The organism is Diaphorobacter sp. ED-3, from assembly GCF_027625375.1.
Lineage (GTDB): Bacteria > Pseudomonadota > Gammaproteobacteria > Burkholderiales > Burkholderiaceae_C > Diaphorobacter > Diaphorobacter nitroreducens.
The window spans coordinates 223,317-278,566 of the sequence record NZ_CP115182.1; the positions used below are offsets into that span (position 1 = coordinate 223,317).

Annotated in this window: 51 protein-coding genes and 1 riboswitch (2 of these 52 cut by a window edge); of the genes, 33 read left to right on the forward strand and 18 right to left on the reverse strand. The window is 69.2% G+C overall.

Going from position 1 to position 55,250, the window contains the following annotated elements; translation table 11 throughout:
• The 5 genes in view from PCQ86_RS01070 to PCQ86_RS01090 are tightly spaced (at most 43 nt apart) and all read left to right on the forward strand, a layout consistent with a single transcriptional unit that may run on beyond the window.
• Positions 1-601 carry the 3' portion of a Bug family tripartite tricarboxylate transporter substrate binding protein gene (locus tag PCQ86_RS01070; protein WP_270174654.1) on the forward strand. Its footprint begins 398 nt before the window's first position, so 601 of the gene's 999 nt are visible here — the last part of the coding sequence; the start codon falls outside the window, past its left edge; its stop codon occupies positions 599-601.
• A gap of 12 nt (positions 602-613) precedes the next feature.
• On the forward strand, positions 614-1,420 hold the full coding sequence (locus tag PCQ86_RS01075; protein WP_270174655.1) for an SDR family oxidoreductase: 807 nt from the start codon (positions 614-616) through the stop codon (positions 1,418-1,420).
• Positions 1,417-2,211 (forward strand): enoyl-CoA hydratase/isomerase family protein, encoded by a 795-nt coding sequence (locus PCQ86_RS01080; RefSeq protein ID WP_270174656.1) that lies wholly within the window; start codon positions 1,417-1,419, stop codon positions 2,209-2,211. The genes PCQ86_RS01075 and PCQ86_RS01080 overlap by 4 nt, the downstream gene beginning before the upstream one ends.
• A 40-nt stretch (positions 2,212-2,251) precedes the next feature.
• On the forward strand, positions 2,252-3,040 hold the full coding sequence (locus PCQ86_RS01085) for an IclR family transcriptional regulator (RefSeq protein WP_442874488.1): 789 nt from the start codon (positions 2,252-2,254) through the stop codon (positions 3,038-3,040).
• Between the two features lie 43 nt (positions 3,041-3,083).
• A complete protein-coding gene (locus PCQ86_RS01090; RefSeq protein WP_270174658.1) occupies positions 3,084-4,196 on the forward strand; it encodes a CaiB/BaiF CoA transferase family protein in 1,113 nt (370 codons plus the stop codon).
• 36 nt (positions 4,197-4,232) lie between these two features.
• Here the strand turns inward: PCQ86_RS01090 and PCQ86_RS01095 are convergent, their stop codons facing one another.
• The 8 genes from PCQ86_RS01095 to PCQ86_RS01130 all read right to left on the reverse strand — a co-directional run bounded on the left by PCQ86_RS01095 (position 4,233) and on the right by PCQ86_RS01130 (position 13,168).
• Complete coding sequence (locus PCQ86_RS01095; protein ID WP_270174659.1) at positions 4,233-5,456, reverse strand: MFS transporter; 1,224 nt, start codon at positions 5,454-5,456, stop codon at positions 4,233-4,235.
• 82 nt (positions 5,457-5,538) lie between these two features.
• Complete coding sequence (locus PCQ86_RS01100; RefSeq protein WP_270174660.1) at positions 5,539-6,408, reverse strand: HpcH/HpaI aldolase/citrate lyase family protein; 870 nt, start codon at positions 6,406-6,408, stop codon at positions 5,539-5,541.
• Positions 6,409-6,445: 37 nt separating this feature from the next.
• Positions 6,446-6,823, reverse strand: a complete 378-nt coding sequence (locus PCQ86_RS01105) for a VOC family protein (protein ID WP_270174661.1) — start codon at positions 6,821-6,823, stop codon at positions 6,446-6,448.
• A gap of 63 nt (positions 6,824-6,886) precedes the next feature.
• On the reverse strand, positions 6,887-7,894 hold the full coding sequence (locus PCQ86_RS01110; protein WP_196994642.1) for a tripartite tricarboxylate transporter substrate binding protein BugD: 1,008 nt from the start codon (positions 7,892-7,894) through the stop codon (positions 6,887-6,889).
• Between the two features lie 88 nt (positions 7,895-7,982).
• The gene (locus PCQ86_RS01115; protein ID WP_220638294.1) at positions 7,983-9,347 is read right to left on the reverse strand and encodes an MmgE/PrpD family protein; all 1,365 of its coding nucleotides are present in this window, start codon (positions 9,345-9,347) and stop codon (positions 7,983-7,985) included.
• A gap of 318 nt (positions 9,348-9,665) precedes the next feature.
• A complete protein-coding gene (locus PCQ86_RS01120) occupies positions 9,666-10,856 on the reverse strand; it encodes a CaiB/BaiF CoA transferase family protein (protein WP_270174662.1) in 1,191 nt (396 codons plus the stop codon).
• Positions 10,857-11,039: 183 nt separating this feature from the next.
• Entirely contained in the window at positions 11,040-12,200 is a 1,161-nt protein-coding gene (locus PCQ86_RS01125; protein WP_270175471.1) for an acyl-CoA dehydrogenase family protein, read from the reverse strand.
• 71 nt (positions 12,201-12,271) lie between these two features.
• Positions 12,272-13,168: an FAS1-like dehydratase domain-containing protein gene (locus PCQ86_RS01130; RefSeq protein ID WP_270174663.1), complete on the reverse strand. Its 897-nt coding sequence runs from the start codon at positions 13,166-13,168 to the stop codon at positions 12,272-12,274.
• A gap of 202 nt (positions 13,169-13,370) precedes the next feature.
• On the opposite strand from PCQ86_RS01130, the gene PCQ86_RS01135 reads away from it, so the two are divergent.
• The 12 genes from PCQ86_RS01135 to PCQ86_RS01190 all read left to right on the forward strand — a co-directional run bounded on the left by PCQ86_RS01135 (position 13,371) and on the right by PCQ86_RS01190 (position 26,076).
• Entirely contained in the window at positions 13,371-14,288 is a 918-nt protein-coding gene (locus tag PCQ86_RS01135) for an SDR family NAD(P)-dependent oxidoreductase (protein WP_011803589.1), read from the forward strand.
• A 262-nt stretch (positions 14,289-14,550) separates the two neighbouring features.
• A complete protein-coding gene (locus tag PCQ86_RS01140; protein ID WP_270174664.1) occupies positions 14,551-15,444 on the forward strand; it encodes a MaoC family dehydratase in 894 nt (297 codons plus the stop codon).
• A gap of 78 nt (positions 15,445-15,522) precedes the next feature.
• Positions 15,523-16,317, forward strand: a complete 795-nt coding sequence (locus PCQ86_RS01145; protein ID WP_270174665.1) for an enoyl-CoA hydratase/isomerase family protein — start codon at positions 15,523-15,525, stop codon at positions 16,315-16,317.
• 171 nt (positions 16,318-16,488) lie between these two features.
• Positions 16,489-17,769, forward strand: coding sequence for an acetyl-CoA hydrolase/transferase family protein (locus PCQ86_RS01150; protein WP_270174666.1), 1,281 nt, complete (start codon positions 16,489-16,491; stop codon positions 17,767-17,769).
• A gap of 66 nt (positions 17,770-17,835) precedes the next feature.
• On the forward strand, positions 17,836-19,044 hold the full coding sequence (locus PCQ86_RS01155; protein WP_270174667.1) for an acetyl-CoA C-acetyltransferase: 1,209 nt from the start codon (positions 17,836-17,838) through the stop codon (positions 19,042-19,044).
• Positions 19,045-19,303: 259 nt separating this feature from the next.
• Positions 19,304-20,278 carry a Bug family tripartite tricarboxylate transporter substrate binding protein gene (locus PCQ86_RS01160; protein ID WP_088887927.1) on the forward strand — a complete coding sequence of 325 codons (975 nt, stop codon included), beginning with the start codon at positions 19,304-19,306 and terminating at the stop codon, positions 20,276-20,278.
• A 1-nt stretch (position 20,279) separates the two neighbouring features.
• On the forward strand, positions 20,280-21,794 hold the full coding sequence (locus PCQ86_RS01165) for a class I adenylate-forming enzyme family protein (RefSeq protein WP_270174668.1): 1,515 nt from the start codon (positions 20,280-20,282) through the stop codon (positions 21,792-21,794).
• 17 nt (positions 21,795-21,811) lie between these two features.
• Complete coding sequence (locus PCQ86_RS01170; protein ID WP_270174669.1) at positions 21,812-22,789, forward strand: tripartite tricarboxylate transporter substrate binding protein; 978 nt, start codon at positions 21,812-21,814, stop codon at positions 22,787-22,789.
• Positions 22,790-22,884: 95 nt separating this feature from the next.
• Entirely contained in the window at positions 22,885-23,268 is a 384-nt protein-coding gene (locus PCQ86_RS01175) for a Zn-ribbon domain-containing OB-fold protein (RefSeq protein WP_270174670.1), read from the forward strand.
• Positions 23,265-24,473 carry a thiolase gene (locus tag PCQ86_RS01180; RefSeq protein ID WP_270174671.1) on the forward strand — a complete coding sequence of 403 codons (1,209 nt, stop codon included), beginning with the start codon at positions 23,265-23,267 and terminating at the stop codon, positions 24,471-24,473. The genes PCQ86_RS01175 and PCQ86_RS01180 overlap by 4 nt, the downstream gene beginning before the upstream one ends.
• A 26-nt stretch (positions 24,474-24,499) precedes the next feature.
• A complete protein-coding gene (locus PCQ86_RS01185) occupies positions 24,500-25,657 on the forward strand; it encodes an acyl-CoA dehydrogenase family protein (protein WP_012655252.1) in 1,158 nt (385 codons plus the stop codon).
• Positions 25,654-26,076, forward strand: a complete 423-nt coding sequence (locus PCQ86_RS01190; protein WP_270174672.1) for a PaaI family thioesterase — start codon at positions 25,654-25,656, stop codon at positions 26,074-26,076. Before PCQ86_RS01185 ends, PCQ86_RS01190 begins: the two co-directional genes overlap by 4 nt.
• A gap of 76 nt (positions 26,077-26,152) precedes the next feature.
• Here the strand turns inward: PCQ86_RS01190 and PCQ86_RS01195 are convergent, their stop codons facing one another.
• On the reverse strand, positions 26,153-27,067 hold the full coding sequence (locus tag PCQ86_RS01195; RefSeq protein ID WP_252101628.1) for a LysR substrate-binding domain-containing protein: 915 nt from the start codon (positions 27,065-27,067) through the stop codon (positions 26,153-26,155).
• Between the two features lie 128 nt (positions 27,068-27,195).
• Between PCQ86_RS01195 and PCQ86_RS01200 the strand changes: the two genes are divergently transcribed.
• Positions 27,196-28,482: a CaiB/BaiF CoA transferase family protein gene (locus tag PCQ86_RS01200; RefSeq protein WP_270175472.1), complete on the forward strand. Its 1,287-nt coding sequence runs from the start codon at positions 27,196-27,198 to the stop codon at positions 28,480-28,482.
• A gap of 7 nt (positions 28,483-28,489) precedes the next feature.
• Here PCQ86_RS01200 and PCQ86_RS01205 read toward each other — a convergent pair whose 3' ends face one another.
• The 4 genes from PCQ86_RS01205 to PCQ86_RS01220 form a co-directional block, all read right to left on the reverse strand.
• Complete coding sequence (locus PCQ86_RS01205) at positions 28,490-29,470, reverse strand: porin (RefSeq protein WP_270174673.1); 981 nt, start codon at positions 29,468-29,470, stop codon at positions 28,490-28,492.
• A 352-nt stretch (positions 29,471-29,822) separates the two neighbouring features.
• A complete protein-coding gene (locus PCQ86_RS01210) occupies positions 29,823-31,127 on the reverse strand; it encodes a Glu/Leu/Phe/Val family dehydrogenase (protein ID WP_011803604.1) in 1,305 nt (434 codons plus the stop codon).
• Positions 31,128-31,307: 180 nt separating this feature from the next.
• A complete protein-coding gene (locus PCQ86_RS01215; RefSeq protein WP_270174674.1) occupies positions 31,308-32,225 on the reverse strand; it encodes a PPK2 family polyphosphate kinase in 918 nt (305 codons plus the stop codon).
• 29 nt (positions 32,226-32,254) lie between these two features.
• A complete protein-coding gene (locus tag PCQ86_RS01220; protein WP_012655259.1) occupies positions 32,255-33,178 on the reverse strand; it encodes a LysR family transcriptional regulator in 924 nt (307 codons plus the stop codon).
• A 71-nt stretch (positions 33,179-33,249) separates the two neighbouring features.
• Between PCQ86_RS01220 and PCQ86_RS01225 the strand changes: the two genes are divergently transcribed.
• On the forward strand, positions 33,250-33,738 hold the full coding sequence (locus PCQ86_RS01225) for a PACE efflux transporter (protein ID WP_047350172.1): 489 nt from the start codon (positions 33,250-33,252) through the stop codon (positions 33,736-33,738).
• 44 nt (positions 33,739-33,782) lie between these two features.
• Here PCQ86_RS01225 and cynR read toward each other — a convergent pair whose 3' ends face one another.
• Positions 33,783-34,709 (reverse strand): transcriptional regulator CynR, encoded by a 927-nt coding sequence (gene cynR, locus PCQ86_RS01230; RefSeq protein WP_270174675.1) that lies wholly within the window; start codon positions 34,707-34,709, stop codon positions 33,783-33,785.
• 149 nt (positions 34,710-34,858) lie between these two features.
• Here cynR and PCQ86_RS01235 point away from each other — a divergent pair, with 149 nt between their 5' ends.
• From PCQ86_RS01235 to PCQ86_RS01250, 4 genes are read left to right on the forward strand one after another with little or no spacing between them, the layout of a single operon-like run.
• The gene (locus PCQ86_RS01235) at positions 34,859-36,061 is read left to right on the forward strand and encodes a muconate cycloisomerase family protein (protein ID WP_270174676.1); all 1,203 of its coding nucleotides are present in this window, start codon (positions 34,859-34,861) and stop codon (positions 36,059-36,061) included.
• Positions 36,062-36,088: 27 nt separating this feature from the next.
• Positions 36,089-36,385: a muconolactone Delta-isomerase gene (catC, locus tag PCQ86_RS01240; protein WP_011803610.1), complete on the forward strand. Its 297-nt coding sequence runs from the start codon at positions 36,089-36,091 to the stop codon at positions 36,383-36,385.
• Between the two features lie 45 nt (positions 36,386-36,430).
• Positions 36,431-37,354, forward strand: a complete 924-nt coding sequence (locus tag PCQ86_RS01245) for a dioxygenase family protein (RefSeq protein ID WP_270174677.1) — start codon at positions 36,431-36,433, stop codon at positions 37,352-37,354.
• Between the two features lie 26 nt (positions 37,355-37,380).
• Positions 37,381-38,373, forward strand: a complete 993-nt coding sequence (locus PCQ86_RS01250) for a tripartite tricarboxylate transporter substrate binding protein (protein ID WP_270174678.1) — start codon at positions 37,381-37,383, stop codon at positions 38,371-38,373.
• Positions 38,374-38,458: 85 nt separating this feature from the next.
• On the opposite strand, the gene ccoG is transcribed toward PCQ86_RS01250, so the two are convergent.
• Positions 38,459-39,871: a cytochrome c oxidase accessory protein CcoG gene (ccoG, locus tag PCQ86_RS01255; RefSeq protein WP_270174679.1), complete on the reverse strand. Its 1,413-nt coding sequence runs from the start codon at positions 39,869-39,871 to the stop codon at positions 38,459-38,461.
• 44 nt (positions 39,872-39,915) lie between these two features.
• The gene (petA, locus tag PCQ86_RS01260) at positions 39,916-40,530 is read right to left on the reverse strand and encodes a ubiquinol-cytochrome c reductase iron-sulfur subunit (RefSeq protein ID WP_011803614.1); all 615 of its coding nucleotides are present in this window, start codon (positions 40,528-40,530) and stop codon (positions 39,916-39,918) included.
• Positions 40,531-40,733: 203 nt separating this feature from the next.
• Here petA and PCQ86_RS01265 point away from each other — a divergent pair, with 203 nt between their 5' ends.
• The 4 genes from PCQ86_RS01265 to PCQ86_RS01280 all read left to right on the forward strand — a co-directional run bounded on the left by PCQ86_RS01265 (position 40,734) and on the right by PCQ86_RS01280 (position 47,437).
• Positions 40,734-42,086 (forward strand): sigma-54 interaction domain-containing protein, encoded by a 1,353-nt coding sequence (locus PCQ86_RS01265; RefSeq protein ID WP_088887914.1) that lies wholly within the window; start codon positions 40,734-40,736, stop codon positions 42,084-42,086.
• 166 nt (positions 42,087-42,252) lie between these two features.
• Positions 42,253-42,374: riboswitch (S-adenosyl-L-homocysteine riboswitch) on the forward strand.
• Between the two features lie 30 nt (positions 42,375-42,404).
• Positions 42,405-45,194, forward strand: a complete 2,790-nt coding sequence (metH, locus tag PCQ86_RS01270) for a methionine synthase (protein ID WP_172734526.1) — start codon at positions 42,405-42,407, stop codon at positions 45,192-45,194.
• 35 nt (positions 45,195-45,229) lie between these two features.
• Positions 45,230-46,831, forward strand: a complete 1,602-nt coding sequence (locus PCQ86_RS01275; RefSeq protein WP_270174680.1) for a L,D-transpeptidase family protein — start codon at positions 45,230-45,232, stop codon at positions 46,829-46,831.
• Between the two features lie 33 nt (positions 46,832-46,864).
• Positions 46,865-47,437, forward strand: a complete 573-nt coding sequence (locus PCQ86_RS01280) for a YcbK family protein (RefSeq protein WP_172205309.1) — start codon at positions 46,865-46,867, stop codon at positions 47,435-47,437.
• 69 nt (positions 47,438-47,506) lie between these two features.
• Here PCQ86_RS01280 and PCQ86_RS01285 read toward each other — a convergent pair whose 3' ends face one another.
• Positions 47,507-48,043: a shikimate kinase gene (locus tag PCQ86_RS01285; RefSeq protein WP_270174681.1), complete on the reverse strand. Its 537-nt coding sequence runs from the start codon at positions 48,041-48,043 to the stop codon at positions 47,507-47,509.
• 131 nt (positions 48,044-48,174) lie between these two features.
• Between PCQ86_RS01285 and PCQ86_RS01290 the strand changes: the two genes are divergently transcribed.
• Both PCQ86_RS01290 and PCQ86_RS01295 read left to right on the forward strand, forming a co-directional pair.
• Positions 48,175-49,092, forward strand: coding sequence for a YihY/virulence factor BrkB family protein (locus PCQ86_RS01290; protein WP_270174682.1), 918 nt, complete (start codon positions 48,175-48,177; stop codon positions 49,090-49,092).
• A 125-nt stretch (positions 49,093-49,217) separates the two neighbouring features.
• Positions 49,218-50,060: a glycine zipper 2TM domain-containing protein gene (locus tag PCQ86_RS01295; protein ID WP_270174683.1), complete on the forward strand. Its 843-nt coding sequence runs from the start codon at positions 49,218-49,220 to the stop codon at positions 50,058-50,060.
• A gap of 170 nt (positions 50,061-50,230) precedes the next feature.
• Here PCQ86_RS01295 and PCQ86_RS01300 read toward each other — a convergent pair whose 3' ends face one another.
• Positions 50,231-51,004 carry a ferredoxin--NADP reductase gene (locus PCQ86_RS01300; RefSeq protein WP_270174684.1) on the reverse strand — a complete coding sequence of 258 codons (774 nt, stop codon included), beginning with the start codon at positions 51,002-51,004 and terminating at the stop codon, positions 50,231-50,233.
• A 257-nt stretch (positions 51,005-51,261) separates the two neighbouring features.
• On the opposite strand from PCQ86_RS01300, the gene PCQ86_RS01305 reads away from it, so the two are divergent.
• From PCQ86_RS01305 to PCQ86_RS01320, 4 genes are all read left to right on the forward strand, one after another.
• Positions 51,262-52,449 (forward strand): ABC transporter substrate-binding protein, encoded by a 1,188-nt coding sequence (locus PCQ86_RS01305; protein WP_270174685.1) that lies wholly within the window; start codon positions 51,262-51,264, stop codon positions 52,447-52,449.
• A 132-nt stretch (positions 52,450-52,581) separates the two neighbouring features.
• The gene (locus PCQ86_RS01310; protein ID WP_270174686.1) at positions 52,582-54,489 is read left to right on the forward strand and encodes an ABC transporter permease; all 1,908 of its coding nucleotides are present in this window, start codon (positions 52,582-52,584) and stop codon (positions 54,487-54,489) included.
• Positions 54,486-55,244, forward strand: a complete 759-nt coding sequence (locus PCQ86_RS01315) for an ABC transporter ATP-binding protein (protein ID WP_270174687.1) — start codon at positions 54,486-54,488, stop codon at positions 55,242-55,244. Before PCQ86_RS01310 ends, PCQ86_RS01315 begins: the two co-directional genes overlap by 4 nt.
• Positions 55,241-55,250, forward strand: the start of a protein-coding gene (locus tag PCQ86_RS01320; protein ID WP_270174688.1) for an ABC transporter ATP-binding protein. Its footprint extends 770 nt past the window's final position; the window shows 10 of its 780 coding nt (coding positions 1-10); it begins with the start codon at positions 55,241-55,243; its stop codon lies off the right edge, out of view. The genes PCQ86_RS01315 and PCQ86_RS01320 overlap by 4 nt, the downstream gene beginning before the upstream one ends.

The window sequence follows — 55,250 nt, forward strand, 5'->3', positions numbered from 1 at the left end:
CGCCAACGTGCTGGTCGTGCCGGTGAAATCGCCCATCAAGAGCCTGAAGGAGCTTGTCACCACGGCCAAGCGCGAGCCGGGCAAGCTGGCCTTTTCGTCCGCGGGCGTGGGCCAGACCACGCACCTGATGGGCGAGCTGCTGCGTCAGAGCGCGGGGGTGGACGTGGTGCATGTGCCCTACAAGGGCTCGGCGCCTGCCACCATGGCCATCGTGGCCGGCGAGACCCAGTTCATGTTCGACAACCTCACGGGGTCGCTGGGCCATGTGAAGGATGGCAAGCTGCGCGCGCTGGCCGTGACCGGCGCCACGCGCGAGCCCGAGCTGCCCGACGTGCCCACCATGACCGAGCTGGGCATGAAGGACTTCGACAAGGTAGGCTGGATGGGCTTCTTCGTGCCCGCCAAAACGCCGCCGGCCGTCGTCAAGAAGCTCACCGACAACCTCGTCGCCGTGCTGCAGGACCCGGCCGTGGTCCAGCGCTACCGCGAGCTGGGCGGCCGCCCCGGGGGCATGGCGAGCGAGCAGTTCTCGAAGATCGTGGAGCGCGACCGGCAGGACTGGGGCGACTTGATCCGCAGCCAGAAGCTGCAGCTGGACTGAAAGGAGGGCGCCATGGCTGAGTCCTCCTCCTTCGCAGGCCGCCACGTCTTCGTGGCCGGCGGCACCAGCGGCATCAACCTCGGCATCGCCCAGGTGTTTGCACGCGCGGGTGCCCACGTGGTGGTCATGAGCCGCTCGCCCGACAAGGTGCAGCAGGCGGCCGAAGGCCTGCGCGCGCTGGGTGCGCAGGCGCTGGGCATCAGTGCCGACGTGCGCGACCCCGCTGCGGTGGACGCCGCGCTGCGCCAGGCGCATGCGCAGTTCGGTGACATCGACGTGCTGATCTCCGGCGCAGCGGGCAACTTCATCGCGCCCGCGGCCGACCTGTCGCCCAACGGCTTCAAGACCGTGATCGACATCGACCTGAACGGCAGCTTCCACGTGCTGCGCCTGGCATACCCGATGCTCAAGAAACCGGGCGCCAGCGTCATCAACATCTCGGCGCCGCAGGGCGTGAACCCCACCATGTACCAGGTGCACGCCTGCGCCGCCAAGGCCGGCATCGACATGATGACGCGCGTGCTGGCCATGGAATGGGGCGAGGTGGGCGTGCGCGTGAACGCCATCGCGCCCGGCCCGATCGGTGACACCGAGGGCATGCGGCGCCTGGCGCCCACGCCCGAGGCGCTGGCGAATGCCGTGGCCACCGTGCCGCTGCAGCGCATGGGCACGCTCGATGACATTGCGAACATGGCGCTGTTCCTCTCGTCGCCGCAGGCGGGCTACGTGACGGGCGCCGTCATCCCGGTGGACGGCGGATCGTCGCTGCGCGGCGGGCGCGACATGCGCGCGTCGTACGTGCCGCGGAGCGCGGCATGAGCCAGGTATACGAGCGCATCGTTTTCGAGGTGCAGGACGGCGTGGCCACGCTGACCCTGAGCAACCCCACCAAGCGCAACGCCTTCGACCCCGCCATGCGCGTGGAGATGGCCGCGGTGGTGCGCCAGGTGCAGGCCGACCCGGCCATCCGCGCGCTGGTGCTGACGGGCGCGGGCGCGCATTTCTGCTCGGGCGGCGACCTCTCCAACATCGCCGCCAGCGGGCTGGACAACGGCGGCTGGCGCCAGCGCCTGAGCAGCCTGCACGACTGGCTCAAGGACCTGATGCTGCTGGACAAGCCGGTGATTGCTGCCGTCGATGGCGCGGCCTATGGCGCGGGCTTCAGCCTGGCGCTGGCGGCGGACTTCATCATCGCCAGCACCCGCGCGCGCTTTGCCATGTCGTTCATCCGCGTGGGCGTGGTGCCGGACTGCGCGGCGTTCTACACCCTGCCGCGCGTGGTCGGCGTGCAGCGTGCGCGAGAGCTCATGCTATCGGGCCGCGAGGTGCAGGCCGAGGAGGCGCTGCGCCTGGGCATTGCCACCGAACTGGCCGAGCCCGAGGCGCTGCAGGCCCGCGCCCAGGCGATTGCGCGCAGCTTCGTGGGCGCATCGCCCGTGGCGCTGAGCCTGATCAAGCGCTCGCTCGCGCTGGCCGCGAGCGACCTGCCGTCGTTGCTGGAGCAGGAGGCCAACGCCCAGGCTCTGGCCATGGGCACGCCCGAGCACCGCGAGGCCGTGCGCTGCTTCCTGGAGAAAAGGCCGATGCCCTTCCAGTGGCCGCAGACCTGACTTTGAAACAGGTGAAAATCTCAAGCTTTTTGAGGTCAATGTGAACGTGAACGCAGATCCGGACGGCAAACTGGTCAGCGCCCTGGTGCGTGGCGTTTCCATATTGCGGTGCTTCTCCAGCAAGTGCCAGGAACTCAGCGCCAAGGAGCTGATGGACCTGACCGGCCTGCCCAAGCCCACGCTGTTTCGCCTGACGGACACGCTGTGCGAGCTGGGCCTGCTGCGCTACTCGGAGCGCCTGTCCAAGTACGTGCCCGGCCTGGGCCTGCTGCAGTTGTCCTCGCCCGTGCTCACGCGCATGGCCCTGCGCCAGTTCGCCCGGCCGCACATGCAGGCGCTGGCCGACCTGACCGAGGGGCAGGTGCAGCTGGCCGTGGGCCACAAGCGCCGGTTGTGCATGGTGGAGCTGGCCAACGGCATGGGCAACACCGTGTTCCGCCAGGAAATCGGCGTGCCCATCTCGCTGTCGCGCACGGCCACGGGCCGCGCCTACCTGCTGGGCATGGCCGAGGATGAGCGCAAGGCCTACCTCCAGGACCTGCAGCGCAACGAACCGCAGCGCGCCGCGTGGCTGGAGCAGCGACTGACGGACGCACGCGACGACTTTGCGCGCCACGGCTTCTGCCGCAGCCACGGCGACCTGCACCGCGAGATCGAATCCATCGCCGTGCCCATGTCGCAGCCTCAGGACGGGGAACTCTGGGTGTTCGCCGTCTCGGTGCCGGTGTTCAGCCCCATGTACGCCCGGCTGGAGACAGACCTGGGCCCGCGCCTGCGCACGCTGGTGCGCTCGGTGGAGAGCGTGCTCGGGGCCTCCGGCCTCACCTGATACCCGCGTCCGCCACCCATACAACATCTACCAAGGAGACATCGTGAAGGTTCTGGACAGCGTGCGCGTACTGGAGATTGGCGGCCTGGGGCCGGGGCCGTTTTGTGCGATGCACCTGGCCGATTTGGGTGCAGACGTGATCTCGATAGTCCGTGAAACGAAGGGCCGCGAGACCACCGGCGCCTTGCTCAATCGCGGCAAGCGCTCGGTGTTTGCCGACCTCAAGACCGAGGAGGGGCGCCAGTTGGTGCTGGCTCTGATGGCCGAGGCCGATGCGCTCATCGAGGGCATGCGCCCTGGCGTGATGGAGCGCCTGGGTCTGGGCCCCGAGGAGTGCATGGCGGTCAACCCGCGCCTGGTGTACGGGCGCATGACGGGCTGGGGCCAGAGCGGACCGTTGGCACCGCGTGCGGGGCACGACACGAACTATGCCGCCGTCAGCGGCGCGCTGTGGGGCTGCAGTCCTGCGGACGCGCGGCCCGTCTCGCCTTTCGCCGTGCTTGGCGACATCGGCGGCGGTGCCATGTACCTGATGACGGGGCTGCTGTCGGGCATCGTGCAGGCGCGCGCCACGGGCCGCGGCACGGTGGTGGACGCAGCCATCGTGGACGGCTCGGCCCATATGCTGAACCTGATGCTGAGTGCGCGCCAGAGCGGCCTGGTGGCCGATGTGCGCGGCCAGAGCATCCACGACAGCGCGCCCTTCTACGACACCTATGTCTGCGCCGATGGCCATTACGTCACCGTGGGCGCTATCGAGCCGCAGTTCTACACCCTGCTGCTGCAGGTGCTGGGGCTGGCCGAGGACCCCGATTTCACCGGGTCGCAATGGGACAAGGCCGCCTGGCCGGTGCGGCGCGCGCGGCTGGCCGCGCTGTTCCTGGCGCAGCCGCGTGCGCACTGGCAGGCGCTGCTGGAGCCCACCGACGCCTGTTTTGGCGTCGTGCTCAGCCCCGTCGAGGCGGCGCAGCACCCGCACATGCGTGCGCGGGATGTGTATTCCGAACGCCAGGGGGTGCTACAGGCGGCACCCGCGCCCCGCTTTGACGGTGCAGCCTACGAGCCGGGCGAGGCCTGCGCGCCCGGCGCGCATACGCAGTCGGTCATGGAAGGACTGGGCCAGTCCGGCGCGCGGGCCGTGTGGCGCCAGCGCTGAGCACGTTGCGCGGGGCAGTCTCCCGCGCGGCCCTGGTTACCGTTGCTGGAGCAGCGCGGACGCTGGCAGCAGCCTGAAGGCCAGCGACGCCAGCGCCAGCCAGGCGGCGATGCACAGCAACACGGCGCGGTAGGGCTCCAGCCCGGCGCTGGTGGCCCAGGCGGCCACGGCGCCGGTCAGCGATTGCATCAGCGCCACCCCCAGAAACATGGCCATGGTGTAGAGCGACAGGGCGCGTCCCGTCTGTTCGTTGGGGTAGGACGAGCGCACGTCGGCATATTGCAAGATGCTGTAGCCTGACAGCAGCCCCATCGCGATCATCAGCGCCACCGTGGCCTGGGCGTTGTTGACCCAGGCCATGATGGCGAACAGGCCGGCCATCGACAGCGAAGCGCGGCCCACCCAGGTGCGGCGCCGGGCGGGGCCCGGGTCCATGCGGCCGAAAGCGGCGGGGGTGAACAGCGCAATCAGCGACAACACCAGCGCCACGTTGCCACTGTCCACCAGCGAAAAACCGTAGCGGTCGATCAGCAGAGGCCCCAGCCACAGGCCGCGCAGCGACAAAAAGGCCGCATAGCACGACATGCCGAGGATCACGATGCCCCAGGTGTGTGGCACGGTAAAGAGCCGTCCCATGCCCGTCAGCGCCTCCCCCCAGCTGCTGGCTGGACGGTGTGCGGTATCGGCACGTACCGGTTCATGCACCAGCGCATAAATCAACAGCCACGACAGCAGGCTCAGGCCAGCCAGCAGGCCAAAGCCGGCACGCCAGCCCCAGTGCTGCACCACCCAGGCCAGCGGTGTGCCGGTGAACAGCAACCCCAGCCCGCCCAGGCCCATGCTCAGGCCCGAGAAAAAGGCAAACCGGTCGGCCGCGAAATAGCGCGCAATGAACAGCGTGCAGGCCACGAAGGCGGGTGAATAGCCCACCCCGATCAGCACCTGACCGACCATCAGCCAGCCAGAGCTGGGCGCCAGCGCAGACAGGGCCGCACCAGCGATGCCCAGGGGCGCAGCCACCAGCACCGTGCGGCGCAGGCCGTAGCGGTCCAGTGCGATGCCCATCAGCAGTTGCGCAATGCCGAACGACAAACCAAACAGTCCGGCAAACGCCCCCAACGAGGAAGCCTGCAGGCCGAAATCTGCCTGCAGGCCCTGGGCCACGATGGCGGTGGTGGTGCGGTAAGCCTGGCTCAGCGCAAAGCCCGACAGCAGCGTGAGCAGCATGACCCACAGCGGTTGTGTACGGGAGAGTCTCATCGAGGGAAGAATGACGGTAGGGGCACGCCGGTGATTGTGCCGGCGCGCGGCAGAGCTGCAGGCACGAAACCGGAGCGGGCCTTCAGACCCTCGCCAGGCGCTGCAGCGCCCGCGCGTGGCGCAGCAAGGTCTGCTCGGCCTGCGCCAGCACCGGTGCATCGACCATGCGGCCGTCCAGCACGCACACGCCGCCGCCCGCCTGCTCTAGCGCCTGCCGCACGCGCTGCGCATGGGTCACGGCGGCCTCATCGGGGTCGAACGCGGCATGCAGCACTGGCACCTGCGCCGGGTGGATGCACAGCTTGCCGCCAAAGCCCATGCGCCGCGCGCGCTCGGCATCGCGGCCCATGCGCTCGGGATTGCGCGTGTCCACCGTCACGCCGTCGATGGGCGCGGCCAGCCCCGCGCGGCGCGAGGCCAGCACCAGGGCCATGCGCACGGGCAGCAACTCCTGCTCGTCTTCGGCGCAGGCCATGCCTGCGTCCACCTGGAAGTCGAGATGCCCGAAGGCCAGCCGCGCTACCTGGGGCGCGGCAGCCAGCGCGTCGGCGGCCGCCAGGCCCGCCACGCTTTCCACCAGCGGCACCAGCGCAGCCTGCGGCCCGGCGGCCCGGGCCACGGCCTGCAGGGTCTGCGCGCGCTCGGCCTTGGGCACCACGGCGCCGGCCAAGCCCTGGGCGGTGAGTTGTGCCAACGCCTGCAGATCGGCCGCAAACCAGGGGGTTGCCTCGCTGTTGATGCGCACCAGCAGCCGTGCGCGCTGCGGGGCCGGCAGGGCGGTCAGCGCATCGGCCAGGGCGGTGCGGGCGCGTTCCTTGTCTGCGGGGGCCACAGCGTCCTCCCAGTCGGCAATCACCAGGTCGGCGCCGCTGGCCAGGGCCTTGGGCAGCCGCTCGGGCTGGGTGGCGGGAACGAAGAGGAAGGAGCAGGCGTGGCGCACGGAGTCGGTCATGGGAAGCAGGGAAGCAGGGAGGCGGGAACAGCGCGGGTCAGGCGTATTCGGAGATTTCGATCAGGTTGTGGTCCGGGTCGCGCACGTAGACCGAGAGGATGGGGCCGCGCGCGCCGGTGCGCTGCACCGGGCCGCACTCGATGGCAATGCCGTGCTCGGCCAGGCGCTGCTGCACCTGCGCCAGCGGGATGGACGCAATGAAGCACAGGTCCAGCGCGCCCGGCAGGGGGTGCAGGGCCTTGGGCTCGAACTCGCGGCCCTGGATGTGCAGGTTGATCTTCTGCCCGTTGAACACAAAGGCCTTGCGGCCTTCGCCAAAGGTCTGCAGCGCCATGCCCAGCACGGTGCTGTAGAAGTGCACGCACTGCGCTTCATGGGCGGTGGTGAGCACGAGGTGGTCCAGCCGGTCGATCATGGGGTGCCTTGTGGTGCAAGCGCCCCGGCCGGCAGCGTGCCAGCCGGGGCAAAACGGGCGAGATTACTCGGCGCTCACGCCGGCGGCCTTGATGACCTTGTCCCAGCGCGCCACCTCGGCCGCCAGGTGCTTGCGCAGGCCTTCGGGCGTGGCCTTGTCGGGCGAGACCAGGTCGGAGCTCAGCTCGGCGATGCGCTTTTTCACGTTCTCGTCCTTGATCGCCACGTTCAATGCCTTGTTGAGCTTCTCGATCACGTCTTTGGGCGTGCCCTTGGGGGCGTACATGCCGTGCCACACCTTCACGTCGAAGCCCTTGAGGCCCTGCTCGTCCAGCGTGGGAATGTTGGGCATGGATGCCAGGCGCTGCGGCGTGGTCACGCCGAATACCTTGGCGCGCTTGCCATCCTGGATCACCGGGGCGGTCTGCGTGGTCTGGTCGCACAGCAGGTCCACCTGGCCGCCCATCAGGTCGTTCATGGCCGGGCCGGCGCCCTTGTAGGGCACGGTGGTCAGCTTCACGCCCACCTGGTGCATGAACAGCATGCCGCACAGCTGCGACACGGCACCCACGCCCGCGTTGGCCAGCGACACCTTGTCCTGGTTCTTCTTCACGTAGTCCAGCAGCTCGGGGAAGGTGTTGGCGGGGAAGTCCTTGCGCGACAGCAGCGTCATGGGCACATCCAGCACCTGCCCGATGTACTCGAAGTCCTTGAGCGGGTCATAGGGCAGCTTCTTGTACAGCGCCGGGGCCGTGGCCATGCCCATGTGGTGGATGAGGATGGTGTAGCCGTCGGGCTTGGAGCGCACGATGCGCGCGGGAGCCAGCGTGCCGCCCGCGCCCACGGTGTTCTCCACCACCACCGTCTGGCCCAGCGACTGGCCCATGGGCACGGCCAGCAGGCGCGCCACCACGTCGGTGGGGCCGCCGGCGCTGTAGGGTACGACCAGGGTGACGCTCTTTTCAGGCCAGGTGTTGGCGGCGGCAGGGCCGCCCAAGGCCATCGCCGCGCAGGCCGCGGCGATGGCGCCGAAGGTGGTGCGTCGGGAAATCGGGGTGAAGCGTGCGGTCATGCGTATGTCTCCTTGTCGGTGGTGGTGAAGGGGGCGTCTTCTGCGCCCCTGGGGGGATCATGGGCCGCGGCGCAGGCGGGACCGCCGGTCAGCCCAGCAGATGCTGCGTGCGCGGCCACTCCTGCACTTGCCACAGGCGCTGCACGGCCGCCCGGGCCTGCGCGTCGGACACCGCGCCGCCGTAGGCGGCCAGGCGCAGGGCCTTGGCCGTGAGTTCCTCGCGCGAGAGGGTGTTGCCGGGGTCGCCCTTGGGCTCTTCCACGCGCCCGGCCAGCGTGCGGCCGTCGGTCGTCTGCACGGTGACCTTGCCGATCCAGCGCTGCGGGTAAGCGGCGTCCACCTCGGGGTCCAGCACCATGCGCACCTTCTCGCGCAAGGTCACAGTGTCCGGGGCCAGGAACTGCTCGTCGAATTCGGTCAAACCCGCATGGCCAAAGCGTGCGGCCAATGCCAGCACCGTGCCCATGGAGAACTTGCTCTGGTGCACCGTGGTGGGCGAGACCACCGGCCCCAGCACGTCGATGGCACCCTGGTGCACATGGCAGGTCACCTGTGCGATGTCGGCGGGCGCCAGGCCGTGCTCGCGCATCACCTGCTGCAGCGCGTCGGCCGCGGGGTGCGTATGGCGGCACGAGGCATGCCACTTGAACGATGTCTCGGCCGTGGCCCAGCGGGTGCCCAGGCCCTCGGTGAGCTTGGCCGGGTTGGCATCGCTGGACATGCCCGCGGCCAGGCCCTGCGGCCCGGTGAAGATGTCCTGCGCGCCGGTGAAGCCGTCCTGGGCCAGGTAGGCGGCCATCAGGCCGGCCGCGGCGGCGTGGGCCGTGTGCAGCTGCTTGCTGTCGGCCGCGGTGCGCAAAAATTCCCACAGCCCCGCCGACTGCGTGCCGGCCGAGCCAAAGGCGTGCTGCATCTGCGCGGGCGTGAGATTCAGCAGGCGCCCCACGGCAGCGGCTGCCGCCAGCGTGCCGGCCGTGGCCGTGGTGTGGAACACCTTGTAATGGCTGCGGCCCAAGAATTCGCCCACGCGGATGCCGACCTCATAGCCCGCCACGCAGGCCGCCATGAGCTGCGCGCCGCTGGCGCCGATGCTTTGCGCCACGGCCAGCGCGGGCGGAAAGACCACGGCCGCCGGGTGGAACACCGAGCCGTTGTGCACATCGTCCTGCTCGGCCACATGGCTGGCCGCGGCGTTGGCCAGCGCGGCCATCATGGGGCTGCTGGTGGCGCCGTGGCCGATCACCTCGGCCGGGCCGCTGGCAGGGCCTTGCGACAGGGCAAAGCGCGTGATGCTGGCCACGGGCCGGGCGCGGCAGCCGGCCAGCACGGAGCCGAACCAGTCCACCCACAGGTCTTCGGTGCGGCGCTGCACGGGTGCGGGCACGTCGCTCCACTGCAGCGTGGCGGCAAACTGGGCCAGGGGATGGATGGTGACTTGGGTTTCTTGCTTCATTTCGGGCTCCCGGGCAGGCGTATCAAGCGCTAGGGCCTGTTCACACTATTTTTGCCAGTGCGAATGGCGTGAAAACCGCGCCAATCTAGGCGCGTGACGACGCCAAGGCCGGGGCCTTGGCTAGGAGGGCAACGACGAATGGCGCGGTTTTCACTCCGTTCCCTCCGGGTTGCGATCAAAAAGGGCCATTCGCGGCGTTGCCAAGCCTCGCTGGGGTAGCACCCCAGCTTCGTTTGGCGCCTTGCGCCTGGCCCTTTTTGATCGCAACGCATCTGGCAAAAATAGTGTGAACAGGCCCTAGCAGCTATGGTTTTTGCGTCAAAGAGGTTGCGGTGCCTGCAGGGCGTCGATCTGCTCGGCGCTCCAGCCCAGCTCGGCCAGGATGGCGGCGTTGTGCTGGCCCACGGCGGGCACGGCATCCATGCGGTAATCGAACGCGCTGTTCACGCCGGGCGGCAGCAGCGCCGGGATGCGGCCCACGGGGGAATCCACTTCGATCCAGCGCTGGCGTGCGGCCAGCTGCGGGTGCGCCCACAGGTCGGCCATGTCGTTCACGCGGGCGTTGGCGATGCCCGCTTGGTCCAGCCGTTCGACGACCTGGGCGGCGCTGAGCGTGGAGAACTCTTGCAGGATCAGCGCCTGCAGCGCGTCGCGGTGGGCGTTGCGCTGGGCGTTGGAACAGAAGCGCGCGTCCGTGGCCACTTCGGGGCGCTGCAGCACGGCGTCGCAAAAGGCCTTCCATTCGCGCTCGTTCTGCAGGCCCAGCATCACCGTCTTGCCATCGCCCGCCACGAACGGGCCATAGGGGTAGATGCTGGCGTGCGATGCGCCGGTGCGCGGTGGCGGCGGCGCGCCGTCAAAGGCGTAGTACATCGGATAGCCCATCCACTCGCCCATGGCTTCGAGCATGGACACGTCGATGTGGCTGCCCTCGCCCGTCTTGCCGCGCAGCAGCAGGGCCGACAGGATGTTGGTGTAGGCATACATGCCCGCGGCAATATCGGCCACCGAGATGCCGGACTTGGATGGCGTCTCGGGCGTGCCCGTGACGGAGAGGAACCCCGCCTCGCTCTGGATCAGCAGGTCATAGGCCTTCTTGTCGCGGTACGGCCCGTCGGCGCCGTAGCCGCTGATGTCGCACACGATGAGCTTGGGGTTGTGCGCCTTGAGCACTTCATACGACAGGCCCATGCGCGCGGCCGCGCCGGGCGCGAGGTTCTGCACCAGCACGTCGGCGGTCTTGAGCAGCTGCAGCAGCGCGGCCTTGGCCTGGGGCTGCTTCACATCGAGCGCCAGGCTCTCCTTGCTGCGGTTGATCCAGGTGAAGTGCGACGACTGGCCCTTCACGCGCTGGTCGTAGCCGCGCGCGAAGTCGCCGCTGCCGGGGCGCTCTACCTTGATGACGCGCGCGCCCAGGTCGGCCAGCTGCCGCGTGCAGAACGGCGCGGCTACCGCGTGTTCCAGCGAGACGACGGTGATGCCGTCAAGGGGGCGGATGGTTTTTGTCATGGGTCAGTCGTTCCCTGTACGAGCGCGGTGAGCGGCGCTTGCGACCGGCGCGACCCAAGCCAGCAGACGCCGCGCAAGGGCCTGGGCCGGCCGCGCCGCCCCGCCGCGCTGGCGTCGTCCCCCTTCCCGCGCGAAGCGCGAGAGAAGGGGGAAGCGGCGCAGCCGCTCAGGGGGTTGTTCATCTCAGAACGAACGGGGCAAGCCCAGGATGTGCTCGGCCACGTAGCTGTAGATCATGTTGGTCGAAATCGGCGCCACCTGGTACAGGCGCGTCTCGCGGAATTTGCGCTCGATGTCGTACTCGCACGCGAAGCCAAAGCCGCCGTGGGTCTGCAGGCAGACGTTGGCCGCTTCCCAGCTGGCCTTGGCCGCCAGGTACTTGGCCATGTTGGCCTCGGCGCCCGCGTTCTGGTGGGCGTCAATCTTCTCGCAGGCCTTCCAGCGCATCAGGTTGGCGGCTTCCAGCTCGATGAAGGCATCGGCAATCGGGAACTGCACGCCCTGGTTCTGGCCGATGGGGCGGTTGAACACCACGCGCTCCTTGGCGTATTTGCTGGCCCGGTCGATGAACCAGTAGCCATCGCCAATGCACTCGGCGGCGATCAGCGTGCGCTCGGCGTTCAGGCCGTCCAGCAGGGTCTTGAAGCCCTTGCCTTCTTCGCCCAGCAGCGCGTCCTCGGGGATCTCGAGGTTGTCGAAGAACAGTTCGTTGGTCTCGTGGTTGACCATGTTCAGGATGGGGCGCACGGTGAGGCCGTTGCCAATCGCCTGGTGCAGGTCGATCAGGAAGCACGACAGGCCGTCGGAGCGCTTTTTCACCTGGTCGGCGGGCGTGGTGCGCGCCAGCAAAATCATCAAATCGCTGTGCTGGATGCGCGAGATCCAGACCTTCTGGCCGTTGATGACCCAGCGGCCATCCTTCCTGACGGCGCTGGTCTTGAGCTTGGTGGTGTCGCTGCCCGTGGTGGGCTCGGTCACGCCCATGGACTGGATGCGCAGCTCGCCCGAGGCAATCATGGGCAGGTATTTCTGCTTTTGCGCTTCGCTGCCGCTGCGCACGATGGCGTTCATCACGTACATCTGGCCGTGGCAAGCGCCGGAGTTGCCGCCGCTGCGGTTGATCTCTTCCATGATGACCGAGGCATCGGCCATGGTCAGGCCCGAGCCGCCGTACTCCTGCGGAATCAGCGCGGCCATCCAGCCGGCCTGGGTCAGGGCATCGACAAAGGCCTCGGGGTAGGCGCGGGCCTCGTCGACCTTGCGGAAGTATTCGTCAGGGTACTGGGCACACAGAGCGCGCACGGCGTCGCGGATTTCCTGGTACTGGTCGGGCTGGTGGATCATGGTGGATTTCAAGTGTTTTTGCTCTTTAGCGCTGATGCAGAAAGCGCTAGTAGCTATGAATTTAGTAGTGTTCAGGCCAGCGTGGCGGTGCCCTGCATGGTCAGCCAGCCCTCGTGGTCCTGGGCCCACAGCTCCACGGACTTGCCGTCGCTGGAGGGCTTGCCGTGCACGCTGAACGGGTGCAGGTCGAACGTCGGTCGCACGGCGCGGAAGTCGAACGTGAGCACCTGCGCACCGGGCAGGCTGCGGCGCAGCAGGTCCAGCAGCAGCGTGGCGATCAGCGGGCCGTGCACGATCAGGCCGGGGTAGCCCTCGACCTCGGTCACGTACTTGCGGTCGTAATGGATGCGGTGGCCGTTGAAGGTGAGCGCGGAGTAGCGAAACAGCAGCACGGCGTCGGGCACGATGGTGCGCGACCAGGCGGCCTGGCCCTCCAGCGGCGGCTTTTGCGGCGTGGGCGCCGGGTCGCCGGGCTGGGCGGCGCTGCGGTAGACGATGTCGTGCTCCTCGGTGAGCGCCAGGCCCTGCGCGTTGCGGTACTGGTGCTCCACCAGCACGAAGAGCAGCTCACCCGAGCGCCCGGCCTTGTGCTTGACGGACTGGATGGTGGAGGTGCGCTGCACCTGCTGGCCCACCTGCAGCGGGTTGGCACCATCTCCCTGCATTTCCCAGCGCAGGCGCCCGCCCGCCCACATGCGGCGCGGCAGCGGCACGGGCGGCAGAAAGCCCCCGCGCTTGGGGTGCCCGTCCGGGCCGATCTCGCTTTGGCGCGCATGCGGCAGGAAGTACAGCCAGTGCCACAGCGGCGGCACGGTGGTGCCGGGAGCCGGCGCGGGGTCGTCGCGGTCCAGCGTGGCCGACAGCGCCGCGATGGGCGTGGCCGTGAGGGTGTCGCTCAGGGTTTCGCTTTGGCCCTGCCAGGTCTGCAGGTGCGCGAGCTGGGCGGTGTCGATGGTGGGTTCGGTCATGGTCGCTATCGTGCGGTCTGGCCGACACCCGCGCAATCCGCGTTTGTGAAAGCGCCTCTTCGGCGCCCATGAAGCCCCCGGGGTCCTCGCGCCGCTTTCATGGGGCCGAAGCCCGCCCTTGCGATTGCCGAATAGCGCGGGCGGCCCTTTGCCGTCATGCTCGCAGCCATTGATTTCCTATCGCAAACAAAGGACGACAGACATGGCGCAGAAGATGGTGCAGGACAAGGTGGTGGTGGTGACGGGGGCTGGCGGCGGCATCGGGCGCGACATGGCGCTGGCGCTGGCCGCCGCCGGGGCCAAGGTGGTGGTGAACGACATCGGCACCTCCACCACGGGCGAAGGCACCGACGCCGGCCCCGCGCAGAAGGTGGTCGAGGAGATCAAGGCTGCCGGCGGCCAGGCCGTGGCCAACATGGACAGCGTGGCCGAGGCCGCTGCGGCGGGCCGCATCATCCAGTGCGCGTTGGACCACTTCGGCCGCATCGACGGCGTGGTCAACAACGCGGGCATCCTGCGTGACCGCTTCTTCCACAAGATGAGCCTGGACGAGTGGGACGCCGTGCTCAAGGTGCACCTGTACGGCAGCTACTACATGAGCCGCGCGGCCGCCAACCATTTCAAGGAGCAGGAGAGCGGCGCCTTCGTGCACATGACCTCCACCTCGGGCCTGATCGGCAACTTCGGCCAAGCCAACTACAGCGCGGCCAAGCTGGGGCTGGTGGCGCTGTCCAAGTCCATCGCGCTGGACATGCAGAAGTTCCACGTGCGCTCCAACTGCATCGCGCCCTTTGCGTGGAGCCGCATGATCGGCTCGATCCCCACCGACACGCCCGAGCAGCAGGCGCGCGTGGCCAAGATCCAGCAGATGACGCCCAACAAGATCGCTCCGCTGGCCGTGTACCTGCTGTCGGACCAGGCCCAGGACGTGAACGCCCAGGTCTTCGCCGTGCGCAACAACGAAATCTTCCTGATGAGCCAGCCGCGCCCCCTGCGCTCGGTGCACCGCAGCGAAGGCTGGACGCCCGAGTTCATCGCCGAGCACGGCATGCCCGCGCTCAAGGCCTCGTTCGTGCCCATGGAGCGCTCGGGCGACGTGTTCTCCTGGGATCCGGTGTGACAGAGACAACCCCCTGAGGCGCTGCGCGCCTCGGTGCAGCCGCCAGAGGCGGCAGCTCTTCGGGGCCGTCCAAGCCTGCGCAGGCAGGCTTGGAGCCGCGGCCCTCAGCCCCTTCTCTCTGCGCGCTGCGCGCTGCGGGAAGGGGGACGCAGCCCTCGCTGCGGGGCGGCGCGGCCGGCCCAGGCCCTTGCTCGGCTGCCCTGGGCTGGGGCGCGCCAGTTTCAAGCGATGCAGGTGACGTGCAGCGTCATGGAGGAACGAAATGGCTATTGACTACCAACACCTGAAAAGCCGGGTCTTCACGCCGGTGCGCCAGCACTACACCGAGCGCGACACCATGCTCTACGCGCTCAGCCTCGGGCTGGGCAACGATCCGCTGAACGCCAGCGCGCTGCCCTTCGTCTACGAGGGGCTGGAAGGCGGCCTGCGCGCCCTGCCGTCGCAGGCCGTGGTGCTGGGCTACCCGGGCTTCTGGGCGCGCGAGCCGGACACGGGCATCGACTGGGTCAAGCTCCTGCACGGCGAGCAGCGCATGCGCCTGCACCGCCCGCTGCCCGCGAGCGGCGAGGTCGTGGGCCACAACCGCATCACGCACCTGACCGACAAGGGCGAGGGCAAGGGCGCCATCATGGTGACGGAGCGGCGCCTGGAAACCGCCGCCGGCGAGCTGCTGGCCACCGTGCAGCAGGTGACCTTTCTGCGCGGGGATGGCGGCTACAGCCAGCAGGGAGGCGGCCAGCCCAGCGACGCACCGCTGCCCGCGCTGCAGCCCACGCCGCAGGACCGCGCGCCCGACTTCACCGACACCCAGCCCACCCGCCCCGAGGCGGCGCTGCTCTACCGCCTGATGGGCGACTACAACCCGCTGCACGCCGACCCGGCCGTGGCCGCCAAGGCCGGCTTCGAGCGCCCCATCCTGCACGGGCTGGCCAGTTACGGCCTGGTGGCGCACGCGCTGCTGCGCCAGTGCTGCGGCGGCGATCCCGCGCGCCTCAAGGCGCTGGACATCCGCTTTGCCGCCCCGGTGTACCCGGGCGAGACGCTGGTGACCGAGATCTGGCGCGTGCCCGGCCAGCCGGCGCAGGTGCAGCTGCGCGCCCGTGTGCTCGAACGCGACAAGGTGGTGCTGAGCCACGGCTTCGCCGAACTGGCGTGAGCTATCAAAAAGTGAGCTGCCGGCGCTTCATAGGTAAGCGCTGGAGCTCGTTCTGAATCAAATACCCTGGAGCACGCCATGAGCGCATCCCCCGTGTTGACCTCCGTGCAGGACGGCGTCGGCACCATCACCCTGAACCGCCCTGAGGCACGCAACGCGCTCAACCAGGCCATGCGCCCGGCCCTGGCCGCCGCCATCGCGCAGATGCGCGATGACGCGCAGGTGCACGCGGTCATCCTCACCGGCGCGGGCGGCGCGTTCTGCTCGGGCGGCGACATCTCGGCCATGCTGGACACCACCCGCACCGGCCTGGCCTTTCGCAAGGGCATGCGCGAGCTGCACCAGTGGTTCCCCGAACTCGTGAACCTGGAAAAGCCCGTGATCGCCGCGGTGGACGGCCCGGCCTTCGGCGCGGGCCTGAGCCTGGCGCTGGCAGCCGACTTCGTGCTGGCCACGCGCCGCGCCAAGTTCTGCGCGGTGTTCGGCCGCATCGGCCTGATCCCCGACCTGGGCGCGATGCACCTGCTGCCGCGCATCGTGGGCCAGCAAAAGGCCAAGGAGCTGGTCTTCACCGCGCGCACCGTCGATGCCGAGGAAGCCAAGCAACTGGGCATGGTGTTCGACATCGTGGACGACGCCACCGCGCTGACCGAGGCCGCGTTGGCGCTGGCGCAGCGGTTTGGCGAGGCCTCCACCGCTGCCATCGGCATGGCCAAGACCATCATGAACCAGTCCTTCGAGAGCGACGCGCGCACCATCGCCGAACTGGAGTCCTATGCGCAATCTGTGTGCCGTGGCTCCGACTACCACCAGGACGCGGTGCGACGCTTCAAGGACAAGCAGCCGTTGCGCTTCGACTGGGACAGGAAATGACTCCCCCCTGTGTCGCCTGTGGCGCCATCCCCCCAGGGGGACGACGCCAGTGGCCGGGCAAAGCCCGCTCCACGGCGTCCGCTGGCATGGCCTGCTCCGCGGCCATCGGACCGGTGCCGGCGCGCCAGTTTCATGGCTTGCGGGTGGCGCGCTGCGCCATGGATGCCTGATATGAGCGCATTGGCCGAACGCTTGCAGGCACTGATCCGCCCCGGCGACACGCTGTGGTGGGGCCAGGCCACGGCCGAGCCGCTGACGCTCACACGCGCCGTGGTGCAGCAGCGCCACGCGCTGGCGCAGGGCGGGCGGCTGCGCGTGTTCGTGGGCATCGGCGCGTCGGACACGCTGCAGCCCGGGCAGGCCGACGCCATCGGTTTCTTCGGCTATGCCGCGGGCGGGCCGCACCGCGCCCTGGCCCAGGCCGGCGTGCTGGACATCCTGCCCAGCCACTATTCCCATCTGCCGGGCCTGATCCGCGCGGGGGTGCTGCCGGCCGACGTGGTGCTGCTGCAGGTGTCGCCGCCCGATGCGCAGGGCCGCTACAGCCTGGGGCTGGTGCAGGAATACCTGCCCGCCGCCATCGAGCGCGCGCGTGTGGTGATCGCCGAGGTGCACCCCGACGTGCCCTGGACGCACGGCGGCCTGCACCTGCAGGCCAGCGACTTCGCGCTGCTCATCGACGCCGAGCACCCGCCGCTGAACCAGAGCCGCAGCGCGCCCGGCCCGGTGGAGCAGGCCATTGCGCGCCATGTGGCGGGGTGGGTGGAGGACGGCGCCACGCTGCAGCTGGGCATCGGTAACCTGCCCGAGGCCGTGCTGGCCGCGCTGCACGGCCACCGCGACCTTGGCCTGCACAGCGGTGCAGTGGGCGACGGCATTGCCGCTCTGGCCGAAGCCGGCGTGCTCACCAACGCCAGGAAGAGTCTGGACACCGGCGTGGGCATCGGCGGCATTCTCATGGGTGGCGAGCGCCTGCGCCGCTGGGCGCACCGCAACCCACATATCGAGCTGCGCGGCACCGACTACACGCACGACCCCGGGGTGCTTGCCACCAGCCACAAGCTCACCGCCATCAACGCGGCCATCGAGGTGGACCTCACCGGCCAGATCAACGCCGAGGTGGCCGCCGGCTGCTACGTGGGCGCCGTGGGCGGCGCGGTGGACTTCCTGCGCGGCGCCGCCCGCAGCAAAGGCGGCCTGCCCATCGTGGCGCTGCCCGCCACCGCCAAGGGCAAGACGCGCATCGTGGCGCAGCTCTCGGGCCCGGTGAGCACGCCGCGCAGCGACGCGGGCCTGATCGTCACCGAGCATGGCGTGGCCGACCTGCGGGGGCAGACGCTGTCGCGCCGCGTGCGCCGGCTGATCGACATTGCCGCCCCCGAACACCGCGCCGACCTGGAGCGCCAGGCCCACGACACGCTGCGCCGCTGTGGCGCGGTATTTCAAATTTGATAGCTATTAGCGCATGTCAGATAAGCGCTAGCGGCCATTTTCATTCATATTTCAAGGAGCAACACCATGCGCAGAGCCGCCATCGTCACCCCCGTCCGCACCCCCGTTGGCACCTTTGGCGGCAGCCTGCGGCCCGTGCCCGTCGAGGAGCTGGCCGCCACCACGGTGCGCGCCGTGGTTGAGAGAAGTGGCATCGACCCCGCGCGCATCGACGACGTGGTCATGGCCCAGTCGTACGCCAACAGCGAGGTGCCCTGCGTGGGCCGCTGGGCCGCGCTGCAGGCGGGCCTGCCGGTGTCGGTGCCGGGCATGCAGCTGGACCGGCGCTGCGGCGGCGGCCTGCAGGCCATCGTCACCGCGTCGATGATGGTGCAAAGCGGCGCCGCCGACGTGGTCATCGCCGGCGGCGTGGAGAGCATGAGCAACATCGAGTACTACAGCACCGACATGCGCTGGGGCGCGCGCTCGGGCAACGTGCGCTTCTACGACCGCCTGGACCGCGGGCGCGAGCGCTCGCAGCCGGTGGAGCGCTTCGGCAAGATCTCCGGAATGATCGAGACGGCGGAGAACCTGGCGCGCGACTATGGCATTACGCGCGAGGAGGCCGACGCCTTCGCGCTGCGCAGCCACCAGCGCGCGGCGGCCGCCTGGGAGGCGGGCCGCTTTGCCGACGAAATCGTTCCCGTGCAGGTGCCGCAGCGCAAGGGCGAGCCGGTCACGTTTGCCCGCGATGAGGGCTTTCGCGCCGACGTCACGCCCGAGAGCCTGGCCAAGCTGCGCGTGCTGATGCCGAACGGCACCGTGACCGCCGGCAACGCCAGCCAGCAAAACGATGCCTCGGCCGCCTGCCTGATCGTGGCCGAGGACAAGCTGGCCGAGCTGGGCCTCACGCCCATGGCCACGCTGGTGGGCTGGGCGGCCGCGGGCTGCGAGCCCTCGCACATGGGCATCGGCCCGGTGCCGGCCGTGAAGAAGCTGCTCGCGCGGCTGAACCTCACGATCGACGACATGGACTTGGTGGAGCTCAACGAGGCCTTTGCCTGCCAGGTGCTGGCCGTGCTCAAGGGCTGGGAATGGCAGGACCAGGATGCCATCGCGCACAAGCTCAACGTCAACGGCTCGGGCATCTCGCTGGGCCACCCCATCGGCGCCACGGGCGTGCGCATCCTGGCCACGCTGCTGCACGAGCTGCAGCGCCGCAAGGGCCGCTACGGCCTGGAGACCATGTGCATCGGCGGCGGCCAGGGCATCGCCGCGGTGTTCGAGCGCGTCTGACGCGCGGCCCTTGCACTGAGCGGTGGATCTGCGCCGCCGCAGACCGCCGCGTGTGACTGCGTGACCTGGCGCCTTGCACGGCTGCGGTGCAAGGCGCGCGCCAGCGTGCGCGTTGTTGGCCTGGCCCTAAGGACACCTGAACCCCGGCTTTGGCAAAAGCAGATTCCCAGCGTGCGCACCGGGCCGCACCATTGCTGCCAACGCGCTGGCCCTCCGCCCCAGCGGTGCCCGCGTTACCTACAACATCAGGAGACACACCATGCCCGCTTCCCGTCGTCTCGCCACGGCCGCCCTGGCCCTGGCGCCTTTCGCCTTCGCTCTGCCTGCCGCCGCGCAGGACGGCCAGCCCGTGCGCCTCATCGTGGGCTACGCCGCGGGCGGCCCCGTGGACCAGGGGGCGCGCCTGTTCGCACCGGCGCTGTCCAAGGAACTGGGCATGCCGGTCATGGTGGAAAACAAGACCGGCGCCAACGCCACCATTGCCGGCAGCGAGGTCGTGCGGTCCAAGCCCGATGGCATGACGCTGTGGTTTGCGGCCAGCCCCACCATCACCATCAGCCCCAATGTGATGACCAAGATGCCGTTCGACCCGGCCAAGGACCTGACGCCCGTGGCGCCCATCCTGAGCTACTACAACGTGCTGGTGGTGAACAACAACGAGCCCTACAAGAGCGTGCGCGAGTTGGTGGCCACCGCCAAGTCCAATCCGGGCAAGCTCGCCTACGGCTCGGCCGGTGTGGGCGGCTCCAACCATCTGGGCGCGCTGCTGTTCGCCAAGCGCAGCGGCATCGAGATGAACCACATCCCCTACAAGGGCAACGCTCCGGCGATGACGGACGTGATCGGCGGCCAGCTCAACATGATGCTGGACATCATCAGCACCGCCAGCGCCTACATCCACAGCGGCAAGGTGCGCGCCGTTGCCGTCACCTCGCCGCAGCGCAATGCCTCGCTGCCGGACGTGCCCACGTTCGCCGAGTCGGGCATCGACGGCCTCAAGGGCTTCGACGTGGGTGGTTGGTACGGCGTCTATGGTCCCAAGGGCATGTCGCCCGAGCTGGTGGCCAAGCTCAACAAGGCCGTCAATGCAGCGTTGCAGCAGCCCGAGCTGAAGAAGCGCTACAAGGAACTGGGCTACGACGAGTGGACCGGCGCGCCGCAGAAGCTGGCCGAGCGCGGCGCCCAGGAGCGCGCCATGTGGGCCACGGTGACCCAGGGCATCACCGTGGATTGAGATGGCAGAGCGCATCCATCACCTGCTGGACCGCTGGCTGGCCGAGGCGCCCGCGCGGCCCTTCATTCATCTGCCGGACGGCCGCAGCCTGAGTTTTGCCGACCTGGGCGCGCTCACCGACACGGCCGAGGCCGAACTGCGGGCCCTGGATGTGCGCCCTGGCGACCGCGTGCTGGTGGTGGCCGAGAACTGCCCCGAGCATGCTGCGCTGATCCTGGCCTGCAGCCGCGTGGGCGCCTGGTCCTGCGGCGTGAACGCACGCATGGCACCGGCCGAGATCGACGCCTTCGTCGGCAAGGCCGATGCGCGCGTGGTGTTCTTCACGGCTGCGGCATCGCGCAGCGCCGCCGCGCATGCCCAGCGCTTCGCGGCGGTCGATTCCGCGCTGCCGGGCATGCAGCACGGCGCGGTTCTCCAGGACGCGCAGCCCGAGGCAGGTGCGCTGCGCGATACGGTCGCCTCGCTGATCTTCACCTCGAGCACCACGGGCCAGCCCAAGGGCGTGATGCTCACGCACGATGCGCTGATCCACTTCGCGCGCGTGTCGGGGGCATCGCGTGCGCTGGGTCCGCAGGACCGCAGCTACGCCTTTGTGCCCATGACCCACATCTTCGGTCTGGGCACGGTGCTGATCAGCTCGCTGCTGGCCGGCGCGCAGCTCGTGATGCGTCCGCAGTTCGATCCCGACGACCTGCTGGATGCGCTGGCCCACCATGGCGTGTCGCAGCTACAGGGGCCGCCCGCGCTGTTCTCGCGCCTGCTGGCGCATCTGCAGGAGCGCGGCATCCAGCGGCCCGAGGCGCCAGCGCTGCGCTATCTCTACACCGGAGCGGGCCCGCTCGACCTGGCGCTGAAGCAGCGCGTGGAGGCCGCCTTCGGCCAGGCGCTGCACCACGGCTACGGCCTGTCGGAATACGCGGGTTCGGTGCACCTCACGCGCCTGGGCGAGCAGCGGCCCGACACCAGTGCCGGCTACGCCGTGGCCGAGGCCGAGGTGCGCGTGACCGACCCGGCTACCGGCGAGCCGCTGCCGCTGGGCGAGCGCGGTGAGCTGTGGATCCGCGGCCGGGGGCTGATGCCCGGCTACTTCCGCGACCCCGCGGCCACGGCCGCGGTGATGCGCGAAGGTGGCTGGTACGCCAGCGGCGACCTGGGCGAGATGCATGCCGACGGCGCGCTGTTCGTCGTGGGGCGTCTGAAGGAAATGATCATCCGCTCGGGCTTCAACGTCTACCCCGCCGAGGTGGAAACCGCGCTCAACACCCACCCCAGCGTGCAGCGCTCGGCCGTGGTGGGCCGCACGGTGGAGGACGGCAACGAGGAGATCGTGGCCTTTGTGGAGTTGCGCCCCGGCGCCGCGCTGGATGCCGATGCCATGCAGTCCCATTTGCGCGAGCTGCTCGCGCCCTACAAGCGCCCGTCCCACATCGTCGCCCTGAGCGAACTGCCCACCAATACCAACGGCAAGGTGCTCAAGCGCACCCTGAAAGACCAGGCCTTGGGCCTGACCACCTGAACGATAGGAGACACACCATGCATTCCACCCCCTCCCGCCGCAACTTCATCGCCGGCAGCCTGCTTGCCGCCGCCCATCCGCTGGCGGCGCTCGCGGCCGACCCCTGGCCCAGCAAGCCCGTGCGCTTCATCGTGCCGTTCCCGCCCGGCGGCCCGGTGGACACCACCGCCCGCGTCTTCAGCCACAGGCTGTCCGAGATCTGGAAGACGCCCACCGTCATCGACAACCGCGCCGGCGCGGGCGGCGTGGTGGGCGCCACGGCCGCCGCCAAGGAGGCACCCGACGGTTACGGCCTCTTCGTGGGTGCCATCCACCACTCGGTCAACCCATCGTTGATGGGCAAGCTGCCCTACGACATCGAGAAGGACTTCGCGCCCATCAGCTTTGCGGCCATGTTCCCGGTGTTCATCGTGGCGCACCCCTCGGTGCCGGCCAACACCATCCAGGAGCTGATCGCGCTGGCCAAAAAGGGCACGCCGCTGGCCTATGGCTCGTCGGGCAACGGGGGCGGCACGCACCTGGCGGGCGAGCTGTTCAACATGGAGGCGGGGACCAAGCTGCAGCACATTCCCTACAAGGGCAGCGCACCCGCGATGAACGACCTGCTGGGCGGCCAGGTGCAGCTCATGTTCAGCGACGCACCCACGGCGCTGCAGCACATCAAGAGCGGCCGCGTGAAGGTGCTGGGCGTGGCCAGCCGCCAGCGGTCGGCCATGCTGCCCGACGTGCCCACGGGCGTGGAATCGGGCCTGCCGGGCTATGAGGCGTATTCGTGGGCCGCGTTGTTCGCGCCCGCCAAGACGCCCCAGGCCGTGCTGGACAAGATCAACGCCGACTTCAACACCGCGATGAAAGACCCCGCCGTGCGCCAGCGCCTGCTGGACGCCGGCGCCGAGGCCGATCCCGGCACGCAGGAGCAGATGCGCCAGCGCCTGCGCGGCGAGCTGGACAAGTGGGCCAAGGTGATCAAGACGGCGGGGATCACGCTGGGTTGATGCCGCGGCGAAGACGCCCTTTCAGATTGTCGAATTGAAGTGATGCGGTGGCCGGGGCATGCTGTGCCTCGTACTCCGAAGACTCGAAGAATCCCATGCACCTGAGCGCACAGACCCACTACCAGGCCGAGCTGGATGCCGGCCGCTTCTGCCTGCAGCACTGCCCGCAGTGCAAGAACCACGTATTCACGCCGCGCGAGCTGTGCCCGCATTGCGGCGCCAGCCCGCTGCGCTGGGTGCGCGCCAGCGGCCTGGGCACCGTGTATTCCGCCACCACCATCGCACGCAAGGCGGACGCGGGGGGCAGCTACAACGTCGCGCTGATCGATCTGGATGAAGGTGTGCGCATGATGAGCCGCGTGGAGGGCGTGGCGCCCGAAGACGTGCGCATCGGCCAGCGGGTGCAGGCCCGCGTGGCGCAGAAGGACGGGCGTGGCCTGGTGCTGTTCCAGCCCGCAGCGCAAGGGGGTGCTGCATGAGCCGCGTTCCGCAATCCCCCCTGGACGCTGCCGCCGTGAACCGGCCGCTGCGCGGCCGCACAGCCATCGTCGGCGCTGCCACCTACGGCTGCGGCGAGGCGCCCGGCATGGACGACATGACGCTGCTGGTGCGCGCGGCGCACGCGGCCGTGGCCGACGCGGGCCTGACCATGCAGGACATCGACGGCCTGGCCACCTGCAGTGTGAACGCCAGCATGTGGACCATGCCGGTGATCGAACACCTCGGCATCAACCCGACCTATGTGGATGGCACGATGATCGGTGGCTCCAGCTTCATCGCCCACCTGCTGCCCGCCATCCGCGCGCTGGAGGCCGGTCAGTGCAAGGCCGTGCTGGTGTGCTACGGCAGCGCGCAGCGCTCGGCCACCTTCGGGCGCAAGGAAAGCGTGGCCGCACGCCGCTTCCTGGACCCGCAGCCGTACGAATTCCCGTATGAGCCGGTGCTGCCCGTGTCCGCCTATGCGCTGGCCGCCGCGCGCCACATGCACGAATTCGGCACCACGCGCGAACAACTGGCCGAGGTGGCCGTGGCCGCACGCGCCTGGGCGCAGCAGAACCCCGAGGCGTTCATGCGCGACCCGCTCACCATCGAGGATGTGCTGGCGGCCCGGCCGATCGCCAGCCCGCTCACCGTGCGCGACTGCTGCCTGGTGACGGACGGTGGCGGCGCCCTCGTGCTCACCCGCGCCGAGCGCGCGCGCGACCTGCCCAATCCGCCCGTCTATGTGCTGGGCAATGCCACGGCCATCTGGAACCGCCAGATCTCCTGCATGCCCGACCTGACGACCACCGCGGCAGCGCAGTCGGGCGCCCAGGCCTTCGCGATGGCGGGTTTGCAGGCCAAAGACATGGACATGGCCCAGGTGTACGACGCTTTCACCATCAACACCCTGCTGTTCCTGGAAGACCTGGGCTTCTGTGCCAAGGGCGAGGGCGGCGCCTTCGTGCAGAACGGCGGCATCGCGCCCGGCGGGCGCCTGGCCGTGAACACCAACGGCGGCGGCCTGTCGTGCGTGCACCCGGGCATGTACGGCATCTTTGCGCTGATCGAGGCCGTGCGCCAACTGCGTGGCGAGGCCGGCGCGCGCCAGCTATCGCGTCATGACACCGCCGTGGTGCATGGCAACGGCGGCACGCTGTCCAGCCAGTCCACCGCCGTGCTCGGCACCGCCGACACCCTCTGAACCCGCATACCGAAGAAAGAACCCTCATGATCCGCGACCCAGACATCCTGGAAGCCCTGCTCGACAGCGTGCGCCGCTTTGTGCGAGAACGCCTGGTGCCGGCCGAGAACGAAGTGGCCGAGACCGATGAAATTCCCGAGTCCATCGTGCAGGAGATGCGCGAGCTGGGCCTGTTCGGCATGACCATTCCCGAGAAGTTCGGCGGCCTGGAGCTGACGATGGAGGAGGAATGCCGCGTACTGTTCGAGCTGTGCCAGACGGCGCCGGCCTTCCGCTCGATCATCGGCACCACCGTGGGCATCGGCTCGCAGGGCATCCTGATGGATGGCACGCCCGAGCAGCAGGCCCAGTGGCTGCCCAAGCTGGCCACCGGCGAGGTCATCGCCTCGTTCGCGCTGACCGAACCCGAGGCGGGATCGGACGCCGCATCGCTGCGCACCACGGCCATCAAGGACGGCGACCACTACATCGTCAACGGCACCAAGCGCTACATCACCAATGCGCCGCACGCCGGCATGTTCACGCTCATGGCACGCACCAACCCGGCCGACAAGGGCGCGGGCGGCGTGTCCTCGTTCATCGTGGACGCCAAGACGCCCGGCATCAGCTTTGGCAAGTACGACAAAAAGATGGGCCAGCGCGGCGCCCACACCTGCGACGTGATCTTCGACAACGTCAAGGTGCCGGCGGCCAACCTCATCGGCCTGCAGGAGGGCCGCGGCTTCAAGACCGCCATGAAGGTGCTGGAAAAGGGCCGCATCCACATCGCCGCGGTGGCGGTGGGCGTGGCCCAGCGCATCCTGCGCGACGCACTCGCATATGCCCTGGAGCGCAAGCAGTTCGGCCAGCCCATCTGCGACTTCCAGCTGGTGCAGGCCATGCTGGCCGATAGCCAGGCCGAGCTGTACGCCGCCGAATGCATGACCATTGACGCCGCGCGCCGCCGCGACGACGGGCACAACGTCTCCACCGAGGCCTCGTGCGCCAAGATGTTTGCCACCGAGATGTGCGGCCGCGTGGCCGACCGCGCGGTGCAGATCCTGGGCGGCGCAGGCTACATGGCCGAGTACGGCATCGAGCGCTTTTACCGCGACGTGCGCCTGTTCCGCCTGTACGAGGGCACGACGCAGATCCAGCAGATCATCATCGCGCGCAACATGGTGCGTGAGGCGCGCGCCGCATGAGCGGGGCTCCGCCGCTGGTGGACCGCAGCGCCTTCATGCGCCTGATCGGCGCCGCGCAGGTGCCGGCGCCGCCGGGCAAAGTGCAGGTGCGCCTGCCGCACCTGCGCGAGGAACTGCTCAACCAGTTACCCGCTGCGCATGGCGGCGTGGTCATGGCGCTGCTGGATTCCGTGATGTCGCGCGCCGCGGGCGAGCTGCCCGAGGCGCCCTCGCAGACCGCGGTGACGGTGGAGATGAGCAGCCGCTTTCACCGCCCGGGGCGCGGCGCGCTGCTGGCCGAAGGCTGGGTGGTGCATGCCACGCGCAGCCTGTGCAGTTGCGCGGGCCAACTGCTGGACGAGGACGGCCAGCTCGTGGCCACCGCACACGGCACCTTCAAGTATTGGCTGGTGCCGACCACGCTTGATTCAAAAAAGTGAGCTGCTAGCGCTTGTATAGCAAGGGCTAGAGGCCAATTTCACTCAAAGATCGCGCGGGCCGCAGCGGCTGCGGCGGTCACTCCAGCTGCAGCCGCCCATGCGCATCGGCCACCAGCAGGTCCACCAGTTCCTGCGCAAAGCTGGGCAGGGCCTCCATGCTGCGCACGCAGATCTGCATCTCGCGCACCGACCAGGCGTCCGACAGCGGCACGATGGCGATGTCCATGGCCTGCGCATGGCGGCTGGCGGCGGACTCGGGCAGCACGCCCACGCCCACGCCGGCCTCGATCATGCGGCAGGCTGTCTCGAAGTTGCCGACCTGGATGCGCAGCTTGATCGGGCGGTGCAGCTGGTCGCTGGCGTGGCGCAGGAAGGCATGGATGGCGCTGGATTCGTGCAGCCCCACGTAGTCCAGCTCCAGCGTGTCGGCAAAGTCGATCTGCATCTCGCCGTCGAGGGCATGGCCCTTGGGGACCACCAACACCAGCCGGTCGCGGCGGTAGGGCAGGGTCTCCAGGTTCTCGGTGCGCACCAGGCCGGCGACGATGCCGATGTCGGTCTGCCCCTCGGTCACGGCGCGCACGATGTCGTGCGACAGGCGCTCACGCAGGTCGATGTTCACGTCGGGGTTGCGGCGCAGGAAGTGCCGCAGCACCGGCGGCAGGAATTCGCCCAGAGAGGTGGTGTTGGCGAACACGCGCACATGGCCCTTGATGCCGCGCACGTATTCCTGCATGTCGCCGCGCAGGTGTTCGATCTGCCCGAGCACCATGCGCGCGTGGGACACGAAGGCCTGGCCCGGCGGTGTGAGCGTCACGCCCTGGCTGGTGCGGTACAGCAGCTTGGTGCCGATGCTTTCTTCCAGGTTCTTGATGCGCGTGCTGGCCGCCGGCAGGGAGATGAAGGAGAGTTCCGCGCCGCGCGTCATGCTGTTGGCGTCGGCGATGTGCACCATCAGGCGCAGATCCACAAGATCGAAATGCATGGCCATGGCCGGCATTGTAGAAAGCGCTGGATACCATGGCGGCCCTGCGTGAACGCCAGCTTTCACAAATGCAAAGCCGCGGCGCCGGGGCGGGCCGTACCATGCGCCTTCCGCTCGGCAACCACCGCCTGTCCATGACCACCCCTGATTCTTCCTCTTCCCCTGGCGCAGGCCGCGCCGGCGCGCTCGGCCATCTGCGCGTGCTCGACCTATCGCGCGTGCTGGCCGGCCCATGGTGCACCCAGAACCTGGCCGACATGGGCGCCGACGTGATCAAGATCGAGAAGCCCGGCGATGGCGACGACACGCGCCACTGGGGCCCGCCGTTCTTTCCCGATGCCGACGGCCAGCCGAGCGAACACGCCTGCTACTTCGCCGCCTGCAACCGCAACAAGCGCTCCGTCACCGTGGACATGGCCACGCCCGAGGGGCAGCGGCTGATCCGCGAGCTGGCCCAGCAAAGCGATGTGGTGGTGGAGAACTTCAAGACCGGCGGCCTCAAGCGCTACGGGCTGGACTACGAAAGCCTGTCGGCCCTGAACCCGCGCCTGATCTACTGCTCGGTCACCGGCTTCGGCCACACCGGGCCGTATGCGCCGCGGGCCGGCTACGACCTGCTGATCCAGGCCATGAGCGGCCTCATGAGCATCACCGGCCATGCCGATGGCGAGCCTGGCGGCGGCCCGATGCGCGTGGGCGTGGCTGTGATCGACCTGTTCACCGGCATGTATGCCACCACCGCCATCCTGGGTGCGCTGGAGGCGCGCCACCGCACGGGACGCGGCCAGCACATCGACATGGCGTTGCTGGACGTGGCCATGGCGGTGCTGGCCAACCAGGGTGCGGGCTTCCTCAACGCCGGCAACATTCCGAAGCGCCAGGGCAACACCCACCCCAGCGTCGTGCCCTACCAGGACTTTCCCACGCAGGATGGCAACATGCTGCTGGCCATCGGCAACGATGGGCAGTTCGCGCGCTTTTGCGAAGCGGCGGGTACCGACTGGGCCGGCGACGAACGCTTTGCCACCAACGCCGGCCGGGTGACCCACCGTGAGACGCTGATCCCCCTGATGGCCGCCCTCACGCGCACGCGGCCCACGGCCGCCTGGATCGCGCTGTTGGAGGACAAGGCCGTGCCCTGCGGCCCGATCAACCACGTCGGCCAGGCGTTCGACGATGCGCAGGTGCGCGCACGCGGACTGCGCGTGGAGCAGCAGCGCTACCCCGGCGCCCAGCCGCCGGCCGGCGAGGTGGTCAACCGCGTGGTGACCACCGCCAGCCCGCTGCGCTTGTCCGATACGCCCGTCACCCTGCGCTATGCCCCGCCCGCACTGGGTCAGCACACCGACGAGGTGCTGCGCGAGCGGCTGGGGCTGGATGCCGTGCAACTGCAGGCGCTGCGCGCGCAGCGCGTGCTCTGAGGCAGCGTCAGAAGGCGTGGGCCACGCCCACGCCGAACGCCGTGCGCGAGGGGTTGTGTTCGTAGCGCTGGTGCCCCAGGCTCGCGTAGAGCATGGTGCGCTTGGACAGGTTGTACTCCGCCCCCAGTGACGCCATGTGGTGGGTCACCTCGTCGTTCAGCCGCTGGCGGCCATAGCTGGCGCGCAGCGTGGTGACACCCAGGGCGTAGCTGCCGCCCACCGACACCATGCGCGACGTATCGGGGCTGCTCCCCGCGCGGCTGTGGTCGTAGGCCATCATCAGCGTGGCGGCGCCCAGGCGGTAGAGACCGCCCAGGAACAGGTCCTTGTCACCGCTGCCGTTGCGCTCGTAGCCCACCATGGCGGCCACCGGGCCCTGGTCGTAGTTCAGTGCCACCGAGCCGCCGCGCCCGTCGCGGCCGGGTGCCTGGGTGCGCTCGGTCGCGGCGCTGGCATTGAACGAGAAGCCGTCCCAGGTGGGCGAGTCGTAGTAGATGCCGTTGGTCATGCGTCCATATTCCGCGGCCCCGTTGTTGCTGGCGCGGTCGGTGGGCGTGTAGTAGTGGGCCATGTGCCAGGCGGTGGAGGCAATGCGGTTGAAGTTGGAGAAGGCGTCGAACTTCCATTCCTGGCTCCACATCGCGCTGAGGGCGCGGCCCAGGCGCAACTGGCCCCAGCCGCCTTGCAGGCCCACGGTGGATTCGTCATGCCAGAAGGGCTTGCTGCCCGCCCCTTCGGATTGCCCCGTGTCCAGCTCGAAGCGTGTGCTCAGGCGGAAGTTGGCCTTGAGGCCACCGCCCAGGTCTTCCGTGCCGGCCACCGCCAGATGGCTGCGCTGGATCGTCCCCAGCTTGCGGGTCTTGTCGTAGTCACGAAAGACGCCGGTGTCCAGATAGCCGCTGATGGTCACTTGCGACTGCGCGGTGGCCGGCAGGGCGAGGGCGGCGAGGGTGGCAAAACTGAGAGGCAGGCATTGGGACATGCGCATCCTGGGGAGACTCCTTGTGTGATGAAACGCCCTGCCGCTCCCTCGCGGGGAAGGCATGGGCGTGGCGCTGCCGCAGGCAGCAGGGAGAGCAATGAAACTGGCCATCGTAGGAATGGCCAGCGCGATGACGCGCCCGGCAGACGGTTCGGGATTGCAGGTGGCCACAGGGACTGCGGCCTGCCCGAACAAAAGGGCGCATGCAGGCCGCCAAGGGCAGTCTGCACGGCCGATTATAAAAATGGGGTGCGCGCGCGCCATCCGCGATGTCCCGTATGCGCGTGCGCCGGGGCCGGGAAGGGCAGGCAAAGAAAAAGGCGGCCCGCAGGCCGCCTTGCGCACGGAGCGGGCCGTTTCAGGGGTACAGGCCGCGCATCTCGCGCGCATGCAGGATGCGCTTGCAGGCCACGATGAAGGTCGCCGTGCGCAGCGTGACCTTGTTCTCCTGCGCCACCTGCCACACGCCCGCGAAGGCCTCTTTCATGATGCGCACCAGGCGGGCGTTGATCTCGTCCTCGGTCCAGAAGAAGCTGGAGAAGTCCTGCACCCACTCGAAGTAGCTGACCGTCACGCCGCCGGCGTTGGAGATCACGTCGGGCAGCACCAGTACGCCCTTGTCGTTGAGGATGTCGTCGGCCTCGGGGGTGGTGGGGCCGTTGGCGCCCTCGATCACCATCTTGGCCTGGATCCGTCCCGCGTTGTCCTTGGTGATCTGGCTCTCCAGCGCTGCGGGGATCAGGATGTCGCAGGCCACGCCCCAGAAGGCGTCGTTGGCCATGGGCTCGGCGCCGGCGAATCCGCCCACGCCGCCGGTTCGCTGCACGTGCGCCAGCAGCGCCGGCACGTCCAGACCCTTGTCGTTGTGGATGCTGCCGGTGTGGTCCTGCACCGCCACCACCTTGGCGCCGGCCTCGGCAAACAGCTTGCCGGCCGTGCCACCCACGTTGCCAAAGCCCTGCACGGCCACGCGCGCACCCTCGATGGCCATGCCGGTCAGGCGCGCGGCCTCCACGCCCACGGTGAACACGCCGCGGCCCGTGGCCTCCACGCGGCCCAGCGAGCCACCCAGGTCCACGGGCTTGCCCGTGACCACGCCGGTGGCGGTGGTGCCCACGTTCATGGAATAGGTGTCCATCATCCAGGCCATGACCTGGGCGTTGGTGTTCACGTCGGGGGCGGGAATGTCCTTGGAGGGGCCGATGATGATGCCGATCTCGCTGGTGTAGCGGCGCGTCAGGCGCTCCAGCTCGGCCTTCGACAGGGTCTTGGGGTCGACGCGGATGCCGCCCTTGGCGCCACCGTAGGGCACGTTCACGGCCGCGTTCTTGATGCTCATCCAGGCCGACAGGGCCATGACTTCGGACAGGGTCACGTCCTGGTGAAAGCGCACACCGCCCTTGCCCGGGCCTCGGCTGACGTTGTGCTGCACGCGGTAGCCCTCGAAGTGGGCGATCGTGCCGTTGTCCAGCTCAATGGGCACATCCACGATCAGCGCACGCTTGGGGCGCTTCAGCGTCTCCACCCAGCGCGCCAGGCTGCCCAGATAAGGGGTGACGCGGTCGATTTGCTGCAGATACACCCCCCAGGGGCCGAGGTGGTTGGGGTCCAGATAGGACGGCAGCGCGTGGGTGGGAAGGGGTGGGTTGGGGGTGTTGGACATGCGGAATTCCTTGGGGAATGTCTACCAAGCGAAGCACTTTATGCCTGTCGCCCAGGGCTGTCCAACGCCGCCATGTTTCCATCTAATGCATTCGATGCATAACCTTGCCATGCCCGCGTCTTGGTGAAATTTGCTCCTTTAAAAGGAGCTGTTGGCGCTTGCCGCGCAAGCGCTAGAGCCCTATTTGACTGTGAAATTTTCCAGCGCGGGGTCGCCCGGTGGGTAGCGCAGTTCCAACCGCTGCAGCACGCCGCGCAGCACGCTGGCGATCATCAGATTGCGGTGCGTCTTGGAGTCGGCGGGCACGATGGTCCACGGCGCCCACGGGGTGTGCGTGGCGGGCAGGAAGGCCTCATAGGCGCGCTGGTAGGCGTCCCACTGCTCGCGCACCTGGATGTCGCCCATGTCGAACTTCCAGCGTTTGGTGGGGTCGTCCAGGCGCTCCTGCAGGCGCTGGCGCTGCTCGTCCTTGCTGATGTGCAGCATGAACTTCATGACCACCGTGCCCGTTTCGGCCAGCAGCCGCTCGAAGTCGTTGATGTGCGCATAGCGCTGGCGCTGCTGCTCGGGCGTGATCCAGCCGTTCACCACGGGCACCAGCACGTCTTCGTAATGGCTGCGGTTGAACACGGTGAGTTCGCCCGCACCGGGCACCTGGCGGTGGATGCGCCACAGGTAGTCGTGCGCGCGCTCCAGCTCGGTGGGCGCCTTCCAGCCCACGGCATGCACGCCCAGGGCGCTCATGCGGCCGAACACGCCACGCACGGTGCCGTCCTTGCCGGCGGTGTCCATGCCCTGCAGCACCACCAGCAGCTTGTAGCGGCGGTCGGCGTACAGCAGGTCCTGCAGCGCGTCCAGCTCCAGCGCCAGCTCCTCCACGCGGGCCTTGTCCAGTGCCTTGTCGCCGCAGGAAAAAGGCTTGGCGCCAGGGTCGTAGTCCTTCAGGTGCAGCGCGCCGTTGTCCTTGTCGGCGTGCTTGTCGTTCTTGTCGTTCTTGCCGTTGCCGCCGTTCGAGGCGAAGTCCTTGGGCTGCCACTGGCGCCATTGCTTGGCCAGCGCGTCGTCGGCGATGTCAAAGGGTGGCAGGTAGGTGGGCATGAACGCTCCTCAAGATGGTCGGTGCCTGGCTATTGTGGCGCCGGGCTGCTGCCGGGGCGCTGGCGCGCCATCAACTCTACGAAGCGGCGTGCGCCCAGGCCCAGCGGGCGCTCGCGCGACCAGACCACGTCCACCCACAACTGGGCGCCGTTGCTCAGGTTCTCCAGGGGCAGTTCCACCAGCGTGCCGGCGGCGATGCGCGGCGCCACCAGCGCGCGCGGCTGCCAGCCCCAGCCCAGGCCCGCCTCGATCAAGCCCAGCGCGGCCAAGTGGCTGTCGGTGCGCCAATGGTGGCGCGCATAGACGAAGCGCGCATCGGTCTGCCCCAGGTCGCGCCCGGCCACGACGATCTGGCGCGTGCCGGCCAGGTGTTCCTCGCGCAGGCCTGCAGGGCCCGCACCCGCCGCGCGCGGCGCCAGCAGCGGATGTTGCGGCGCGATGACGGCCACCAGGGTTTCGCTGCCCACCTCCTGGAAGTCTTCCCGCCCGTCCAGGCTGGGGCGCTCGAACACCAGCGCGAGCTGGGCGCGTCCGGCATGCAGCAGGGCCAGCGCATCGGCCTGGGGCGCGGCCAGCACCTCCACTTGCAGCAGCGGGTAGTCCTGCGCCAGCGTGGCCAGCGGGCCGTGCCAGCGCGCGGCCAGCAGCTCGGGTGCAATGGCCAGGGTCAGGCGCTCCTCCAGCCCCTGGGTCAGCGCCAGCGCCTGGGTGTTGAGCTGCTGCAGCTGCGCCGCCAGCGCGCGTGCCTGCGGCTCCAGCGCACGCGCGGCCGCCGTGGGGCGCGGCTCGCGGCCGCTGCGGTCGAACAGCGGCATGTCCAGCTCGGCTTCCAGCTGGGCGATGGCCATGCTCACGGCCGAGGGCACGCGCGACAGCGCCCGCGCCGCGGCGGAGAACGAGCCGCGGTCCAGCACGGCCAGGAACACGAGGACGTTGTCGGAAGTGAAGGCCATGCGCCAATCTATCAATATTTCTGAAAAAAGATGACTTTTTCCTTCAGATTTCACTCCCTATACTGCGCCGCATGAGTGCAACAACACATGCGGTCGGCCTGCAGGGGCCGAAGCGCCGGGTGGTCTTTGTCACCCTTTACGAAATCATCGCGATCATCGTCTCCAGCCTGCTCTTCATGGCCATTGGCCAGGGCGCGGGCGCTTCGGGGGTGATGGCCGTCGTCGCGTCCGCTCTGGCCATCGCCTGGAACGTGACCTTCAACGCCCTGTTCGAGCGCTGGGAGGCGCGCCAGCGCGTCAAGGGCCGCTCCGTACTGCGGCGCGTGGTGCACGCCGTGGGTTTCGAGGGCGGTCTGGCGTTGGTCCTCATCCCACTGATGGCCTGGTGGTTCGGCGTGAGCCTGTGGCAGGCCACGGTGATGGAGGCCGGCCTGCTGCTGTTTTTCCTCGTCTACACCTACGCCTTCAATTGGGCGTTCGACCGCGTCTTCGGCCTGCCGGCATCGGCGCAGGCCGTGCCTGCTGCCGCGCCAGCCGGGGTAGCGGTAGGTGCTCCTTAGTTCATAGCTGCTCGCGCTTGACTGGTAAGCGCTAGAGCCATTTTTTACTCTTGCTGTGCAGCACCGCCCTGCAGGGAAGGCGGAGCAGCGGTGCGTGCGATGGCAGGCCGCAGTAGCGCCACGAACTCGCGCGCCGCGGCGCTGCGCGAGGCGCCGCGGCGCCACAGCAGGCCGGCGCGGCGCACGGTGCGCGGCTCGGTGAGCACGGCGGCGCGCATGTCGGGGCCCGCGTGCAGGGCCGCGTGCTCGGCGGCGATGGTGGCCAGCGGCCCGCTGCGGCAGGCCTGCAGCAGCGCATCCACCGACTCCATCTCCACGCGCACCAGCGGCGTCACGCCCGCCTGGGCGAAGGCCGCATCGATCAGCCGGCGCGTGGCAAAACTGGCCGGCAGCAGCGCCAGCGGCACGCCCGCCAGCTCGGCCAGCCGCAGGCGCTGCCTGCGCGCCAGCGGGTGGCCCTGGTGCACCACCAGATGCATGCGTTCCTCGAACAGCGGCTCGGCCTCGATCTCCTCGCGGCTCGCGGGATGGAAGGCGATGCCGAGATCCAGCCGGCCGGCGATCAGCAGTTCCTCGATCTGGCCGCTGCGCAGGTCGCGCACGGTGAGCTGTACGCCCGGGTAGCGCGCGCTGAAGGCGGCCACCGCGTCGGGCACGAAGCGCGTAAGAAAGGTGGGGATCACGCCCACCTGGAGCGTGCCGGTCTGCAGCGCGCTCATGTCGGCCACGGCCTGCCGCCCGGCTTCCAGCTCCTGCAGCGCGCGCGCTGCGTGGTCGCGAAAGGCGTGGCCCGCCTGGGACAGGCGCAGCCCGCGCCCCAGGCGGTCAAAGAGCGGCACGCCCAGCTCGGCCTCCAGCTGGCGCAGGCCGTGCGAGAGCGTGGACTGCGTGACGAACAGCGCATCCGCCGAGCGGGTGAGGTGCTCGGTCTCGGCCACGCTCAAGAAGTACCGCAACTGGCGCAGTTCCATGGGTGCAATCCGTTCTAAGGGTTAACCCTAAAACCTGTGACTGTTCGATAGCGTCGAACAAAAACTGCAATATATCTCATTGGATTCGCCCCGAGGGCAGCGCTAAGGTCATGGCCCGTAACGCTTTTTTCCGCCACGGCCCGCTTTCCATGACGACTTCTCCTTCCGCTTCCGTGCTGCGCATCGAACGCATCCAGGCACGCATCCTGGACATCCCCACGATCCGCCCGCACAAGCTCTCGTTCGGCGCCATCCAGCGCCAGAGCCCCGTGATCGTGCAGCTGTGGCTGAGCGATGGCGCCAGCGGCTTCGGCGAGGCCGCGACCATCGGCGGCCCCTCGTGGAACGAGGAATCGCCCGAGAGCATCCGGCATGCCATCGACAGCTACCTCGCGCCTGTCGTGATCGGCCAGGACGCGGGCCGCTTTGAGCAGTTGCTGCAGCGCATGGACCTGGCCTGCAAGGGCAACCGCTTTGCCAAGAGCGCCGTGGAGCAGGCCGCCATCGACGCCGTGGCGCGCAGCCTGGGCCTGCCCGTGTGGCAACTGCTGGGCGGCAAGCAGCGCGAGAGCCTGCCCCTGGCGTGGACGCTGGCCAGCGGCGACTCCGCCAAGGACATCGAGGAGGCCGAGAAGATGCTGGCCGCGCGCCGCCACCGCATCTTCAAGCTGAAGATCGGCGCGCGCGCGCCGCAGGAGGACGTGGCGCACGTGGCACGCATCGCCCGCGCGCTGGACGGCCGCGCCAGCATGACGGTGGACGTGAACCAGGCCTGGGACGGCGCCACCGCGCGCCGCTACCTGCCCGAGATGATCGACGCCGGCGTGGGCCTGATCGAGCAGCCCGTGGCCCAGTGGAACGAGGAGGCGCTGCGCCAGCTCACCGCCACGCTGCCCCACACCGCGCTGGTGATGGCCGACGAGACCGTCTGCACGCCGCAGGACGCGATGCGCCTGGCGCGCCATAACGCCTGCCACGTGTTCTCGCTCAAGATCGCCAAGCACGGCGGCCTGCTGCGCACGCGCGCCGTGGCCGACGTGGCGCGCGCCGCCGACATCGGCTGGTACGGCGGCACGATGCTGGAGACCTCCGTCGGCAGCGCCGCCTCGGCCCATGTGTTTGCCACGCTGGGCGGCACGCACCACAACTGCGAGCTGTTCGGCCCGCAGCTGCTGGTAGACGACATCGTGGAGCAGCAGATGGTCATTTCCGACTTCGCGCTGCAGTTGCCCGACGGGCCGGGCTTCGGCCTCACCGTGGTGCCCGATCGGCTCGACCGCTTCGACCGTGCACGCCAGGGCCTCACGCCCGTGCACGTGGACCTGGGCCGCGCCAGCGCGCAGCCCGCCTGAACCCTTTTTTTGCCAGGAGAAACCCAGATGCTGTTCCTCGTTCGCATGGATGTGAAGATTCCCCACGACCTGCCCGCCGCGCAGGCCGACGAGATCAAGGCCCGCGAGAAGAAGTACTCGCAAGACCTGCAGCGTGACGGCCGCTGGCGCCACATCTGGCGCGTGGTGGGCGAGTACGCCAACTACAGCGTGTTCGACGTGCAGTCCAACGACGAGCTGCACCAGCTGCTGTCGCAGCTGCCGCTGTTCCCCTACATGGACATCCACGTGACGCCGTTGGCCAACCATCCGTCGGCCATCGTGCAGGAAGGCGCCGCCGGCTGACGCACGGCCCCCGACACCCCACATTCCATCCCACAGGAGAGAGACATGGCCGAATACACCGCCCAGCAGTTGCTGGACATCGTCAACACCGTACACGTGGCCGAGGGCAATGCCCGCGTGCGCCAGATCACGCAGCGCATCGTCACGGACCTGTTCCGCACCATCGAAGACCTGGACGTGACGCCCGACGAGTTCTGGGCCGGCGTGAGCTGGCTCACGCGCCTGGGCGCCAGCGGCCAGACGGGCCTGATCACCGCCGGCCTGGGCTTTGACCGCTTGATCGACATCCGCATGGACGAGGCCGACGAGCGCGCCCAGCGCGCCGCGGGCACGCCGCGCGCCATCGAGGGCCCGCTGTTCGTGGCCGGCGCGCCGCTGTCCGAGCGCGAGGTGCGCCTGGACGAGGGCGAGGAGCCGCCGCGCGGCGAGGTGGTGGTGATGGAAGGCCGCGTGCTCGACACCGCGGGCCAGCCTGTGGCCGGCGCGCTGGTGGACGTGTGGCACGCCAACGAACTGGGCCGCTACTCGCACTTCGACCCCGACCAGGCGCCCTACCACCTGCGCCGCAAGATCCGCACGGGGGCGGACGGCAGCTATCGCTTTCGCAGCTTCATCCCACCGGGCTACGCCATCCCGCCGGGCAGCCCCACGGCCGAACTGTTCGACGCCCTGGGCCGCCATGGCAACCGACCCGCGCACATCCACTTCCTGGTGGTGGCAGACGGCCTGCGCACGCTGACCACGCAGGTCAACATTCCGGGCGACAGCTTCCTGGACGACGACTTCGCCTTCGCCACGCGCGACGGCCTGGTGGTCACGCTGGAGCCGGGCACGCCCGCCGCCGGCTATGAATCGCTGGGCATCAGCGCGCCGTTCACCCGCGTGCGCTTTGACTTCGTGCTGCAAAAGGCCCTGTCGGCCGACGAGCAGCGCCCCGAGGCACGCATGGACCGCGTGGCCGCCGCCTGACATCCTGGACCTGAGGTAGACACACCATGACTTTCTCCCGCCGCATTGCCCTGCTGGGCGCCTGCACCCTGGCCGCCGCCGGCCTGCTGCCCGCTGCCGCCATGGCGCAGCCCGACGCCCAATGGCCTTCCAAGCCCATCAAGTGGGTCGTGCCCTTCCCTCCGGGCGGCGCCATGGACGTGATTGCCCGCACGCTGGGCGAGAAGGCCGGCCGCACGCTGGGCCAGCCCTTCGTGATCGAGAACCGCCCCGGCGCGGGCGGCAACATCGGCGCCGACGCCGTGGCCAAGTCGCCGGCGGATGGCTACACCATCATGATCACGTCCATCGGCATGGCCACCAACAAGGCGCTGTACCCGCGCCTGAGCTACGACCCGGTGAAGGACTTCGCGCCCATCAGCCTGCTGGCCATCGTGCCCAATGTGCTGGTGGTGAACACCGCCAAGACGACCGACAAGTCCGTGGCCGACGTGATCGCCCATGCCAAGCGCGACCCCGGCAAGCTCACCTATGCCTCGGCCGGCAACGGCACCTCCATTCACCTGGCGGGCGAGGTGTTCGCCTCCATGGCCGGGCTGAACCTGCTGCACGTGCCCTACAAGGGCAGCGGCCCGGCCGTGACCGACATGCTGGGCGGCCAGGTGGACCTGATGTTCGACAGCATCACCTCGGCGCGCCCGCACATCCAGGCTGGCAAGCTGCGCGCGCTGGGCGTGACCAGCGCCAAGCGATCGGCCACGCTGCCCGACGTGCCCACCATCGCCGAGGCCGGCGTGCCGGGCTACGAGGTCTCGCCCTGGTTCGCCGTGTTCGCGCCCGCGGGCACGCCGGCGGCCATCGTGAACAAGATCAACGCCGCGCTGATCGACGCCATGAAGCAGCCCGATACCGTGGCCAAGTTCGAGACCATCGGCGCCGAGCCCATCGGTACCACGCCGCAGCAGCTGGCCACGCACCTGGACAAGGAGCTGGCCCGCTGGGGCGCGCTGATCAAGGAGCGCAACATCCGCATGGATTGATAGCGGGTTGCTATGAAATAAGGAGCTTCCAGCGATTGATAGAAGGGCGCTGAAAGCTCTTTTGGCTTGTAATCTGCGGCGGCGCCTACCGCGGCACCAGGAACACGGTCTTTTCCGACACCTGCGCCCGGTCGCCCAGCGCCTGTACGTCCAGGTGCACGGTGTGCGAACCGGCGGGCGCGGCGCCATAGGGCACCTGCAGCCGCACCGCCACCCAGCGCGACTCGGCGGGGCCGATCTCCACTTCGGGCTCCGAGGCCACCTGCAGCCCCTGCAGGCCGCTGGCCGTGATGCGGTAGCGCTGGGGCTGCTCGGTGGCATTCATGACCTGCACGCGGTAGATGTTCTCCAGTTGCCCACCCGCCACCACGCGCGAGAGCGCGGCGCGGTCGCGCACCACATCCACCTTCAGCGGCGTGCGCGTGACCAGGCTGGCCAGCATGGCCGTGCACAGCGCCAGCAGCACGGCGCTGTAGAACAGCACGCGCGGGCGCAGCACGCGGCGCAGCATCTGTGCGCTGCTCCAGCGGTTTTGCATGCCGTTTTGCGTGGCGTAGCGGATCAACCCGCGCGGGTACTGCACCTTGTCCATCACGGTGTTGCAGGCGTCCACGCACATGCCGCAGCCAATGCACTCGTACTGCAGGCCCTTGCGGATGTCGATGCCCGTGGGGCACACCTGCACGCACAGCGAGCAGTCGATGCAGTCGCCCAGGCCGGCGGCCTTGGCGTCCACCTTCTTGCTGCGCGCGGCGCGCGGCTCGCCGCGCTGGGTGTCGTAAGTGACGATCAGCGTGTCCTTGTCGAACATCGCGCTCTGAAAGCGTGCATACGGGCACATGTACTTGCACACCTGCTCGCGCATGTAGCCCGCAAAGCCATAGGTGGCGAAGCTGTAGAAACCCACCCAGAAGATCTGCCAGGTGCCGTGCAGCGCCAGCAGCTCGCCGCCCAGTTGGCGGATGGGCACGAAGTAGCCCACGAACGTGAAGCCGGTCCATAGCGCCACCGACACCCAGGCGAGCTGCTTGAGCGTCTTGCGCCACAGCTTCTCGAAGGTCCACGGGCCCTTGTCCAGGCGCATGCGCGCGCTGCGGTCGCCTTCGGTCAGGCGCTCCAGCCACAGGAACAGCTCGGTGTACACCGTCTGCGGGCAGGCAAAGCCGCACCACAGCCGCCCCGCCACCGCCGTGAACAGGAACAGCGACAGCGCCGACATGATGAGCAGGCCGGTGAGGTAGATGAAGTCCTGCGGGTACAGCACCAGGCCGAACAGGTAAAAGCGCCGCGCGCCCAGGTCGAACAGCACCATCTGCCGCTCGCCCCACTGCAACCAGGGCAGGCCGTAGAACACCCCCTGGGTGAGCAGCACCAGCGCCCAGCGCCAGCGCGTGAACACGCCGCCGATGGCGCGCGGGTAGATCTTCTTCTTGGCTTCGTACAGGTCGACGTAGACGTCGCGTTCGGCAGCGGGGGGCTGGGTCTGTGGGGCGGGCATGGAAGGGGGCGTGGTTGTGATGGTCTTGGGCGAAGGGCGGTCGATCAGGCGCTGGCGCTGTCCTCGCCGATCAGCAGCCGCGTGGCGCTCAGGAAGCGGTGCGGCGGCACCTCCAGGTTCGTCGGTGCGGGCTTGTTGCGGTACACGCGACCCGCGTTGTCGAACGTGGAGCCATGGCAGGGGCAGAAGAAGCCCCCGGGCCAGCCCGCGCCCAGGCCGGACTGCGGCGCGCCCGGGGCCACGGCCGTGGGCGAGCAGCCCAGGTGCGTGCAGATGCCGATGGCCACGAAGACCTCCGGCTGGATGGAGCGGTGGGTATTGCGCGCGTAGTCGGGCTGCTGGTCCTTGGCCGATGCGGGGTCGGCCAACTGTGCCTCCAGCCCCTGCAGCGACTGCAGCATCTCCGGCGTGCGCCGCACGATCCAGACGGGTTTGCCGCGCCACTCCACCGTGAGCATGCCGCCCGGCGGCAAGCCGGCGATGTCCACCTCCACGGCCGCGCCCAGGGAGCGTGCGCGTTCGCTGGGCGCCAGGCTGCTGACCAGGGGCACGGCCGCGCCGACGGCGGCCAGACCCCCGGCGGCGGCCGTGGCGTGGATCAGGGTGCGGCGTTCTGCGTCGGGCGCAGCGCAGGTGCACGAGGCGGGCAGGGCAGTCATGGCGATTCCTTCACGATGGGCGCGGCCAAAGGACCGCGCGCTTGCTTGTCCTGACTCAAGAGCCGTGCCAGCCTGGCTGCGCGGCACTGCGTGCGAAATCCCTATGTGGAACAAAGGCTTACATCCACCCAAGGAGTCAGCGCTGCCATGGTGGACGGCAGAAACACTGCCAATGCATGCCATTTGTGACACCATATGTCACCATGGCCGACACTCCTGATCTTTCCCCCACCCCGGCGCAGGTGGCGCAGACCGCGCTGCTCGCCTCCTGGCTGGAGGGGCTGCCCGAGCCGCACATCCTGTTCGACCGCGGCTACCGCATCGTGGCCGCCAACGGCGCCTACCGTCGCCAGTTCGGCCAGGGCGCGCCGGTGGTGGGGCGCACCTGCCATGCGGTCTCGCACCATTCGCCCGTGCCGTGCGACCAGGCGGGCGAGACCTGCCCGCTGGCGCGCTCGCTCTTCAGCGGCCAGCGCGAGCGCGTGCTGCACCTGCACCACACCCCGGCGGGCGAGGAATACGTGCAGATCGAACTGGTGCCGCTGCGCGACGAGGCGGGCCAGCCCCAGTACTTTCTGGAGAAGATGGAGCCGCTGCGCATTGCCCAGGGGCAGCCGGGCGCGCTGGGCATGATCGGGCGCGCGCCCGCGTTCCAGGCCGTGCTGGAGCTGATCGCGCGCGTGGGCCCGTCGCAGGCCAGCGTGCTGCTGCTGGGCGAGTCGGGCACGGGCAAGGAGCTGGCCGCGCGCGCCGTGCACGAGGCCAGCCCCCGCGCGGGGCGGCCGCTGGTGGTGGTGGACTGCGCCAGCCTGCCCGAGACGCTGTTCGAGAGCGAACTGTTCGGCCACGAGCGTGGCGCCTTCACCGGCGCCCATGCCGCACGCGCCGGCCTGGTGGAGGCGGCGCACGGCGGCACGCTGTTCCTGGACGAGGTGGGCGACATCCCGCTCACCATGCAGGTCAAGCTGCTGCGTTTGCTGGAAAGCGGCACCTACCGCCGCGTGGGCCACACCGAGCTGCGCCGCGCGGACATCCGACTGGTGGCGGCCACCCACCGCGACCTGCGCGCCATGGTGCGCGAGGGGCGGTTTCGCCAGGACCTGTACTACCGCCTGAGCACCTTTCCCATCCAGCTGCCCGCGCTGCGCGAACGCCCGCAGGACATTCCGCTGCTGGCGGAATCGCTCCTGCAGCGCGTGGCCGGGGGGCGGGGCCTGGTGCTTGCGCCCGCGGCGCTGCGCCGGCTGGCGCAGCACCCCTTCCCCGGCAACGTACGCGAGCTGCGCAACGTGCTGGAACGTGCCGCGCTGCTGACCGACGGCGCGGTGGTGACCGCCCATACGATCGAGCGCGCGCTCTCGTTCGATGCGCCCGCGGCGGCGCCGGCCCGCGCTGCGCAGCAGCCCGACCATGCCACCCTGCGTGACATCGAATCCGAGGCCCTGCGCGCGGCGCTGGCGGGTGGGGCCGCGTCGCGTCGCGAATTGGCACGCGCCCTGGGGGTCAGCACGCGCACGCTGTACCGCAAGCTGCGACTGTTACGGGAGCAGGGCTGATGCTCCTTGTTTGATAGCTTTTAGCGCTTGCTGTGGCTGGCTTGCGGTCTGTTTTTGCTTGAAACAGCCACCGCCCCGTGTAGGGGCCACGTTCTGGGCGCACAGTGCACGCGGGGGTATATCCATATGCCTGCCCCCCAAAGGTGGGCCGCGTAGAATTCGACGCTTTCCCGAGGAGCGCTGCAGCGCCCGCCGGCCGGGGCCGCACAGGCGGCTCGCGCGTGGCGGCGTCAGGCTCGGGCCCACCGCGGCATGCAGCCGTGCGTGTACCAACGGCGCTCACCTGATGTGTCTGTTCTTGTTATCCAGGTGAGCCCCATGCCGTCGTCCGCCCCCGCATCTTCCGTCCCTTCGCACGCCGTGCCGCCCATGCGCCTGTCGGGGCTGGAGCCCGTGTTCATCGGCGAGGGGAGCTTGTTCGTCAACGTGGGCGAGCGCACCAACGTCACCGGCTCCAAGGCGTTCGCGCGCATGATCCTGAACGACCAGTACGAGCAGGCACTGTCGGTGGCGCGTCAGCAGGTGGAAAACGGCGCGCAGATCATCGACGTGAACATGGACGAGGCCATGCTGGACAGCAAGGCCGCGATGGTGCGCTTCCTGAACCTCATTGCCTCCGAGCCCGACATCGCCCGGGTGCCGGTGATGGTGGACAGCTCCAAGTGGGAGGTCATCGAGGCCGGCCTGCGCTGCCTGCAGGGCAAGGGCATCGTCAACTCCATCAGCATGAAGGAGGGCGTGGAAGAGTTCAAGCGCCAGGCCAAGCTGATCCGCCGCTACGGCGCGGCTGCCGTGGTCATGGCCTTCGACGAGAAGGGCCAGGCCGACACCTTCGCACGCAAGACCGAGATCTGCGAGCGCGCCTACCGCATCCTGGTGGACGAGGTGGGCATGGCGCCCGAGGACATCATCTTCGACCCCAACATCTTCGCCATCGCCACGGGCATCGAAGAGCACGCCAACTACGCCGTGGACTTCATCGAGGCCGTGCGCTGGATCAAGCAGCATCTGCCGGGCGCCAAGGTGTCGGGCGGCGTGTCCAACGTGTCGTTCAGCTTCCGCGGCAACGAGCCGGTGCGCGAGGCGATCCACACCGTGTTCCTGTACCACGCCATCAAGGCCGGCATGGACATGGGCATCGTCAACGCGGGCATGGTCGGCGTCTACGACGACCTCGACCCCGAGCTGCGCGAGCGTGTGGAAGACGTGGTGTTGAACCGCCGCCCCGACGCGGCCGAACGCCTGCTGGAGATCGCCGAGGCCGCCAAGGGTGCCGCCAAGGACGACAGCAAGAAGCTGGAGTGGCGCGGCACGCCCGAGCACCCGAAAACCGTGGGTGAGCGCCTGTCGCATGCGCTGGTACACGGCATCACCGACTTCATCGTCGAAGACACCGAGGAGGCCTACCAGCAGATCGTGGTGCAAGGCGGCGGCCGCCCGCTGCATGTGATCGAAGGTCCGCTGATGGACGGCATGAACATCGTGGGCGACCTGTTCGGCGCGGGCAAGATGTTCCTGCCGCAGGTGGTCAAGAGCGCCCGCGTGATGAAGCAGGCCGTGGCCCACCTGATCCCTTACATCGAGGAAGAAAAGCGCCAGCAGGAAGCCGCCGGCCTGGACGTGTCCAGCAAGGGCAAGATCGTCATCGCCACCGTGAAGGGCGACGTGCATGACATCGGCAAGAACATCGTGACCGTCGTCCTGCAGTGCAACAACTTCGAGGTCATCAACATGGGCGTGATGGTGCCCTGCCATGAAATCCTGGCGCGCGCCAAGGCCGAAGGCGCGGACATCATCGGCCTGTCGGGCCTGATCACGCCCAGCCTGGAAGAGATGCAGTACGTGGCCGGCGAGATGGACAAGGACGAGTACTTCCGCATCAAGAAGATTCCATTGCTGATCGGCGGCGCCACCTGCTCGCGCGTGCACACGGCCGTCAAGATCGCGCCGCAGTACCAGGGCCCCGTGGTCTACGTGCCCGATGCCTCGCGCAGCGTGAGCGTGGCGCAGAGCCTGCTGGGCGAGCAAAAGGACAGCTACCTGGCGGAGGTGCAGGCCGACTACGACCATGTGCGCCACCTGCATGCCAACAAGAAGAAGACGCCGGTGTGGCCGCTGGCGCAGTGCCGCGCCAACAAGACGCGCATCGACTGGGCGCATTACCAGCCGCCGGCGCCCAAGTTCATCGGCCGGCGCGTGATCAAGAACATCGACCTGGCCGAACTGGTGCCCTTCATCGACTGGGCACCGTACTTCCAGACCTGGGACCTGGCCGGCAAGTACCCCGACATCCTGCAGGACGAGGTGGTGGGCGAGGAAGCCACGCGCGTCTTCCGCGACGCACAGGCCATGCTCAAGAAGATCGTGGAGGGCCGCTGGCTCACGGCCCACGCCGTGGTGGGCTTCTGGCCCGCCAACACCGTGCGCGATGACGACATCGAGCTGTATGCCGATGCCGCGCGCGACAAGGTCGTGCTCACCTGGTACGGCCTGCGCCAGCAGGCCGAGAAGCAGCCCGACGCCGAGGGCCGCATGCGCCCCAGTCGCTGCCTGGCCGACTTCATCGCGCCTCGCCTGGAGGGTGGCGCACCCACGCAGGCCGACCACATTGGCGCGTTTGCCGTCACTGCCGGCATCGGCGTGGATGCCAAGGTGGCCGAGTTCATGGCCGACCACGACGACTACAGCGCCATCACCCTCAAGGCCCTGGCCGATCGCCTGGCCGAGGCCGGTGCCGAATGGCTGCACCACCGCGTGCGCACCGACTGGTGGGGCTACCAGGCGGGCGAGCGGCTGTCCAACGACGAACTGATCGCCGAGAAGTACGTGGGCATCCGCCCCGCGCCGGGCTACCCCGCATGCCCCGATCACCGGGTGAAGAAGCCGCTGTTTGCATTGCTGGGCACGGCCGACGTCGACATGGACATTACCGACAGCTACGCCATGACGCCCGCGGCCAGTGTGAGCGGCTTTTACTTCAGCCACCCCGAGAGCACCTACTTCAGCGTCGGCAAGATCGACGATGCGCAGGTGCAGGACATGGCCCAGCGCAGCGGAGTGCCCCTGGCCGAGGTGGAGCGCGCGCTTGCGCCGAATCTGGGGCTATAGCGCCTGGTCGGCGCAGGCCATGCCAAGATCGACCCATGAACCTGCGCCTGCTGACACACCACACTGCACCCCTGCTGCTGGCGGCCTGGATGCCGCTGGCTGCCTGGGCGAACCCGTCCTGGCTGACGGCTGACGGGCGCCCCCTGCCGGCTGCGCATGAAGCGGTGCGCTGGCTCAACGAAGCCGCAGCCGATGGGCTGGAGCCGGCCGACTATGGCGCGCAGCACCTGAGTGATGCGCTGGCGGCCGCAGCCGCCCGCGGCCTGGATGCCGCCTGCGCCGTGGCGCTCGACCAGGAGCTGACGCAGGCCGTGGAGCGCTACCTGTATGAGCTGCACGGCGGGCGCATCGATCCGGCACGGCTCAACGAGCGCTACGACCACTCCCGCCGCCCCCAGCCCGACCTGCGCGCCGCGCTGCAGACCGCGCTGGCCGACGGCCAGATCCAGCAGGCGCGGGACGCGGCCATCCCTCGCGTGCCCATGTACCCGGCGCTGCGCACACTGCTGGCGCAGTACCGCGCGCTGGGCGCTCACCCTGCCTGGGCGCAGCCGCTGCCCGCGCTGCCGGGCCGCAAGCTCACGCCGGGCCAGCCCTGGGCGGGCCTGGGCGTGCTGGCCGAGCGGCTGGTGGCGCTGGGCGACCTGCCGCCGCAGCCCACGGGCGAGCCGCCCGCAGCGTCCGCGCCAGCGCAATACACCCCCGCATTGGTCGAGGCCGTCACGGCCTTCCAGCGCCGCCACGGGCTGGAGGCGGACGGGGTGCTGGGCGCGACCACGCTGGCGGCGCTGAATGTGCCCCCGGCCGCACGCGCCGAGCAGATCGCGCTGCAGATGGAGCGTCTGCGCTGGACGCCCGTGCTGCAGGGCCCGCGCATGATCGCCGTGAACGTGCCCGAATACCGCCTGCGCGCCTATGAGTACGCGGGCGGCAGGATCACGCTGCGCCTGTCCATGGCGGTCATCGTCGGCAAGGCGCTGGATACGCGCACGCCGCTGTTCGATGAGGACATGCAGTCCATCGAATTCAGTCCGTACTGGAACATCCCGCCGTCCATCGCCCGCGGCGAAATCGTGCCGCGCCTGCGCCGCGACCCGGGCTACCTGGCCCGGCAGGGCATGGAATTCGTCAGCGCGGCGGGGGTGAGCACCGACGCTACACCCGAGATGCTGGGCGCCGTGCTGGCAGGCCAGGCGCGCATACGCCAGCGCCCGGGGCCGCTGAACGCGCTGGGCGATATCAAGTTCGTGCTGCCCAACAACGACAACATCTACCTGCACCACACCTCGGCGCCCACGCTGTTCGGCCGCAGCCGGCGCGACCTGAGCCACGGCTGCGTGCGTGTCGAGGAGCCGGTGGCGCTCGCCCAGTTCGTGTTGCAGGACGATCCCACCTGGACCGTGGAGCGCATCCGTGCGGCCATGGCGCAGCCCAAGCCCGTGTTCGTACGGCTGCCGCACCCGGTGCCGGTCATCATCACGCACATCACCGTGGTGGTGCAGGACGGCCGTCCGCACTTCTATGGCGACCTGTACGGCCATGACCGCAAGCTCGCCAGCCTGCTGCGCCAGCATTCGGCAAAACCCTACGATGCGGTCCGCGCGGGTAGTGCTGCCGGGGTGATCGGTCCAAAATAGCGCGTTTTTTCGCTTTTTCGAGGTTTTTCGCGCATGGCTCCACCGCACAACCCCCACCGCCGTCTATTCCTGGGGCGCGGCGCCGCCGTCGCGCACGCCGCTGCGGCCGCGGTGCTGCTGCCCAAGGCGGCGTTGGCGTCGCTCAGCGAAGCGCAGGACCTTGCGCGGCGCCTGGCCTTCAACCACCTGCACACCCATGAGCGGCTGGCGCTGGTCTACGCCCAGGGCGAACAATTCGTTCCCGCGGCGCTGCCCACGCTCAACCACTTCCTGCGCGACCACTACAGCGGCGACGTCGGCGTGATGGACCCGGACCTGTTCCACCTACTGCACCGCGTGCGGCAGACGCTGCAGACGCAGCAGCCGTTCGAGGTGATCTCCGGCTACCGCAGCCCCCACACCAACGAGACGCTGCGCACCACGCGCGGCGGCGGTGTGGCGCGGCGCAGCCTGCACATGGACGGCAAGGCCATCGACGTGCGCCTGCCCGGCGTGTCCCTGAGCGATCTGCGCGACGCCGCCATCTCCCTGCGGGCGGGCGGCGTGGGCTACTACGCCCGGGAGCAGTTCGTGCACATCGACACCGGACGTGTGCGCAGCTGGTAAGCCTCTGCGCCGCAAGAGAACCCAGGCCCCGCATGCGGGGCCTTTTTCATGTCTGAGGAAGGGCGCTTGCTACACCGGGTCGCCCGGCGCCGCCATCTCCAGCTGCATCATGATCATGTTGACCAGCGTGTGCACCATGGGCCGGCCGGTCTCGATGACGTAGTGCGCGGCCTCGCGGTACAGCGGGTCCCGCGCGCGGTAGAGGTCGCGCAGGCGGGCCAGCGGGTCGTCCACCTGCAGCAGGGGCCGCGTGCGGTCGTGCTTGATGCGCTTGAAGATCTCGTCGGGCGAAGCGCGCAGGTACATCACATGGGGAAAGCCGCGGCGCAGCGTGGCGCGGTTGTCCTCGCGCAGCACGGCGCCGCCGCCGGTGGACAGCACCATGCCGCCGGGTTGGGCGGCCAGCTCGGCCAGCAGCGCAGCCTCGTGGTCGCGAAAGGCCGCTTCGCCATGCCGGTCGAAATAGTCGCGGATGCTGGTGCCCAGCCGCTGCTCCAGCCGCTGGTCCAGGTCCACGAAGGGAAGCCCCAGACGGCGGGCGAGCTGGCGGCCCACCGTGGATTTGCCCGAGCCCGGCATGCCGACCAGGGCGCAACGCGTTTGCATGCTTGTCTGTCGTGGTGAGTGAAGACTGGGAAGTGTAAGAGCGTCCACCTGGTCCGTGCGGCAGCCGGTGCGCGGCCAGCTATCGGCTTGCGCCGACAGGGGGCCGGGCCCGCACTGTTCACAATCGGGCCATGCCAATGACCCTGCAGAGCCTCAAATCTATTGCCCAGCCACTGCTGCAGCGGGTGTTGCAGCCCATTGCGCCGCTGGTGCGCGCCGTGCAGATGTGGCTGGACGCCGACGGCCTGCGCATGAGCGCGGCGATGTCGTTCTACGGCATGCTGAGCCTGGCGCCGCTGTTGCTGCTGCTGGTGGGTGTGCTCGGGTGGTGGATCGACCAGGCCTACCTGGAGAGCAATCTCATCGCCCAGGTGCGCGGGGTGATGGGCGAGCGCGGCGCCGAGGTGGTGCGCCTGGCGCTGGCCAGCGCGCAGGAACCGGCCGAGGGGCGCCTCGCGTCGGTGGCCGGCTTCGTGCTGCTGCTGTCCGGCGCGACGGGGGTGTTTGTGGAGCTGCAGAGCGCGCTGGAGCGGCTGTGGGCACACGGTCAGCCCGCGCCCGAGCGCAAGGCGTGGTGGCGCATGGCCTCCCTGCGCCTGCGAGGCCTGGCCTATGTGCTGGCCATCGGTTTTCTGCTGCTGGTGTCGCTGGTGTTGTCCACGGCCATCAACGTGCTGGCCACCTGGGCCAGCGCGCGGCTGCCGTTCGGCTCGGGCACGCTGCTGCAGATCGTCAATGAGGCCGTGGCCTTCGCCGTGGCGGTGGCGCTGTTCTTGGGGCTGATGCGCATCGGCAGCGGCCCCAAGCCGCCCACGCATTGCCTGGTATTCGGCGCGGTGGTGGGCGCCACGCTGTTCACGGTGGGCAAGCAGTTGCTGGCGCTGTACCTGTCCACCGCGGCGGTGGTGTCGGCCTATGGCGCTGCGGGCTCGCTGGTGGTGCTGCTGATGTGGATCTACTTTTCGTCCGCGGTGCTGCTGTTCTCGGCCGCCAGCGCGCGGGCGCTGCACGAAACGCGTACCGCCGCCCCCGCGCCGGCGGGGCGTTGACCGCTGATTACGTCCGTTACGCCGCGCGCGGTTTTGTGAAGCAGGGCCGGCGTTAGCCTTGGCGCCGGTGCCGTGGCGGCTGCATGCGCAGCCCGCGGCTTTTCCTCTGGCAACCGGACGAGCACATGCATTCCACCTCTGCTTCCCCTGCCGCGACCCTGTCCGCGGCTTCGCTCAAATGGCTGTGGGCCGCCGTGGGCGTGCTGGGCGTGAGTGTGCTGGCCCTGGGCGGCACGCTGCTGGCGCAGAACCTGCGCGGCGGTCCGCCTGCTGGCGACTCCGCGGCCGGCGGACCGGCCGCCACGCTGGCAGCCACCGCGCCGCGCACGCCCGAGGCGGAAGTGTTGAATGAAAAAGCGCCTCCAGCCCAGTCGCGGCAAGCGATGGCAGCTCTCGATTCAGGAGCAAATCCCACAGCCCGGCGCGCAGCAGCGCCGCCTTCTCCACAGGCGTATCCACAGGACGACCCACAGACGTATGCACAGGGCTATCCACAGCCGGGGGCATCGCCCTCGCCAGTGCCAACCCAGCGCGGCGAACCGCTGCAGCGGGCCGTGGCGCAGCGCAGTGCGGCGCCGGTGTGTGCCACCTGCGGGCGGGTGGAGTCGGTGCGCGCTGTCGAGCAGGCCGCGCCGGCCACGGGCGTGGGCGCGGTGGCCGGCGGTGTGCTGGGGGGCGTGCTGGGCAACCAGATCGGCAAGGGGTCGGGCCGCACCGCGGCCACGGTGCTGGGCGCCGTGGGCGGCGGCTACGTGGGCCACAAGGTGGAGCAGCGCGCCCGTACCACCACGGTCTACCAGATGCGCGTGCGCATGGATGACGGTTCGGTGCGCAACTTCACGCGCGCCCAGCCGCTGGCCGAGGGCACGGCCGTGCGCGTGCAGGGCAAGAGCCTGCGCGTGGACCCGGGGGCGGACGCCGATCGCGCGGGCGTGGAGCCGGTGCGCGTAGTGGACCGGGGCTATTGAGCGCAGGGGCCTGCGCTTGCCGAGAGTGGCTACCCAGGTGCTACGAAAATAAAAGCGGCCTGCGCTTGCGGGCAGGCCGTTTTGAGGGGGGATTGGCGTTGGATCGCCGGTGGGCAAGCGCCAATAGCTCCTATTTTGCTAGCAAATCGACGCGGCGAGGGCCGCGTGCGTCACTTCTCCACGAAGGCGCGCTCGATCACGAAGTCGCCGGGGCGCGTGGTGTTGCCTTCCTCGAAGTCGCGCTTTTCCAGCAGTTCCTTGAGCGAGGCCAGCATCTCCGGGCTGCCGCAGAGCATCACGCGGTCTTCCAGCGGGTTGAGCTCGGGCAGGCCCAGGTCGGCGGGCAGCTTGCCGCTGTCGATCAGGTCGGGGATGCGGCCCTGGTTGCGGAAGGGCTCGCGCGTGACCGTGGGGTAGTACTTGAGCTGCTTGGTGATCAGCTCGCCCAGGAACTCATGCTGGGGCAGTTCCTTGGTGATGTAGTCGTGGTAGGCCAGCTCGGCCACCTGGCGCACGCCGTGGATCAGGATCACCTGCTCGAACTTCTCGTACGTCTCGGGGTCGCGGATCACGCTCAGGAACGGCGCCAGGCCCGTGCCCGTGGACATCAGGTACAGCCGCTTGGCGGGCAGCAGGTAGTCGATGAGCAGCGTGCCCGTGGGCTTCTTGCCCACGATGATGGAGTCGCCCACCTGGATGTGCTGCAGGCGCGAGGTCAGCGGGCCGTCCGGCACCTTGATGGAGAGGAACTCCAGGTGCTCCTCGTAGTTGGCGCTGACGATGCTGTAGGCGCGCAGCAGCGGCTTGCCGTCCACCTTCAGGCCGATCATGGTGAAGTGGCCGTTGGAGAACCGCAGCGCCGGGTCACGCGTGGTGGTGAAGGAGAACAGGCGGTCGGTCCAGTGGTGTACGGTCAGTACACGCTCTTCGTGAAATGCGCTCATGGATGGGTGCCAGAAAAATGAACGAAAACAGGGCGAACGGGAGCCGTGGGGGCAGGGCCGGTGGCGTTAGTGTCGCGGCTTTGATATGCGCGGAAGGCATAAGCCGACATTTGCGCTGTGTCCACGGCACCCGTCGCATCGCGTGCGGGCGTTGGCTGCCCCCTGCCATGCGGGCAAACCCGCGCATTGTCGGGCAAACTCGTGGCAGCGGTACAGTTGCGTTGCCCGGAAGCTGACCTGTGGCAAAGGATTCGACCATGCACAAGCCCTTCACCCCCCTGCTCGCCCTGCTGTTTGCAGGTGGCGCCTATGCGCAGGGGGCCTACACGATCGGGGAGATCAACAGCTACAAGGCCCAGCCCGCCTTCCTGGAGCCCTACAAGAAGGGCATGGAACTGGCGGTCGAGCAGATCAATGCGGCTGGCGGCATCCAGGGCAAGCAACTGCGGCTGGTCACGCGCGACGACAACGCCACCCCCGGCGACGCGGTGCGCGCGGCCGAGGAACTGATCGCGCGCGAGAAGGTGGATGTGCTCATGGGCAGCTTTCTGTCGCACGTGGGCCTGGCGCTGACCGACTTCGCGCAGCAGAAGAAGCGCTTCTTCCTGGCGGCCGAACCGCTCACCGACAAGATCGTGTGGGAGCACGGCAACCGCTACACCTTCCGCCTGCGCCCCTCCACCTACATGCAGGTGGCCATGCTGGTGCCCGAAGCCGTGGCGCTGAAGAAAAAGCGCTGGGCCATGGTCTACCCCAACTACGAGTACGGCCAGTCGGCCGTGGCCACCTTCAAGCAGCTGCTCAAGGCCGCGCAGCCGGACGTGGAGTTCGTTGCCGAGCAGGCCACGCCGCTGGGCAAGGTGGATGCCGGCAGCGTGGCCCAGGCGCTGGAAGACGCCAAGCCCGATGCGATCTTCAACGTGCTGTTCGCCGCCGACCTCGCCAAATTCGTGCGCGAGGGCAACACCCGCGGGCTGTTCACGGGCCGCAGCGTGGTGAGCCTGCTGTCGGGCGAGCCGGAATACCTGGACACGCTCAAGAGCGAGACGCCCGAGGGCTGGATCGTCACCGGCTACCCCTGGTACGCCATCCAGACCCCCGAGCACAAGGCCTTTCTGGACGCCTACATGAAGCGTTTCAAGGACTACCCGCGCGCGGGCTCGGTGGTGGGCTACAACGCCGTCCAGTCGGTTGCGGCGGGGCTGGCCAAGGCTGGATCGGCCGACACCGAGAAACTCATCACCGCCTTCCGCGGCCTGCAGGTGGCCACGCCGTTCGGTCCCATCACCTACCGCACGCAGGACCACCAGTCCACCATGGGTGCCTACGTGGGCAAGACCGCGCTGCGCATGGGCAAGGGTGTGATGGTGGACTTCACCTACCGCGACGGCGCCAAGTACCAGCCCAGCGACGCCGAGGTGAAGCGGCTGCGCAAGGACGAGTGACCGCCGGACTCTGCGCCGGCGCCCTTCCCGTGGGGGAACGCGCGGCCGCTACCGCGGGGCGACCCGGGCGCGACGGCTGCGGGCTTCAACCGCGCGGGCTGCGGTGGCCCTGTGCGGCATTGGACGACTGACATGGATGTTTCGGGGCTGCTGGCCCAACTGCTCAATGGCCTGGCGGGCGCTTCCACGTTGTTCCTCGTGGCGGCGGGGCTGTCGCTGATCTTTGGGGTGATGCGCATCGTCAACTTCGCGCACGGCTCGTTCTACATGCTGGGCCTGTACCTGGCCTATGCCCTGGTGGAGCGTCTGGGCGAGGCCCTCGGCTTCTGGCCTGCGCTGCTGTTGGCTCCGCTGGCCGTGGGCCTGCTGGGCGCGGCGGTGGAGGTGCTGCTGCTGCGCCGCATCTACCGCGCACCCGAACTGTTGCAGCTCCTGGCCACCTTCGCCTTGGTGCTGGTGATCAAGGACGCGGCGCTGTGGCTCTGGGGGCCGCAGGAGCTGTTCGGCCCGCGCGCGCCGGGCCTGGAGGGCGCGGTGGACCTGCTGGGCCGGCGCTTCCCGGCCTACGACCTGTTCCTCATCGCCGTGGGGCCGCTGGTGCTGGTGCTGCTCACGCTGCTGCTCACGCGCACGCGCTGGGGCACGCTGGTGCGCGCCGCCACGCAGGACCGTGAGATGGTCGGTGCGCTGGGCGTGAACCAGGCCTGGCTGTTCACCAGCGTGTTCGCGCTGGGGGCCCTGCTGGCAGGCCTGGGCGGCGCGCTGCAGCTGCCGCGCGAGCCTGCCAGTCTGGAGCTGGACATGCTCACCATCGGCGCAGCCTTCGTGGTGGTGGTGGTGGGCGGCATGGGCTCGCTGCCCGGCGCCTTCGTGGCGGCGCTGGTGATTGCCGAGCTCAAGGCCGTGTGCATCTGGCTGGGCGTGGTCGAGGTCGCGGGGGTGGAGGTGGCCTTTCCCCAGCTCACGCTCGTGGTGGAGTTCCTGGTGATGGCGGCCGTGCTCATCTGCCGGCCCTGGGGCCTCATGGGCCGCCCGCAGGCCGCGGCGCGCGGCGTGGGCGCGCCCGAGGCGCCGCTGCGCCGGGCGGGGCAGGGTGCCACGGCCGCCTGGTGCGCGCTGGTGCTGGCCCTGGCGCTGCTGCCGCTGGCGGTGGAGCCGGGCAGCTACGCCACCGTGCTGTTGACCGACATCGCGATTGCCGCGCTGTTCGCCGCCAGCCTGCATTGCATCCTGGGGCCGGGCGGGCTGCATTCGTTTGGCCATGCGGCGTACTTCGGCCTGGGCGCCTACGGCGCGGCGCTGCTGGTGCGCTGGCTGGACTGGCCCATGGGCACGGCGCTGCTGCTGGGGCCGCTGGTGGCGGCGGCCGGCGCGCTGGTGTACGGCTGGTTCTGCGTGCGCCTGTCGGGCGTGTCGCTCACCATGCTGACGCTGGCGTTCGCACAGATCACCTGGGCCATCGCCTACCAGTGGGACGGGTTCACCGGCGGCAGCAACGGCATCACCGGCGTGTGGCCGCCGCAGTGGGCCGCGCAGGGTGCGGGCTTCTACTGGCTGGTGCTGGCGCTGGCCGTGGCGGGCATCTACCTGCTGCGGCGCATGCTGTTTGCGCCGTTGGGCTGGGCGCTGCGCGCGGCGCGCGACTCGGCACTGCGGGCCGACGCCATTGGCATCGACGTGCGCGGCGTGCAGTGGGCCGCCTTTGTGGTGGCAGGGCTGCTGGCCGGTCTGGCGGGGGCGCTGTACGTGTTTTCCAAAGGCAGCGTGGCGCCCGATGCGCTGGGCGTGTCGCGCTCGGTGGACGGGCTGGTGATGGTGCTGCTGGGCGGCATGCAGCAGCTGGCCGGGCCGGTGGTGGGTGCGGGCGTGTTCACCTGGCTGCACGACACCGTAGCGCGCAGTACCGACTACTGGCGCGCGCTGCTGGGCGGCATCATGCTGCTGCTGGTGCTGCTGTTTCCTCAAGGGATTTCGGGTTTTGCGCAGATGTGGCAAGCGCGAGCAGCTATCAAAAACAAAGCGCAGGAGGGCGCGCCATGAGCCTGCTGCAGGTCCAGGGGCTGCGCAAGTCCTTCGGTGGCGTGCAGGCCGTGCAGGGCGTGTCGTTCACGCTGCAGCCGGGTGAGCTGCTGGCGCTGATCGGCCCCAATGGCGCGGGCAAGAGCACCACCTTCAACCTGGTGGGCGGGCAGCTCCCGCCCGACGCGGGGCGCGTGCTGCTGCAGGGGCAGGACATCACCGGCCTGGCGCCACGCGCCGTCTGGCGGCGCGGCGTGGGGCGCACCTTCCAGATCGCGCAGACCTTCGCCAGCTTCACCGTGCTGCAGAACGTGCAGATGGCGCTGCTGTCGCACGACCGGCAGGCCTGGCGCTGGTGGCGCCGTGCCGATGCGCACCGCCCGCAGGATGCCCTGGCGCTGCTGGAGCAGGTGGGCATGGCTGCCCAGGCGCAGCGCCCGTGCAGCGCGCTGGCCTACGGCGACGTCAAGCGCGTGGAGCTGGCCATGGCGCTGGCGCACGCCCCGGCGCTGCTGCTGATGGACGAGCCCACCGCCGGCATGGCACCGGCCGAGCGCCTGGCGCTCATGCAGCTGGTGCAGCGCATCGCGCGCGAGCGGCACATGGGCGTGCTGTTCACCGAGCACAGCATGGACGTGGTCTTCGGCCTGGCCGACCGCGTGGCCGTGCTGGTGCGCGGCCAGCTGCTGGCCGAAGGCACGCCGCAGCAGATCCAGGACGACGCGCGGGTGCAGGCCGCCTACCTGGGCACGGGGCTGGCACTGGAGTCGGCATGACGAATC

Excerpts from the sequence above, each read along its gene's own strand:
- PCQ86_RS01175 (WP_270174670.1), top strand. The coding sequence starts at position 22,885 with ATGCACCTGAGCGCACAGACCCACTACCAGGCCGAGCTGGATGCCGGC.
- PCQ86_RS01185 (WP_012655252.1), top strand. The coding sequence starts at position 24,500 with ATGATCCGCGACCCAGACATCCTGGAAGCCCTGCTCGACAGCGTGCGC.
- PCQ86_RS01105 (WP_270174661.1), bottom strand. The coding sequence starts at position 6,823 with ATGATCGACCGGCTGGACCACCTCGTGCTCACCACCGCCCATGAAGCG.
- PCQ86_RS01190 (WP_270174672.1), top strand. The coding sequence starts at position 25,654 with ATGAGCGGGGCTCCGCCGCTGGTGGACCGCAGCGCCTTCATGCGCCTG.
- PCQ86_RS01080 (WP_270174656.1), top strand. The coding sequence starts at position 1,417 with ATGAGCCAGGTATACGAGCGCATCGTTTTCGAGGTGCAGGACGGCGTG.
- PCQ86_RS01130 (WP_270174663.1), bottom strand. The coding sequence starts at position 13,168 with ATGACCGAACCCACCATCGACACCGCCCAGCTCGCGCACCTGCAGACC.
- PCQ86_RS01150 (WP_270174666.1), top strand. The coding sequence starts at position 16,489 with ATGAGCGCATTGGCCGAACGCTTGCAGGCACTGATCCGCCCCGGCGAC.
- PCQ86_RS01290 (WP_270174682.1), top strand. The coding sequence starts at position 48,175 with ATGCCAATGACCCTGCAGAGCCTCAAATCTATTGCCCAGCCACTGCTG.
- PCQ86_RS01265 (WP_088887914.1), top strand. The coding sequence starts at position 40,734 with ATGGCCGACACTCCTGATCTTTCCCCCACCCCGGCGCAGGTGGCGCAG.
- PCQ86_RS01170 (WP_270174669.1), top strand. The coding sequence starts at position 21,812 with ATGCATTCCACCCCCTCCCGCCGCAACTTCATCGCCGGCAGCCTGCTT.
- PCQ86_RS01220 (WP_012655259.1), bottom strand. The coding sequence starts at position 33,178 with ATGGCCTTCACTTCCGACAACGTCCTCGTGTTCCTGGCCGTGCTGGAC.
- cynR (WP_270174675.1), bottom strand. The coding sequence starts at position 34,709 with ATGGAACTGCGCCAGTTGCGGTACTTCTTGAGCGTGGCCGAGACCGAG.
- PCQ86_RS01275 (WP_270174680.1), top strand. The coding sequence starts at position 45,230 with ATGAACCTGCGCCTGCTGACACACCACACTGCACCCCTGCTGCTGGCG.
- PCQ86_RS01110 (WP_196994642.1), bottom strand. The coding sequence starts at position 7,894 with ATGACCGCACGCTTCACCCCGATTTCCCGACGCACCACCTTCGGCGCC.
- PCQ86_RS01235 (WP_270174676.1), top strand. The coding sequence starts at position 34,859 with ATGACGACTTCTCCTTCCGCTTCCGTGCTGCGCATCGAACGCATCCAG.
- PCQ86_RS01210 (WP_011803604.1), bottom strand. The coding sequence starts at position 31,127 with ATGTCCAACACCCCCAACCCACCCCTTCCCACCCACGCGCTGCCGTCC.
- catC (WP_011803610.1), top strand. The coding sequence starts at position 36,089 with ATGCTGTTCCTCGTTCGCATGGATGTGAAGATTCCCCACGACCTGCCC.
- PCQ86_RS01225 (WP_047350172.1), top strand. The coding sequence starts at position 33,250 with ATGAGTGCAACAACACATGCGGTCGGCCTGCAGGGGCCGAAGCGCCGG.
- PCQ86_RS01145 (WP_270174665.1), top strand. The coding sequence starts at position 15,523 with ATGAGCGCATCCCCCGTGTTGACCTCCGTGCAGGACGGCGTCGGCACC.
- PCQ86_RS01250 (WP_270174678.1), top strand. The coding sequence starts at position 37,381 with ATGACTTTCTCCCGCCGCATTGCCCTGCTGGGCGCCTGCACCCTGGCC.
- PCQ86_RS01160 (WP_088887927.1), top strand. The coding sequence starts at position 19,304 with ATGCCCGCTTCCCGTCGTCTCGCCACGGCCGCCCTGGCCCTGGCGCCT.
- PCQ86_RS01200 (WP_270175472.1), top strand. The coding sequence starts at position 27,196 with ATGACCACCCCTGATTCTTCCTCTTCCCCTGGCGCAGGCCGCGCCGGC.
- PCQ86_RS01215 (WP_270174674.1), bottom strand. The coding sequence starts at position 32,225 with ATGCCCACCTACCTGCCACCCTTTGACATCGCCGACGACGCGCTGGCC.
- PCQ86_RS01300 (WP_270174684.1), bottom strand. The coding sequence starts at position 51,004 with ATGAGCGCATTTCACGAAGAGCGTGTACTGACCGTACACCACTGGACC.
- PCQ86_RS01135 (WP_011803589.1), top strand. The coding sequence starts at position 13,371 with ATGGCGCAGAAGATGGTGCAGGACAAGGTGGTGGTGGTGACGGGGGCT.
- petA (WP_011803614.1), bottom strand. The coding sequence starts at position 40,530 with ATGACTGCCCTGCCCGCCTCGTGCACCTGCGCTGCGCCCGACGCAGAA.
- ccoG (WP_270174679.1), bottom strand. The coding sequence starts at position 39,871 with ATGCCCGCCCCACAGACCCAGCCCCCCGCTGCCGAACGCGACGTCTAC.
- PCQ86_RS01310 (WP_270174686.1), top strand. The coding sequence starts at position 52,582 with ATGGATGTTTCGGGGCTGCTGGCCCAACTGCTCAATGGCCTGGCGGGC.
- PCQ86_RS01140 (WP_270174664.1), top strand. The coding sequence starts at position 14,551 with ATGGCTATTGACTACCAACACCTGAAAAGCCGGGTCTTCACGCCGGTG.
- PCQ86_RS01125 (WP_270175471.1), bottom strand. The coding sequence starts at position 12,200 with ATGATCCACCAGCCCGACCAGTACCAGGAAATCCGCGACGCCGTGCGC.
- PCQ86_RS01315 (WP_270174687.1), top strand. The coding sequence starts at position 54,486 with ATGAGCCTGCTGCAGGTCCAGGGGCTGCGCAAGTCCTTCGGTGGCGTG.
- PCQ86_RS01245 (WP_270174677.1), top strand. The coding sequence starts at position 36,431 with ATGGCCGAATACACCGCCCAGCAGTTGCTGGACATCGTCAACACCGTA.
- PCQ86_RS01305 (WP_270174685.1), top strand. The coding sequence starts at position 51,262 with ATGCACAAGCCCTTCACCCCCCTGCTCGCCCTGCTGTTTGCAGGTGGC.
- PCQ86_RS01205 (WP_270174673.1), bottom strand. The coding sequence starts at position 29,470 with ATGCGCATGTCCCAATGCCTGCCTCTCAGTTTTGCCACCCTCGCCGCC.
- PCQ86_RS01295 (WP_270174683.1), top strand. The coding sequence starts at position 49,218 with ATGCATTCCACCTCTGCTTCCCCTGCCGCGACCCTGTCCGCGGCTTCG.
- PCQ86_RS01165 (WP_270174668.1), top strand. The coding sequence starts at position 20,280 with ATGGCAGAGCGCATCCATCACCTGCTGGACCGCTGGCTGGCCGAGGCG.
- metH (WP_172734526.1), top strand. The coding sequence starts at position 42,405 with ATGCCGTCGTCCGCCCCCGCATCTTCCGTCCCTTCGCACGCCGTGCCG.
- PCQ86_RS01075 (WP_270174655.1), top strand. The coding sequence starts at position 614 with ATGGCTGAGTCCTCCTCCTTCGCAGGCCGCCACGTCTTCGTGGCCGGC.
- PCQ86_RS01120 (WP_270174662.1), bottom strand. The coding sequence starts at position 10,856 with ATGACAAAAACCATCCGCCCCCTTGACGGCATCACCGTCGTCTCGCTG.
- PCQ86_RS01155 (WP_270174667.1), top strand. The coding sequence starts at position 17,836 with ATGCGCAGAGCCGCCATCGTCACCCCCGTCCGCACCCCCGTTGGCACC.
- PCQ86_RS01285 (WP_270174681.1), bottom strand. The coding sequence starts at position 48,043 with ATGCAAACGCGTTGCGCCCTGGTCGGCATGCCGGGCTCGGGCAAATCC.
- PCQ86_RS01180 (WP_270174671.1), top strand. The coding sequence starts at position 23,265 with ATGAGCCGCGTTCCGCAATCCCCCCTGGACGCTGCCGCCGTGAACCGG.
- PCQ86_RS01100 (WP_270174660.1), bottom strand. The coding sequence starts at position 6,408 with ATGACCGACTCCGTGCGCCACGCCTGCTCCTTCCTCTTCGTTCCCGCC.
- PCQ86_RS01195 (WP_252101628.1), bottom strand. The coding sequence starts at position 27,067 with ATGGCCATGCATTTCGATCTTGTGGATCTGCGCCTGATGGTGCACATC.
- PCQ86_RS01095 (WP_270174659.1), bottom strand. The coding sequence starts at position 5,456 with ATGAGACTCTCCCGTACACAACCGCTGTGGGTCATGCTGCTCACGCTG.
- PCQ86_RS01280 (WP_172205309.1), top strand. The coding sequence starts at position 46,865 with ATGGCTCCACCGCACAACCCCCACCGCCGTCTATTCCTGGGGCGCGGC.
- PCQ86_RS01115 (WP_220638294.1), bottom strand. The coding sequence starts at position 9,347 with ATGAAGCAAGAAACCCAAGTCACCATCCATCCCCTGGCCCAGTTTGCC.